The organism is Pseudonocardia terrae (assembly GCF_021343995.1).
Taxonomy (GTDB): domain Bacteria; phylum Actinomycetota; class Actinomycetes; order Mycobacteriales; family Pseudonocardiaceae; genus Pseudonocardia; species Pseudonocardia terrae.
This window is the reverse complement of the sequence record NZ_JAJTTE010000001.1, coordinates 228177-285498: the sequence shown is the minus strand read 5'-3', so window position 1 is coordinate 285498 and position 57322 is coordinate 228177. Positions and strand designations below refer to the sequence as shown.

The window sequence follows — 57322 nt, the reverse complement described above, 5'->3', positions numbered from 1 at the left end:
GGGGGTGGCGAGCTTCTCGGTGTACCGCTCGGAGCGGTGCACCCAGCCGACGGGCAGGTCGTCGCCCAGCTCGGCCGCGCGCCGGATCGTCTCGGGTGCAATGGGTGCGTACGGGTGTTCGCCCAGCTCGGAGCCCTCGACCACGGGCACCCACTCGTCGAGCAGGTTCGCGATCGAGCGGAGCAGACGGGTCTTGCCCTGGCCGCGCTCGCCCAGGAGCACGACGTCGTGGCCGGCGATCAGGGCCCGCTCCAGCTGCGGGAGCACGGTGGACTCGAAGCCGACGATGCCCGGCCAGGGGTCGCGGCCCTCACGGAGGGCGGCGAGCAGGTTGTCGCGGATCTCGGTCTTGACGCCCTTGAGCTCGTGCCCGGAGGCACGGAGGGCGCCGAGGGTGCGGGGAAGATCAGACGGTGGTGTGACGGGCACGGCTTCCACGCTACGCCCGCACCATGATTACCGCGCAACGTTTCGACGTCGTCGCAGGTCAGGGGCGGTACGCGCTCACCCGAAGAGCAGGAGGGTCGGCACGGCGACCAGCGCCAGCGCCCCCAGCCGGACGGCCGCCCAGGAGTACCACGGCAGCGGGCAGGGGTGTGCCGTGATCCGCTCGATCCGGGCGTCGAGGGCGTCCGTGAACGAACTGAGGGCCGCCGCGGGGGCCGACCCGCCGACCGTCTTCAGCGCCCCGACGAGCTCGTGCGGCTCGGAGCGGCAGGCCGCGACGTCGTCCGCCCGCATCTCGATCAGCTCCGCCACCGCGATCTGGGCGCAGACCATCCCGCGCACGAAAGGGGCCGTCGCGCCCCAGGCGACGAAGGGCAGGACCACGAGGTCGTGCCGCTCGCGCAGGTGCGACTTCTCGTGGGCGAGGACCGCCCACACCTCCTCCGGCGACAGCGCCTCCAGCACCCCGGCCGACACCACGAGCCGCGAGCTGCGCCCGGGCAGGCAGTACGCGACGGGTTGGGGATGGTCGAGCACGCGGGTACCGGGCGAGTCCGGCCAGGGCGTGGCCAGCACGTCCAGCAGGTCGCGGTGCCGGCGCCGGGCGCGGACGGTGCGCAGGTACATCGTGCTGAGTACCCACACCAGCCGCCCGCCGACGCCGAGCGCCGCCAGCATCGCGATCAGGTGGACGGCGTCGAGCCGTGCGGGCCAGTGCCCGGCGTTCCACTCCACGACCAGGGTGCCGACGGCGTCGGGGAGCGAGCCGCCGAGCGGGGAGAGCCCGTAGACGACACCCGAGCCGACGAGCGAGAGCCCGCCCGCCAGACCGATCGCCTGCCACACGAGCAGCGCGCCCACGGGGTCGCGCCGGGTCCAGCGCGCCCGGGAGAAGGCACGGCTGACCGGCTCGGCGAGCAGCACGCCGAGCAGGAGGAGGCCGAGCGCCGCGAGCGCCATCGACCCATTGTCCGGGAGGCCCGGCGGGACTAGTCGAGCAGGTCCCGCAACTTGCGGCGCTCCTCGTCGGGGATCGAGCCGAGGAAGCGGGCGAGGGCGGCGCCGCGGTCCGGCGCGCCGTCGAGCGCGTCGTTCATCAGCTCGGCGACGTGGTCCTCACGGCTCGCCGTGGCGCGGTAGTGGTGCGCCCGGCCGTCCCGCGTGCGGACGACGAGCTGCTTGCGCTCCAGGCGGCCCAGCACCGTGAGCACGGTCGTGGTGGCCAGCTCGCGATCGGCGAGCGCCTCCTGCACCTCGCGGGCGGTCAGCGCGCCCCGTCCTTCGTGGGCTGCGGCCCAGAGGACCTCCATGACCGCACGTTCCAACTCACCCAGGCTCGGCACGGGATCGATTCTACTCGACGTAGAACCCGATCTGCGCCAGGACTTAGGGTGTCCTTCACGTGACCTGTACCTCGTCGCCGACCTGGAGGTGGGTGAAGAAGGCCTTCGCGTCGGCCTCGAGGAGCTTCACGCAGCCGGCCGACGGCGTGTCCTGCCGGCCCTGGTGGAAGGCGACGCCGCCGGGGGCGAAGAACACCGAGTAGGGCATCTGGACCAGGTACTCGCGGCTCGTGTACTGCTCGGCCTTCCACTGCACCGAGAAGGTGCCGAGCGGCGTCGGGTCCTCCTGGTCACCGGTCTGCACCTGCACCGGCCCGCGCACGACCGTGCCACCGTCCATCAGCCAGGCCTTGCGCCCGACGACGTCCACGCACGCCCGGGCCGTCGCGGTGCACGGGGTACCGGCGACGCCGTTCGGGTAGGTCGTGGGCGCCTCGCTGCGAGCGCTCGGGTCGGCCGCCGGGACCGCGGCGCCCAGCCGGGTCGGCGCGCCCCGACCGGGGTCGGCGGCCCGCTCCGCCGGCGCGTCCGGCGCGGTGGCCGCGGGATCGGCGGGGTGGGCGGTGTCGGTCGCGTCCTCGTGCGTGGCCCCGGCCGCGGCGTCGGCGTTCTCCGCCGGAGCCGCCGAGGGGGACGGGTCGAACAGCCCGCCGATCGAGGGCACGACCGGCCGGACGTCCGGCCGGGCCGCCGCGGGCCCGAAGCCGACCAGGCCGACAACGAGGGCGATCACCCCCGCCACCACGGCGCCGCTCACCGCGGCGGGGCGTGCCCGCCCGGCCACCCGCCGTCCGTCCTGCCGGACCATCCTCACCTCACCTGCCGCACGTCCTTCCCGGCTCAACGACCGGGCGCCGGGGCGGGTGACGACCCGGGCCGCGCGGGGGTGACGATCCGTCGACATCGAGCCCTTCGGGTGAGACGGGGGCATCACCCTCACGACCACCCGCCCGATCCGACTACCCGGAGTGCCCGGGCAGGACCGAACGGACCAGCGCCGGTGCCGGAGGGACCCGGGCGGTCAGCGGCCCTCGTACGCCGGGACGCGCTTCTCCGATCGTGCCGTCCGGCCCTCCTCGAGGTCCGCGCTGCGCCAGCAGCCCTCGAACGCCTCGGCGAGGAGGCGGTCCTCCTCCCCCAGCTCGACGCGGTCGAGCACCAGCTTGTTGTAGGCCAGGGTGAGCGGCGCGAGGCCGGCCAGCTCCACGGCGAGAGCGCGGGCGTCGTCGAGCGTGCCGAGGCGGTCCACCAGGCCTCGGTTCAGGGCGAGCTCGGCACCCACCGTGTCGCAGGCGAGGAGCAACGCCCGGGCCGTGGCCCCGCCCGCGACCTGCGCGAGCCGGCGGATCGTCCAGGGGTTGACCGCGAGCCCGAGCCGGGCGGTGGGCAGCGCGAACACCGCGCCCTCGGCGGCGACGCGCAGGTCGCAGGCGATGGCGAGCTGCGTGCCGGCCCCGATCGCCGGCCCGTTCACGGCGGCGACCACCGGCACCGGCAGGGAGTGCACGGCGCCGAGGGCGGCGTGCAGCGCGTCCCGGAACCCCTCGCCGTAGACCTCGCCGAAGTCCGCGCCGGAGCAGAAGCTGGTCCCGGTGCCGGTCACCACGACCGCGCGGACCGCGGCCGCGCGCAGCTCCTCCGTCGCCTCGACGATCCGCCCGCAGGTCTCGACGTTGAGCGCGTTGCGCCGTTCCGGCCGGTCCAGCTCGATCACGCCGACCCGGTCCGGTCCGACCGTCACGTTCACCGCCACGTCCACACTTCCCCTCGCCCGCCGACCGACCGGCCGAGATTACGAGGTGCGCCCGCCACGGGCGGGCTAGGGTCCGGCGCATGGCGGAGCAGGGGCTGCGGATGGGCACGCGGGCCGGGCGGTGGGTGCTCCTCACGACCGTCCTCGGCTCGAGCCTCGCGATGCTCGACGGCACCGTGGTCAACGTGGCCCTCGCGGACATCGGCCGGGACCTCGACGCGGGCTTCACCGGGCTCCAGTGGACCGTCAACGCCTACACCCTCAGCCTGGCCTCGCTGATCCTGCTCGGCGGTTCGCTGGGCGACCGCTACGGGCGGCGCCGGGTGTTCGTGATCGGCGTCGTGTGGTTCGCGCTGGCCTCGCTGGCGTGCGGGCTCGCCCCGAACATCGGGGCGCTGGTGGCGGCGCGGGCGCTGCAGGGGGTCGGCGGGGCGTTGCTGACCCCGGGCAGCCTCGCGATCATCTCCGCGTCGTTCCACGGCAAGGACCGGGCCGCCGCGGTCGGTGCCTGGTCCGGCCTCGGCGGCATCGCCGGCGCGGTCGGCCCCTTCCTCGGGGGCTGGCTCGTGGAGTGGACCTGGCGCGCGGTGTTCCTGCTGAACCTGCCGCTCGCCGCGGTCGTCGTCACGGTGGCGCTGCGGCACGTGCCGGAGACCCGCGACGTGGCGGCGGCACGCGGGCTGGACCTGGCCGGCACGGCGCTGGCGGTGGTCGGGCTCGCCGGTCTCACCTGGTCGCTCACCGGGCTGGGCGCCGGCGAGCGCACGGCCGGGCTGTGGACCGCGTTGGTCGTCGGGATCGTGGCGCTCGGGGTGTTCGTGCTGGTGGAGCGGCGGTCCCGGCACCCGCTGGTGCCGCCGGTGCTGTTCGCCGACCGGGTCTTCGCGGCGGCCAACGTCGTCACCCTGCTCGTGTACGCCGCGCTCGGCGCGCTGTTCCTGCTGCTGGTGCTGCAGCTGCAGATCGTGGCGGGGTTCCCGCCGGTCCTCGCCGGTGCCGGGCTGCTGCCCGTCACGGTCGTCATGCTGCTGTTCTCGGCGCGGTCCGGTGCGCTCGCCGAGCGGATCGGGCCCCGGATCCCGATGACCGTCGGGCCGGTCCTCGCCGCGTGCGGGCTGCTGCTCATGCTGCGCATCGGACCGGGGGCGTCCTGGCTGACCGACGTGCTGCCCGGGGTCCTGGTCTTCGCCGCGGGCCTCACCCTCACCGTCGCGCCGCTGACCGCGACCGTGCTCGACGCCGCCCCCGACCGCTTCGCCGGGGCCGCGTCCGGCGTGAACAACGCGGTCGCCCGCGCCGCCGGGCTGCTCGCCGTCGCGGTCATCCCGGGGGTGGCCGGGATCGGCAACGTCGACTACTCCGACCCCGTCGACTTCAACGCGGGGTTCCACACGGCACTGCTGATCGGCGCGGGGTTGCTGGTGCTGGGCGGGCTGGTGTCCGCGGTGACGATCCGCAGCCGGCTGGGCGCGGAGCCCCGGCAGGCCGAACCCGAGCCCGTCGGGCCACCGCTGGAGCGGATCCCGCTCGAGCGCTGCGCGCACTGCGGGATCAACGCCCCGCAGACCTACCCGCGCGACTCCGCCGGCTCCTGAGCCCGGCCGGCCGGGCCGGCGAGGTCGCACGCGAAGCCGACGACGACCTGGTCGATCCGCCGCAGCGGCCGGACCGCGGAGAGCATGTCCCGGCGCAGGCCGGGGTCGTCGCAGCGCGCCGCCCACGCCTCGGCCGCGTCGACCAGGTCCTCGGCGGAGAGGATCCCCTCGGCCCCTGCCGGGCCGCCGGGCCGTAGCAGCTCGCCCAGGCCCGCGATGTTGGCCCGGATGCGCTCGACGACCGGATCGAGCGTCGGCGCCCACCCGGGGACGACGATCCGGTCGGAGAGCCGCGCGAGCGCGCGGGTGTAGTGGTCCACGGCCGTCAGGACCCGCAGGGCGCGCTGGTAGCTGCCGCGTCCGTGCCGCCGGGGCAGCGGGTTGTCCAGTGGTTTGGCCCGCTGGCGCAGCGTCCCGAGCTTCTCGTCCGCGGTCCGCGCGAGCTCGACCGGCAGCCCCGTCGGCGGGCGCCCGGTCAGCCGGTCCACGGTCGCCTCGAGGGCCTCGTCGAGGGCCAGCACGGTGTCGTCGAGCGCCTCGCGGAAGGCCGCCCGGGTGTGCTTGGGGAGCACGACGAGCGCGGCGAGGGCGCCGAGCGCACCCCCGGCCGCCGTCTCGGCCACCCGCAGCACGAGCGTCTCCACCGAGAACTGGCCGATCAGGCCGTAGAGCAGGGCGAGCACCGCGGTGATCCAGAAGGCGAGCAGCGCGACGGAGATCCGGAACAGGTACAGCGCCAGGAAGACGCAGGTGGCCAGCAGGATCAGCGTGGGGATCGGGCGCCCGCCGACGAGGAAGGCCAGCAGCATGCCCGCCACGACGCCGCCGACGGTCCCGAGCAGCCGTTGCCAGCCGCGGGCGAGGACGTCGCCGCGGCTCGCGGTGCCCGCGAAGACGACGAACGCCGCGATCACCGCCCAGTACCAGCGGGCCGGGGAGATCAGCTCGCCCACCACGATCGCCAGGCTGGTCGCGACCCCGACCTGGACGGCCTGCCGGGTGGACAGCGCGATCCGGTCGACCGGGCGGCCGGGCGCGGCCTCGTCGGCCTCCTCGTCCGCCTTCTCGTCGTCGGTCGGCTCGGCCAGGGTGATCGGCGGCGGGACGGCGCTCTCGCGGCCGTCGAGCGCGTCGGCCAGCCGGACGATCGCGAACGCGACCCGCTGCTCCCGGGGCCGCGCGCCGCTGTGCTCGGCCACGAGCTCCTCCACGCTGCCCCGGGCCCCGGCGAGGACCGCGCCGCGCATCGCCTCCGGCGCGCCGGTCGCGGTCGCCGAGGCGATGCCGCGTACCCCGTCGAGCAACGCCTCCCGCACCTCGGGCTCGAGCGCGCCCGGCCGCTCGGGGTCGTCGGCCAGCCGCCGGGTCGAGACCGCGAGCCGTTCGGCGGCCAGCTCCAGATCGGCGACGGCGAAGGACAGCGCGCGCCGGGGATCGTCCTCGCCGGCCTCCTCGGCGGGCCCCTCCCGTTCGTCGCGCAGCTGCTCGATCCGGTCGACGACCAGCAGCATCGTGTCGTTGAGCCGGACGCGGCGGCGGTGCATGTCGGACAGCGCGGTGTCGATGTCCTTCGCGTCGTCCGCGGGTGCCTCGAGGACGTCGATCACGGCCAGCGCCAGGGCGTGCACGTGCGCCCGGAGCGCCCGGAGCAGGCTGTCGAGCACCTTCTCGGGCTTCTCGGCGAACACCCAGCCGCGCAGCAGCCACGTCGACCCGAAGCCGACGGCCACGGCCGCCAGCAGGGCGGGCAGCTGCGCCGGCCGGGCCTGCAGGAACTGGGTGAAGAAGAAGGGCATGAACATCGCCATGCCCAGCGCCATCCCGCGCGGGCCGTACCGACGGACCCACACCGCCACCATCATGACCAGCACGAACACCGTGTCCGAGACGAGCCGGTGCTCGGCCAGGAGCGTGCCGAGGACCGTTGCCGCGGCCGCGGGCAGCACCATCAGCGCGGTGGTGACGCGGCGGCGGTGGTTGTCCGGCTCGTTCACCGACAGGTTGCTGACCATCGCCAGCACCGCCGCGAACACCACCACGGTGACGGGCTGCCCGGTGATCCCCCGGACGACGGACATGAGCACGACGGCGAGCACCATGGCCGCCGTCGCCACCCCGGCGAGCCGCAGCCGGCCCAGGCCGGGGTCCACGCCCGTCACCCAGGTGCGCAGCTCCCCGATCCAGGCCCGCCCGCGCACGGGAGGCAGTCTCCCACCGCCGTGATCGCCCCGCTGACGCCAGGCTCAGCTCAGTCCGAGCTCCGCGGCCAGGGCGCGCAGGGCGCCGCGGTACTCGTCGTCGGGCGTGCCGGACGCGGTGAGGATCTGGGCGCCGATGTGGTCGGCGCCCGCCTCGAGGTGCGCGTTCAGCCCGGCCGCGACGGTGGCCGCGTCGCCGTGCAGGACCAGGGCGTCGATCGTGCGGTCGCTGGCGGTGTCGAGGTCCTCGGTGGTGAAGCCGGTGCGCAGCAGGTTGCGGCGGTAGTTGGACAGGCGCAGGTAGGGGTCGCGGACCTTCGGCCGGCCGACCTTCCGCGCGTACTCCGGGTCGGTGGAGAGGACGACCTTGTGCTCGGGGGCGAGCAGCGGGCCCGCCCCGAGGATCTCGCGGGCCTCGGCGGTGTGCCGCGGCGTGGTCAGGTAGGGAGCCGCTCCCGCGGTCCGCTCCCCCGACAGCCGCAGCACCTTCGGGCCCAGCGCCGCCAGGGCACGGCCCGCGACCGGGACACCGCCGGCGTCGAGATCGTCGAGGTAGCCGACGATCGTGTCGTACGGCGAGCGGTACTCCTGGGTCGCCTCGGGGTGCCCGATGCCGACCCCGAGGAGGAAGCGGCCGGGGTACGCCTTCTCGATGCGGTGGTAGGACTCCGCGACCTCGGGCGCGGGCGCCTGCCAGATGTTGACGATGCCGGTCGCGATCGCGATCCGCTCCGTCGCCGCCAGCAGCTCCTCCGGCAGGGCCAGGTCGGCGGGCGGCGAGCCGCCGATCCAGATCACGCCGTAGCCGAGCGACTCGATCTCCGTCGCGAGCTCGGGGGTGAGCTGGTCGCGGCGCAGCCAGATCCCGTAGCGCCCCAGGTCCACCGACATGCGTTCCTCCTCGCGTGCTCCGTTGCGGGGTGTTCCCCTTCCCCGGCAACCGGGCCCTACACGTCGTGCATTCCTGTCGGTGCCCGTCCGTAGGCTTCCGGGTGTGAATCTTCCGGGTGGGCATCGTGGGGGCGCGGGGCGCACCCTCCCGTGGCGCCGCCGGCCGCAGGTCCTCGTCCCCGCCCGGCCCGACCGGCCCCGCCGGGTACGGCCCGGCACGCGCGCGGTCGTGGTCGGCGGCGGGATCGCGGGCGTCAGCGCGGCGGTGGTGCTCGCCGAGCGCGGGGTGGCGGTCACCCTCCTGGAGGCGGCGGAGACCCTGGGCGGGCGGCTCGGCGCCTGGCCGCACACCCTGCCGGACGGGTCGGGGCAGGTCGTCGAGCACGGGTTCCACGCCTTCTTCCGGCACTACGACACGTGGCGCTCGATCCTGCGGCGGATCGACCCGGAGCTCGGGTTCCTGCGCCCGGTCGAGGGCTATCCGGTGATCTCGCGCCGGTGGCCGGCCGAGGACCTGGGCGACCTGCCGGCCGCGCCGCCGCTGAACCTCCTCGCCTTGTTCGCCCGCTCCCCCAGCCTTCGGCTGCGCGAGATCGCCGGGGCGGACGCGAGCCTCGGTTTCGCCCTGCTGGCGCACGACCCGGAGGACACCGCCGCGCGGTTCGACGGCATGAGCGCCGGAGAGTTCCTCGCCCGGCTCGGGGTGTCGGAACGGGCGCGGCAGATGCTGTTCGAGGCCTTCGCCCGGTCCTTCTTCTGCGACCAGGCCGGGCTGTCGGCGGCCGAGCTCGTGGCGATGTTCCACTACTACTTCCTGGGCAACCCGGCGGGTATCGGCTTCGACGCGCCCGCCGAGGACCACCTCACGGCGATCTGGGCGCCGCTGGCCGCGTACCTGCGCGGGCTCGGTGCCGACATCCGCGTCGGGATGCGGGTCACCTCGCTGGAGCGCGCGGGGCGGGCCTGGAGGGTGCACGGCGCGGGCGGGTCCGTCGAGGCCGAGCACGTGGTGCTCGCGCTGGACCCGGGGGCGCTGCGGACACTGCTCGGCGGGTCGCCGGTCGCCCCGGACCTCGCGGGCCGGGCGGCGGCCCTGTCGGTCGCGCCGCCGTTCGCCGTCACGCGGCTCTGGCTGGACCGGGACGTCCGGCCGGAGCGGGCGGTGTTCAGCGCGGTCTCCGGCGAGCCGACGCTCGACTCGGTCACCGTGTACTCCCGGCTGGAGGGCGAGTCGGCGCGCTGGGCCGCGCGTACCGGCGGCTCCGTCGTGGAGCTGCACTCCTACGCCTGCCGCGCCCCCGACGTCACGACCGCCACCGCCCGGATGCGGGCCGAGCTGGCGGGGCTGTGGCCGGAGACCGCCGCGGCGGAGGTCGTCCACCTGCAGGAACGCCTCGAGGCCACCGCTCCCGCCTTCCCGCCCGGCACCGCCGGCACGCGCCCGGGCGTGGTGACGGACGCGCCCGGCGTCCGGGTCGCGGGGGACTTCGTGGAGTGCCCCTACCCGTCGGGGCTGATGGAACGGGCCGCGATGACCGGTGTACTCGCGGCCAACGACGTCCTGGCCGCGGAAGGGGCCGGGCCCGAGGAGATCCGCGGAATCGCCGCCCGCGGGTTGCTGGCGGGGCTGCCCGTGCACCGGCTCGGCCGGCTCGGGCCGGCCGTGCCGCGCCCGGAGCCGGCGCCGCGGTGAGCGCACCGGCTGGTGACGTCGCCGCCGCGGTTGCCGGTGACGGACCAGGGCGAGCCGTCCGGCTCGCGGTGCACCACGACGCCGAGCGCGGCGTGGCGCTGGTGCGCCCGCTCGACGCCGCCGGTGCGCCGGTCGGCCCGGTGCACATGGTCGTGCCGGCGGGGCTGGACCTGCGCGGGCAGCGGGCGGTGTGGCGCAACGCCCGCACCTACCGCGCGCTGCTCGCCGCGGGGGTGCGGGCGGAGCGGGCGCACGACGTCGAGCTGGTGGAGGGCCTCCTCGTCGGCGCCGACGGTGCCTTCGGGGCGCCGCACGGGCTCGCCGCGGCGGCCGCCCGGCTGGCCGGCGGGCCCGTCCCGCCGGACGAGGAACCCGAGGACGCCGCCGACGAGCCGCCGGCCCTGTTCCGTCGCGCCGAGCCCGACCCGACCGCGACCCTCGACTCCGTCGTCGCCGTGCACGCCGCACAGCAGCGCCGGCTCGCCGCCGACCCCCGGCTGCGCACGCTCGCGGCGGCCGAGTCCGCGGGCGGGATCGTCGCGGAGGAGATGCGCGCCGAGGGCCTGCCCTGGCGCGCCGACGTGCACGACGCGCTGCTCACCGAGGCACTCGGTCCCCGGCCCACCGGACACGGCCGACCTCCGCGGCTCGCCGCGCTCGCGGCCGAGGTGGAGGCGGCGTTCGGCCGGCCCGTGAACCCCGACTCGCCGGCCGAGCTGCTGCGTGCCTTCGCCCGCGCCGGGTTCGAGCTGCCCAGCACCCGGAGCTGGGTGATCAAGCGCGTGGACCATCCGGCCGTCGCGCCGCTGCTGGCGTACAAGGACCTGGCCCGGTTGCACGCCGCGCACGGCTGGAACTGGCTGCGCACCTGGGTGCACGAGGGGCGGTTCCGGCCGGAGTACGTCGTCGGCGGAGTGGTGTCCGGGCGCTGGGCCACCCGCGGCGGCGGGGCACTGCAGATCCCGAAGACGGTGCGGGCGGCCGTCCGCGCCGACGACGGGTGCCAGCTCGTGGTCGCCGACGCCGCCCAGCTGGAGCCGCGGATCCTCGCCGCGATCGCCGCCGACGCCGCGCTGGCCCGCGCGGGAGGCACCGAGCGGGACTCGGATCTGTATGCCGGCCTGGCCGCGGAGCTGTTCGGCCCGGACGTGCCGAACGGGCGGGCGAAGGCGAAGCTGGCCGTGCTGTCGGCGATCTACGGCCAGACCTCGGGCGACGCCGGCGCCCACCTCGCGCTGCTGCGCCGCCGGTTCCCGGCCGCGGTCGCGGTGGTCGAGGAGGCCGCGCGGGCCGGCGAGGAGGGCCGGTTGGTCCGGTCCTGGCTGGGCCGCACGTGCCCGCCGGCGCGCCCGGGCGACGAGGTGCCGGCGCGGGCCCGGGCGCGCGGCCGGTTCACCCGCAACTTCGTCGTGCAGGCCACCGCGGCGGAGTGGGCGCTGGTGCTGCTCGCGGAGCTGCGGAGCAGGCTCGGGCGCGCGGGCAACCCGTCCCGGCTGGTGTTCTTCCAGCACGACGAGGTGATGCTGCACGGGCCGGCGGACGCCGCGCCCGAGGCCGCCGAGCTGGTCCAGGCCGCCGCCGACTCCGCCACCCGCACCCTCTTCGGCGCGACCCCGGTCCGCGTCCCGATGCCCGCCCGCGTGGTCGAGTCCTACGCCGAAAAGTAGCGCAGTATGGTTCCACACCGCGCAATTCCGACGCGTTCAGCCGCAGTATGGTTCCATGACGCGACAGATTCCCGCGTTCAGTCGCGTTGTGGTTCCGTACTGCGACTCGGCGTCGGCCCGCCGCGGCCGTCGCCGGCGATCTTGCGGGAGTCGTGGGTCTGCGGGTAGGAGACCGGCGCGACCCGGATCAGCACCCGGCGGGGACTGTCGAGCAGTCGGTGCATGCGGTCGGGATCGCGGGGCTGCAGCCGGCGGGCGAGGAGCGGGAGCACGGCGTCGAGCGTCGCCCTGTCGCGGTGCACCGTCGCACGCCCGCGCACCCGCACCATCCGACGCCCGGGCAGGTCGGTGCCGAGGTTGCTGATCACCAGGCCGACCCGCGGGTCCCGCTCGGCCGCGGTCACGTGCGCCCGCCCGGTCACCGCGGTCAGCCAGAACACGCCGTCGTGGAAGAGGTGGCTCATGGTCACCCCGGCCGGCCAGCCCTCCTCGTCGGTGAAGAGGAACGTGCACTCGCGGGCCGCCTCGACGAGCTCCGCCCGGTCGGGCGCGGCCAGCCGGGCCTGCTCCATGCCTTCGAGATCCCGCTCGCCGACGCGCGCCACGAGCCGAGGGTAGGCCGTCGGACGTCCGTTTGGTAGAGCGGCTACGCGGCGGCCGGCACCGGTGCGCCGATCGCGGACAGCACCGCCGCGCCCATCGCCTCCATGCCCTGCGCGTTGGGATGCACCGGCGCCGCGGGCGAGGTCGGCAGCAGGCCCTCGATCCACTTCACGCCCGGGAGCCGGCACATGTCGTGCCCGATCGTCGGCGTGTAGGTGTCGACGTAGGTCGCCCCGGCCGCGGCGGCCTGGGCGCCGAGCATCGCGTTGAGGTCCTTCTCGATCCCGCGCAGCCACGCGACGTCACCGGGGCTGAACGGCACCACGGGGAAGCAGCCGGGCCCCTCGTCCGGCAGCAGCGACGGGTACCCGACGACGGCGACGCGGGCGCCCGCCGAGCGCGTGCCGATCTCCTTCAGGACCGCGGCGATCTTCGGCGCGGTCGCGGCGATCCGCTGGTCCAGCTGCTCGCCGTAGAAGTCCTTGCACGCGGCGCCCAGCGGCTGCTGCGGCGAGCGGAGCGCGCACTCCTGGATGATCTGGCCGAACCCGATGTCGTTGCCGCCGATGGTGAAGGTGACGAGGTCCTCGCTGCCCGTGAGCGCGTCGAACTGGGCGGGGTTCTCGCCGAACGTGACCTTCTGCGGGACGGTGAAGTCCGCCGTGGTCGCGCCGCTGCAGCTCACGTCGACGAAGTCGGTCGCCCCTGTCCCCCGGGCCACCACCGACGGGAAGTTCGAGCCCGACCGCAGGCACCCGGCCGGCTGTCCGGTCTGCGGCGGGACCAGCGGCCCCGCGCTGTACGAGTCGCCGAGGGCGACGTACCGGCCGGCCTGCTCGGTGTCGTCGGCCAGCGCCGTCCCCGCGGTTCCGACCACGGCGAGCACCACGCCGACGAGGACTGCCAGGGATCGGCTCGGGACACGGCGCACGGGCGGCCTCCGGGGCGCGGGCGGGGCGAGCGACGCCCGCCGGGGAGGCGGGCGGACGGCGCCGGGCCCGGCACCACCGGGACACTAACGAGGTGATCGCGCGGCGGGACCGTCTTCCATCCGGGTGAGTGAACGACGCAGGCGCAGCGGGGGGACGAGCCCGGCCCGCAGCGACGCGGCGTCGAGCGTGCGGGGCGCGTAGCCCAGCCCGTCGAGGCGGTCGGCGGCCAGCTCGGCGGGGTCCGCGGGGGGTGCGTCGGGCAGGCCGCAGACGAAGGCCCACTCGTGCTCCGGGCTGCCGACGTACGCGCGGTGCGGGAACACCGCGCCGAACCGCTCCCACGCCGCACGCAGGGTGGCGTCGCGCCACTGCGCCGGGCTGCCCGCCTGGCTCACGACGACGCCGCCGGGCCGCAGCCGGGCCGCGCAGCGGGTCAGGAAGTCGGTGGTGTAGAGCCGGTTGAGCTGGGCGTCGGGCTGGTCGGGACGCTCGTCGGGCAGATCGACGACGATCACGTCCCAGGTGCCGTCCGTCCCGTCGACGAAGGCGAGGCCGTCGTCGTAGTGCATCCGGACCGGCCCCTCGTGGGCCTCGGCGGTCGCCAGCGCGGCGGGTGTGTAGCCGTAGGGCAGGTGCTCGGCGCACAGCCGCACGCACTCCCGGTCGAGGTCCACGTGGTCGACGACCGCGGCACCGCACGCCACGGCGAGCTCGCTCACCACGCCCTCGCTCGACCCGATCACCAGCACGCGCTCCCGGCGCTCGGCGAGCAGCGCGGCCGGCACGAACAGCGCCTCGTGGTAGGTCAGCTGGGTGGCTTCGGCGCTCTGCCGCTCCCCGTCGCAGAACAGCGTGACGCCGTGCGCGGTGTCCGCGATCAGCACCTCCTGCAGCTCGGTACGGGTCCGCAGGCGGACCGCGTCGAGCTGCCAGCGCCGGGTCAGCCCGGGCGAGAGGGGCTCGTCGACCCGGCCCGCGCCACCGCGGTCCACGACCTCGATCGCGGCGTCCGCGGCGCCGAGGGTCAGCGCGAGCCGGCGCACGGCGTACACAGGGTCGGCGCCGTCGCCGCAGGTGAAGGCGTCGACGAAGGCGGACCCGAGCTCAGGCCAGGTGTGGATCGACGCGTGCGACTCTGCCAGCAGCGCAACGACCGTGACCCCCTGCGGCGCGAAACGCTCCGCGACGAGCTGCCGCACGTCCGCGCCCGCGGCCAGCAGGGCGGTGCGCAGCGCGTGCCGGAGGCCGTCGGCGTCGTCGAGCAGGGCCGGGTCGATGCCGCGCAGCTCGCCGAGGACGTGCCGGCCGACGGGATGGGACGTCTGCACGGGCCAGAACCCTAGGTCAGCGACGGCGCCAGGACGTGCACGGGCAGCGGGCCGAAGCCGTTGAACCCGACCGAGGCGTAGCTCGCGGTGTAGGCACCGGCGTGCAGGAGGTCGACGGCGTCGCCCGCGGCGAGGTCGAGGGGCAGCGCGTAGGGCCGGCGGCGGTAGAGGACGTCGTCGCCGTCGCACGTCGGGCCGGCCAGCACCACCGGGCCCGGAGGGCCGCTGCGGCCCGGTGCCCGCACCGGGTAGTCGATCGCCTCCCCCTCCGCCTCGGCCAGCCCCTGGTAGCGGCCCGCGTCGAGGTAGACCCAGCGACGGTGGTCGATCCCCGGCCGGCGCGAGACCCGCAGGGCCGTGGTCCGCAGCACCCCCGCCTCGGCGACGAGCGCGCGGCCGGGCTCGAGGGCCAACCGGACCGCGTCGACATCACCGACCGTGATCGCCGCGGCGACCGCCTCGTGGATCGCGTCGGCGTAGGCCGCGAGCGGCGGGACCTCCGCGCGGTAGCGGACGGGCAGTCCGCCGCCGACGTCGAGCACGGGCCCACCGATCCCCGCGGCGGACGCAACGCGCAGCGCGACTCGCACCCCCTCGGCAAATGCGGTGGGCCTGAGCTGCTGCGATCCGGCGTGGAACGCGATCCCGGCCCGACCGCGGGCGAGCCGGGCGGCCTCGGCCGCGGTCGCGCCGAACTTCCCGAGGAACGGGGTCGCGGCTCCGTCGTCGGCGACGAGCACGCGCACGAGCACCTCCACGCCGGCGGGCAGCGTCGTGAGGTCCTCGACACTGTCCGTGACGAAGCGACGGACACCCTGCTCCGCGGCGGCGACCGCGGCACCCGGCCCGCGGACGGGGTTGCCGTGGCAGAGCCGGGCCGGGTCCGCGCCCGCCGCGAGGCACAGCGCGATCTCCTCGGCCCCGGCCACGTCGAAACCGCTGCCGAGCGCGGCGAGGGTACGCAGCACGTCCGGCTCGGGGCAGGCCTTGACCGCGTAGAGGATCTCCGCGCCGGGGAACGCCGCCGCGAGCTCGGCGTACCGCCGCGCGACCAGCCCGGCGTCGAGCACCAGGAACGGCGTCGGTCGCGGTTCGGCGAGGAAGGCCTCGAGGGCGGGGGTGGGCACGGCCCGATCCTGCCGTCCGCCGATCAACCGGGCCGCACCCGCCCGGCGGTCCCGTCGACGACCACCCGCCGGCCGGTGGCGATGCGCGCCACCGCACCGGGCACGCCGACCACGGCCGGGATCCCGTACTCGCGGGCGACGACCGCCCCGTGCGAGTTCGTCCCGCCCATCTCCATGACCAGCCCCGCCGCGGTGAGGAACAGCGGCGTCCAGCCCGGGTCGGTCGACGGGCAGACGAGGATCTCCCCCGGCTCCAACCGGGCGTCGGCGGGGTCGGACACCACTCGGGCGGGCCCCTCGACCACGCCGGCCGACGCCGGGGTGCCCCGCAGCTCCCCGCGCGCGACCGGTGGGGCGTCCGGGTCCGGGACCGCCTCCGGCTCGGTCCCGTCGGAGAGCAGGATCCGTGGGACGTGCCGGCGCCTCCGTTCGCGGTCGTACGCGGCTCGGCGGGTGACGACGAGCGCACGCAGGTCGGCGCCGGCGAGCCCGGCGCGGCAGTCGTCGGTGGTGAGGTGCACGACGTCCCGGGCCGCGGCGATCCGGCCGGCCTCCGCGAGCACCTCGCCCACGGCCAGGAGATCCGTCCGGGCCGCGTCGAGGATCGCGACCAGGGCGAACTTCGGCAGCTCCCGCAGACCCGCGAGCGCCCGGGCCCGGCAGAGCAGCAGCCGGACCGCGCGCCCCCGCAGGCCGCCGGCCCGGGCCGCGAGCACCTCGGTGGTGCGCCTCGCCTCGGCCGCGGCGGCGGCGAAGACCCGGTCCGGGGTGCGGTCGGGGTCGGCGCGCAGGTACCCGGCGAGCACGCCCAGCAGGTAGGACGGGTCCTCCCGCCACCGCGGGACCCCCAGGTCGATCTCGGCGACGGCGCGGTGGCCGTAGCGCGCCAGGAAGTCGCGCAGACCCTCGGCCAGGACCGCGGGTGCACTGCCGGCCTCGAGCGCACGCCGCGCCGCGTCGGCCGGGCCCGTGACCAGCGCCGTCGACGGCGGGTCGGTGGCGATCCGTCCGGCCAGCCGCCAGAGATCGAGGTCCATCTCGGTGGTGACGTTGTGGGGCAGTCCGCGCAGGACCGTCGACAGCTCGCCGGGCCGGGCGCGCCCGCGCAGCAGCGCCGCGGCGAGCCCGAAGGCCACGAACCCCGCCCCGGCCACCGGCAGCACCCGCGCGATCACGGCGGGCGGCTCGCCGGCGAGCGTGGCCTCGATCCGGTCGAGGCGCCCCGCGGCCGGGAGCGGGGGCCGTGCGCCGAGCCGGTCCCGGAGGTCGGCGACCGCCGCCTCGACCCCGCGTCGCGAGCGGCCCGGCGCCAGGAGCGCCGTCCCCATCCGCGGCGGCATCCGGAACCGGGTGAGGACGCGGGCCAGCGCGCGGGCGAAGCGCAGCCGGCGCCGCCGCAGCACCGCGAACGCGGGGTCGGCGAGCACCCGGCGCAGGACGGTGGCGGACCGGGTCTCCATGACGTCGACCAGGCGCAGGATCACCACCCGGCCGACGGGATGCCGGAGCGCCCCGGTGACGTCGACGAGCAGCCGCTCCCCCGCCACGGTGAGCACCGGCGCGCCCGCGCGGAGGTCCGGCACCGCGATCCCCCACAGCCGGGCCATCGAACCGGTCATCACGCGGAAGGCGCCCTGGCCCACGGTCGTGAGCGGGCCCAGCACCCCTTGCGCGACGTTGACGTTGAGGTAGATGCGCAGGCCGGGCGCAGGGTCCTCGGGCAACGGGTAGAGCGTGGTGACCGGCCGCGCCTGCACCAGCCAGACCCGCTCCGCGCCGTCGACGGCCCACTCCAGGTCCTGCGGCCCGCCGTGGTGCTCGGCGACCCGCCGGCCGAGGTCGGCGAGCTCGCGGGCCCGGGCGTCGGACAGGGCCGGGCCGACCCCGCCGGCCCGCCGCTCGACGACCCGTCCGCTCGCGTCGAGCACCACGTGCTCGGGGTCGACCGCTCCGGACACCACGGCCTCGCCGAGCCCCGGTGCCGCCTCGATCACCGTCTCGGCCCGGCGTCCGGTGACCGGGTTCGCGGTGAACAGCACGCCGGCCGCCGCGGCCGGCACCATCCGCTGGACGACGACGGCGAGCGCGACCGTCCGCCCGTCGATCCCGTGGGCGGCCCGGTAGGCCACGGCGCGGTCGGTCCACAGCGAGGCCCAGCAGCGACGGACGGCGTCGAGCACGGCCTCGGGCCCCTCGACGTCGAGGAACGTGTCCTGCTGGCCGGCGAAGCTGGCGTCGGGCAGGTCCTCGGCGGTGGCCGACGAACGCACCGCGACGAGGCCGTCGGCCAGCGCCCGGATCGCCGCGGCCAGCTCCGCGGGGACCGGGGCCGCGCGGACGGCCGCGCGCAGGGCGGCGGGCGCGGCACCCTCGTCGAGCAGGGGCCCGACGACCGGGTCGGCCACCGCCCGGTAGGCCACGGTGGTCACGCAGCTGCCGGGCGGGACCGGGAAGCCCGCCCGGATCAGCCGGCCGAGCGAGGCGGCCTTGCCGCCGACCAGCGCCGTGTCGTCGGCCGCGGCGAGATCGAGGATCCGTGGGCCTGCGGCGAGCGGGCCGGGCAGCATGTGCGTCATGGCGCCTCCTCGTGCGTGGGAGGAGCGTAGTCCGGCCCGGACCCATTTTCAACGCATGTTGAATGAGCGTGCGACCTGCGCTCCCGCGATCCCGCCGGCCGCCCCCGCCCGCCTCTACCGGTCGGTAATGTCCCGGGCATGACCGCACCGAAGACCCAGCGCCGGGGCCGGGCCATCGCCATGACCGACGACGAGCGGGACGCCTTCCTCGCCGAGGAGCGGACCGTCCGCGTGGCCACCAACGGCACGCACGGCCCGCACGCCACGCCGCTCTGGTTCCACTGGGACGGCTCCGCGATGTGGCTGACTTCTCTCGTCCGCGCGCAGCGCTGGGCGGACCTGGAGAAGGACCCGCGCATCGGGGCGGTGGTCGACGCCGGGCACGACTACGACCAGCTCCGCGGCGTCGAGATCCGCGGGCGGGTCGAGCCGGTCGGCGAGATTCCGCGCACCGGCGAGCCCAACCCCGAGCTGGAGCGGGTCGAGCAGGCCTTCGCGGACAAGTACACCGGCGGCCACGTGGTGATCGACGGCCGGCACGCCTGGCTCCGCCTCACCCCGGAGAAGATCAGCAGCTGGGACTTCCGCAAGCTGCCGGGCGCCCGCCAACGGCCCGGCTCCTGATCCACCCGCCCGTCATGGAGCCACGACGCACGTTTCCAGGGCTCCACATGTGCGTCATGGAGCCATAACGCGAGTTCGACGGCTGGAAATGCACGTTATGGAACCATGATGCACATTCCGCGGCGCCGGTCGTGGGTTATGGAGCCATAACGCCTGGAGCAGCCTGATCCGGGCGTCATGGCTCCATGGTGGGTCAGGGGGTGCCAGTCAGCAGGGGCCAGAGGCCCTCGGCGCCGACCTCGAGGACGCGGGCGCCGACCCGGTCGTTCCAGTAGGCCTCGGAGCCGTCCTCGTCCCGCCAGGCCCAGAGCCGGGTGGTGACCAGCCGCAGGTCGTGCTCGCGGGTGAACCCGATCGCGCCATGTACCTGGTGGGTGATCCGGGCGACCTGGCCGGCCGCCTCCCCCGCCCGGGCCTTGGCCGCGGCGATCGCGAACGACGCCTCGGCGAACCCGTGCTTGTCGACCTCCCGCGCGGCGGCCTCGGTCGCCGCCGCGGCGGCGGCCACCTCCGCCCCGGCCAGCGCGAGGGTCTGCTGGATGGCCTGCAGCTTCGCGATCGGGCGGCCGAACTGCACCCGCTCGGTCGCATACTTGACCGCCATCGCCACCGCGCCGCGGGCCGCACCGGCCAGCAGCAGCGCCCGGCCCAGCGCCGCCCGCAGCGGGAACTCGACCACCGCCACCGACGGCACCGCGGCCACGTGCCGCACGGTCAGCTCGTTGAGCACCAGGTCGTCGCGGGGCTCCTCGGCGAGGTTGGTCCCCTCCTCGACCCCGGCCCCGGCCGTCTCGACCAGCAGCACCTGCTCGCCGGCCAGCACCGCGACGGCGGAGACCGCCCGGCCCCACGGCACCCGCCGCAGCGTGCCGGACACGTCTGCGCCGGCCCCGCCCGCGGCCGGCTGGATGGTCAGGTTCCCGGCAACCGTCGCCGACAACGGCCCGGACGGCACCTCGATCCCGGCCGCGTGCAGCAGCCACGCCGCAAGCAGGTCGGTCTCCACCAGCGGCACCCGCGCCGCGAACTGCCCGGCCGCGATCAGCACCGCCGCCGCGTCGGACATCGTGCCGCCGCTGCCCCCGGCCTCCTCGGGCAGGGTCAGCCGGGCCAGCCCGGTCTGCTCGACGCTCTCCCACAGCTTCGCGTCGAACGCGTCGGTGGAGCTGTCCCAGGCGTCGCCGAAGACCGACTCCGCCATCTCCCGCAGCTCGGAGCTCATCTCACTGCTCATCGCAGACCCAGTCCTCGTGCCACGATCCCGCGCAGGATCTCGTTCGTCCCGCCCCGCAGCGTGAAGCCCGGGGCGTGCAACACCGCATCGGCCAGCAGCCGGGCGAAGCCGCCCTGCTCGCCGGCCGGGTCCGGCGGGATCGACACCAGCAGCCGGGCCGCGTCGATCACCTCGTTCTCGAACCGGGTACCCAGGTCCTTCACCACCGCCGCGGCCAGCTCGGGCGCCTTGCCCGCCTCCAGCGCGCCCGCGATGGCCAGCGACATCCGCCGCAACGTCCAGTACCGCGACACCAGCCCGCCCAGGTCCCGGCGCCGCCCGGCGTCCAGCTCCTGCGCCGAGACCTCGCCCAGCAACGCCACCAGCAGCGGGAACGTCGACAGGTACCGCTCCGGGCCCGACCGCTCGAACGCCAGCTCCGAGGTCACCTGGTGCCAGCCCTGCCCGATCTCGCCCAGCACCATCGAGTCCGGGATGAAGACCTTGTCGAACACCACCTCGTTGAAGTGGTGCGCGCCCGTGAGCAGCGGGATCGGCCGGATCGTCACCCCCGGCGCCTTCAGGTCCACGATCAGCTGCGACAGCCCGGCGTGCCGGTTGGTGTCGTCCTTCGGCGAGGTCCGCACCAGGGCGAAGAACGCGTGCGCGTGATGCGCCCCCGACGTCCAGACCTTCGTGCCGGTCAGCTCCCAGCCGCCGTCGACCCGGTCGGCCTTGGACCGCACCGACGCCAGGTCCGAGCCCGAGTCCGGCTCCGACATGCCGATCCCGAAGTACACCTCCCCCGCCGCGATCCCCGGCAGGAACCTCTGCCGCTGCTCCTCGGTGCCGAAGCGCATCAGCGACGGCCCGATCTGCCGGTCCGCCACCCAGTGCGCGGCCACCGGCGCGCCCGCCGCCAACAGCTCCTCGGTCACCACGTACCGGTCCAGCGCGCCGCGACCGTGCCCGCCGTACTCGGTCGGGATCGTCATCCCCAGCCAGCCGCGCCGCGCCAGCTCCTTGGTGAACCGCTCGTCCCACCCCGAGAGCCAGGTGTCCGCACGCGGACGCCAGGCCCCGGCCGCACGCTCCTCCGCGAGGAACGCCCGCACCTCGGACCGCAGCGCCGCGACGCGCTCCGGCAGCTCCACCGGCGGGGGCACGAGATCCGGCAGTGTCGCCATCGTGTCCGTCACCCGTCCTTCCTAGCCCACGGATCGGGCACGTGCATCAAGGTGTGGCGGGATGGGAACATCCGGGGCATGACGAACCCCGATCTCGAACGGAAGGTCCTCGAGGCCGTCCCCACCGGTCTGCTCATCGGCGGCGAGTGGCGACCGGCGTCGTCGGGGGCGACGACGAAGGTCGAGGACCCGTCGACGGGCGAGGTCCTCGTCGAGGTCGCCGACGCGGGGCCGGAGGACGGCCTCGCCGCGCTCACCGCCGCCCACGAGGCACAGGCCGGCTTCGCCGCCATGGCGCCGCGCGAGCGCGGGGAGATCCTGCGCCGCGCCTACGAGACGATGATCGCGCGCGTCGACGACCTAGCCCTGCTCATGACCCTCGAGATGGGCAAGCCGCTGGCCGAGTCGCGGGGCGAGGTCACCTACGCCGCCGAGTTCTTCCGCTGGTTCAGCGAGGAGGCCGTCCGGATCGACGGCGGGTACGCCACCGCACCCGCGGGCGGCAGCCGCTTCCTCGTGATGAAGCAGCCGGTCGGCCCGTGCGTGTTCATCACGCCCTGGAACTTCCCGCTCGCCATGGGCACCCGCAAGATCGGCCCGGCGATCGCCGCGGGCTGCACCGTCGTGATCAAGCCCGCGCCGCAGACCCCGCTGTCGATGCTGGCGCTGGGCCAGATCTTGCTCGACGCCGGGCTGCCGGCCGGCGTGCTCAACATCGTCAACGCCACGGACGCGAGCGGTGTGATGGAGCCGATCATCAAGGACGGCCGCGCGCGGAAGCTCTCGTTCACCGGCTCGACGGGCGTCGGCAAGATCCTGCTGGAGCAGTGCGCCGCCAAGGTCCTGCGCACCTCGATGGAGCTGGGCGGCAACGCCTCGTTCCTCGTGTTCGACGACGCCGACCTCGACAAGGCCGTCGAGGGCGCGATGCTCGCGAAGATGCGGAACATGGGCGAGGCGTGCACCGCCGCCAACCGCTTCTACGTCCAGCGCGGCGTGGCCGAGGAGTTCGCCGCCAAGCTCGCCGAGCGGATGGGCGCGCTGAGAGTCGGCCGCGGCACCGAGGACGGCGTGCAGGTGGGCCCGCTCGTCGACGCGAAGGGCCGGGACAAGGTCGTCGACCTGGTCGGCGACGCGGTCGCCAACGGCGCGCAGGTCAAGGTCGGCGGCGAGGCCGTGGAGGGCCCGGGCTACTTCTACCGGCCGACGGTGCTCACCGACGTGCCGCGGGACTCGCGGCTCAACCACGAGGAGATCTTCGGCCCGGTCGCGCCCATCTCGGTGTTCGACACCGAGGACGAGGCCCTCGCCGCGGCCAACGCCACCGAGTTCGGCCTGGTCAACTACGTGTTCACGGAGAACCTGAACCGGGCGCTGCGGGTCTCGGAGAAGGTCGAGAGCGGCATGGTCGGGCTCAACACCGGCCTGGTGTCCAACCCGGCGGCCCCGTTCGGCGGGATCAAGGAGTCCGGCCTGGGCCGCGAGGGCGGCACGGTCGGGATCGAGGAGTTCCTCGAGGTCAAGTACGTCGCCATCGGCGGCCTGGGCTGACCCGCACCATGGAACCATAACGCTCGTTCTCCCCGCGGATTCGGGCGTTATGAAACCATAACGCTCGTCTTTCGCCCGAATGAGAGCGTTATGGTTCCATAATGCATCAGGTGCTCGTCGGGGTCCTGCGGCGCAGGCGAGGCCACACGACCAGCGCGACCGCGCAGACCAGCTGCGAGATCGCGTAGCCCGCGGCCACCGGCATCAGGTGCTCCACGGGGTGCGCGCCCGAGGCGTCGGCCGGGCCGATCGGGATGAACAGCACCACGACGATCACGAACGCGGTGCTGATCAGCTGGAGCCGGGCGAAACCGACGCCGTCGTGCCGCGCCTGCCGCACACCGAGCTCGTGCGAGATCACCAGCCGGGCGATCATGCCGAGCAGCAGCACGCGGAGCACGTCGTCGGCCGAGGCGTAGCCCGGGCCGAAGAACTCCAGGCCCCAGCGGGCCAGCAGGACGCCGACCACGATCATCGGCAGGAAGATCAGGTACAGCCGCTTCCGCGAGGCCCGGATGTGCGCCGCCGCGTTCTCCGGGTCCCTGGCCAGCTGCGCCGACAGCGACTGCATGAACCGCTGCGCGGCGATGTCGATCACCATGACCGCCTGCCAGGCGATGAAGAACGCCGCACCGGTCGTCGCGCCGAAGCGCTGGGTCACGATCACCGTGACCTGGTTGAACAGCAGCACCGTGCCCCAGTGGGCCAAGGTCGTGGGGCCGAGGAAGGACACGGCCTCACGGCGCGTCGGCAGCCACTCGCGGTCCGAGAGCTGCGCGAACTTCCGCGTGTAGATGCCGCCGATCACCGCGCTGCCGAGCGTCCACAGCGCGATCGGCACCACCCAGGACAGCACGACGCCGAACGGGCCGAGGCTCGCGCCCAGCGCGACCAGCATGCCGATCCGGGCGACCGCGAAGGCGATGTTGCGCCACGACGCCCACCAGGTCTTGCCGACCGCGATGAGGCTGAAGTCGTGCACGCCCCACAGTCCCCAGCCGATGCCGGCGACCAGGAACAGCAGTCCGCCGGCCCAGAGCGGAAGCACCTCGCCGGCGCCCGTCGACGCCATCAGCGGTTCGAGGAGCACGTAGACCAGCCCGACCAGCGCGCACGACGGGATGATCACGAGGTGGCTGCGCCAGAAGAGAGTCGACGCCTTGCGGCCCGACCTGGGCATCCACAGCATCATCGCGGAGTCGAGGTTCAGCTGCGCCACGCCGGCGACCAGCAGGAAGGCCGACACGAACGCCGAGGCGTAGCCGACCGCCTCCTGCGGCATGATCCGCGCCGCGATCAGCCAGCTGACGAAGCCGGCCAGCGACCCGACGGCGCCGCTGATCGAGAGGGACAGGCCGTCGGAGAGCGCCCGCTTGCCCGAGCCGCCGGACGACGACCCGAGATCCCTGCCGGACTCGGCCGGGGGCTCGGGGCCGTCGCCGTCGGCCGCGTCGCTCCGCACCGCCGGTTGGCCGGGCGCGAGCTCGACGGTCGGGAGGTCGTGGGGCCGGGGCGGGCTGTCGAACCAGCCCACCGGTTCGCCGTCGACCGAAGTGCGGCCCGCCGCGGAATCCCCGGGGCGGCCCGCCGCGGAATCCCCGGGGCGGCCCGCCGCCGTGCCGCCCGAGGGGTTCCGCCGGCCGCCGGCCGGACCGGGAATGACGTCGTCGAAGAGGGGTGCCGGTCGCCGATCGGGGTCGGGGACCGGGGGTCGGGTGCCGCCCGCGGGCGGATCGGGCTCCTCGCGCCGGTGCGCGGAGACGGGGGTGCTGGCCTCGGAGTCCGGTCGTGTCACTGCGCCTCGGCAGGGACGGGAGCGGACGACGGGACAGCTCCGACCACGGGGGGCAGGTGGGGAAGCCTGGCCGTCAACATGGGCGCCGATCGTACCTCCGGCCCGCCGGTGTCCCCCGTGCGGCCGAGCGTGTCCGGGCGCGTCGCCCGGACGAACGGGACGTCACGGGCCTGCTCGCCCGCACGCGTACCTCGCGGGGCGTTCCGGGCGGCGCCCGACGCGCTGGGGATCACCCGATGGGGTCCTTGTAGGGTCCGGAGCCGAGATCACCACCGCAGCCGAGGGGGGACCGGACGGAATGGGGGACGGGTACACAGTGGAGCAGAACGGTCCGATCGGGATAGCCGTCGTCGGCGGCGGGTACTGGGGTCCCAACCTCGTCCGCAACGCACAGCAGACCCCGGGCCTGCACCTCGAGTACCTCTGTGACCTCAACGCCGACCGTGCCCGGCAGGTCCTGGGCAACTACTCGACCGTGCGGATCTCCACCTCGCTCGACGAGGTGCTGGCCGATCCCGCGGTGTCCGCCGTCGCGATCGCGACCCCGGCCGCCACCCACTTCGACGTGGCGATGCGCGCCCTCGAGGCCGGCAAGCACGTGCTGATCGAGAAGCCGCTGGCACCGTCCTACGAGGAGGGCCGGCAGCTGGTCGAGGCCGCGGAGCGGCTCAGCCGGGTCCTCATGGTCGACCACACCTTCTGCTACACCTCCGAGGTCCGGCACATCCGCGAGGTCGTGCGCAGCGGCCGCCTCGGCGACCTGCAGTACATCGACTCGGTGCGGATCAACCTGGGCATCGTGCAGCCGGACGTGGACGTCCTGTGGGACCTCGCCCCGCACGATCTGTCCATCTTCGACGCGATCCTGCCCGACGACGTGTTCCCGGTCTCGGTGGCCGCGCACGGCTCCGACCCGGTGGGGGCGGGGCACGCCTGCGTGGCGCACCTGACGCTGCGCCTGTCCAACGGCGCGCTCGCCCACGTGCACGTCAACTGGCTCTCCCCCACCAAGATCCGCACCTTCGTGGTGGGCGGGTCGAACCGGACCGTGGTCTGGGACGACCTGAACCCCACCCAGCGGGTCTCCGAGCACGACCGCGGCGTCGACCGGATCCAGTCCGAGCTGGACGACGCCGACGTCCGCGGCCGCAGGCTCGTCTCGTACCGCACCGGCGACACCGTCGCCCCGGCCCTGGCCAACCTGGAGGCCCTGCGGTCGGTCATGGTCGAGTTCGCGGCGGCCATCGCCGAGAACCGGCGCCCGCTCACGGACGGCTTCGCGGGCCTGCGGGTGCTCGCGATCCTCGAGGCCGCCTCCGAGAGCCTCGCGAAGGACGGCCAGTCCGTGCCGATCCGCGCGATCCAGGAGACCCCGCGCACCACCGCCGGGGTGATCGAGGACGTTCCGACCACGATGGCCCAGCGCGGCCGCGGAGAGGTGACGGTGTGACCAGCAGCGAGAAGGCGGCACAGCCGGTCGAGGGCCAGCGGATCCTGGTCACCGGCGGTGCCGGCACCATCGGCTCGACCCTCGTCGACCAGCTCGTCGAGGCCGGTGCGGCCGAGGTCGTCGTGCTGGACAACCTCGTGCGCGGGCGGCGGGAGAACATCGCCGCGGCGCAGGAGGTCGCGGGCGACCGGTTGACCCTCGTCGAGGGCGACATCAACGACCGTGGGCTGGTCGGCGAGCTGACCGCCGGCAAGGACCTGGTGTTCCACCTCGCCGCGCTGCGGATCACGCAGTGCGCCGAGCAGCCGCGGACCGCGCTGGAGAGCCTGGTCGACGGCACGTTCACCATCATCGAGGCCGCGGTCGAACACGGTGTGAAGAAAGTCGTGGCGAGCTCGTCGGCGTCGGTCTACGGGCTGGCCGAGGAGTTCCCCACCACCGAGCGCCACCACCCGTACAACAACGACACCTTCTACGGCGCCGCCAAGGCGTTCAACGAGGGCATGCTGCGCAGCTTCCACGCCATGAACGGCCTGGACTACGTCGCGCTGCGCTACTTCAACGTCTACGGCCCCCGGATGGACGCCTACGGCGTCTACACCGAGGTGCTCATCCGCTGGATGGAGCGCATCGCGCGCGGCGACCGTCCGCTGATCTTCGGCGACGGCAGGCAGACCATGGACTTCGTGCACGTCCACGACATCGCCCGGGCCAACGTGCTCGCCGCGCAGGCGCCGGTCACCGACGCGGTCTACAACATCGCGACCGCGCAGGAGATCAGCCTGGCGGAGCTGGCCGAGGCGCTGCTCAAGGCCATGGACTCCGACCTCACCCCGGAGTTCGGGCCGGCCCGACAGGTCAACGGCGTCACCCGCCGCCTCGCCGACATCTCCGCCGCCGCCCGCGACCTCGGTTGGAAGCCGACCCTCGGCATGGACGAGGGGCTGCGCGGGCTCGTGCAGTGGTGGAGCGAGGAGACCGACACGCAGGTCGGCGCATGATCCCCGTGATGAAGCCCCTCCTCGGCGAGGAGGAGGCGGAGGCCGTCGCGGCCGCCGTGCGGTCCGGCTGGGTGGCGCAGGGCCCGCGGGTCGCCGAGTTCGAGAAGGCGTTCGCCGCCCACGTCGGCGCCGCGCACGCGGTCGCGACCTCGAACTGCACCACCGCGCTGCACCTGTCGCTCCACGTCCTGGGCGTCGGCCCGGGCGACGAGGTCGTGTGCCCGTCGTTCTCCTTCATCGCCACCGCCAACGCGATCCGCTACTGCGGCGCCACCCCGGTGTTCGCCGACGTCGAGCCGGCGACCGGCAACGTCTCCCCCGAGACCGTCGCCGCGGTGCTCACCCCGCGGACGAAGGCCGTGCTCGCGGTCCACCAGGGCGGGCAGCCCGCCGACATCCCGGCGATCAAGGCCGTGTGCGGCGACGTGCCGGTGGTCGAGGACGCCGCGTGTGCGGCCGGGGCGACCCTGCACGGGAACCCGGTGGGGACCGGCGCGCTGCTCGCGGCGTGGTCCTTCCACCCACGCAAGCTCCTCACCACCGGTGAGGGCGGCATGGTCACCACCGACGACGCCGAGTGGGCCGCCCGGCTCCGCCGGCTGCGCGAGCACGGGATGACCGTCTCCGCCGCCGACCGGCACGCCGCCGGTACGAAGGTCGTGCTCGAGGGCTACGACGAGACGGCCTTCAACTACCGGATGACGGACATGCAGGCCGCGATGGGCCTGGTCCAGCTGGGCCGGCTGCCCGGGATCGTCGCGCAGCGCCGGGCCATCGCCGAGCGCTACCGCGAGCTGCTCGCCCCGCTGGGCGTGCGCGCAGTCGGCGACCCGGCGCACGGAACCGCCAACTACCAGTCGTTCTGGATCGAGCTGCCGGAGGGGGCCGACCAGGTCGCCGTCCTCGGCGCGCTCGCCGAGGCCGGGATCTCCGCCCGCCGCGGGATCATGGCCGCGCACCTGGAGCCCGCGTACGCCGGGCACCCGCACGGGCCGCTGCCCGTCACCGAACACCTCACGCGCCGGACCGTGATCCTGCCGGTGCACCACGAGATCGGGGAGCCCGAGCAGCGCGCGGTCGTCGACGCGCTGGCCGGTGCCCTCGGCCTCACCACCAGCTCCCCGAGCCACTAGGAGCCGCATGGCCGCCCCCACCACCCCGGTCCAGCACGCCCCGGTCCCCCTGGTCGACCTGGCCGCCCAGCACGCGGAGGTCGCCGCCGAGGTCGCCGAGGGCTGGGAGAAGGTCCTCGCCCGCACCGCCTTCGTCGGCGGGCCGGCCGTCGCCGACTTCGAGGCCGCCTACGCCGCGTACTCCGGCGTGGAGCACGTCGTCGGCGTCGCCAACGGCACGGACGCGCTCGAGCTCGCCCTGCGCGCGCTCGGTGTCGGCCCGGGCGACGAGTGCATCGTCCCGGCGAACACGTTCATCGCCACCGCCGAGGCCGTCGCGCGCGCCGGGGCCGAGGTCGTGCTCGTCGACTGCGAGCCCGGCACCGCCCTGATCGACGTCGACGCCGCCCTCGCCGCGGTCACCGACCGGACCCGGGTCGTGCTGCCGGTCCACCTCTACGGCCAGGTCGCCGACGTCGCGCGGCTGAAGGCGGGGCTCCCCGACCACGTCGCGATCTGCGAGGACGCGGCGCAGTCCCAGGGCGCGCGGCGGGACGGGCTGCACGCCGGCGCGATCGGCGACATCGCCGGCACCAGCTTCTACCCGGGCAAGAACCTCGGCGCCTACGGCGACGCGGGCGCGGTGCTCACCGGCTCGGCCGAGCTGGCCGACCGGGTCCGGCTGCTCGGCGCGCACGGCTCGCCGCGCAAGTACGAGCACACCGTCGCGGGCGTGAACAGCCGGCTCGACGCGCTGCAGGCCGTCGTGCTCTCGGCGAAGCTCACCCGGCTCGACGCGTGGAACGCCGCTCGGCGGGCCGCCGCGGCGCGCTACGACGCCCTGCTGGCCGACCTCCCGGGCGTCACCACGCCCACGGTCACACCGGGCAACGAGCCCGTCTGGCACCTCTACGTGATCGAGGTCGACCGGCGCGACGAGGTCCTGGCGCACCTCAACGCGAACGGGGTCGGCGCGGGCATCCACTACCCCACCCCGGTGCACCTCACGGGCGCCTTCGGGCACCTCGGCAAGACCGGTGACTTCCCGGTGGCCGAGGCGATGGCGGACCGGATCCTCTCGCTGCCGCTCTACCCGCAGATCACCGAGGAGCAGCAACAGCGGGTCGTGGACACCCTCCGCGTCGCAATCTGACCCGACACCCGAAGACCCGATACACGAACGGTGCCCCCGCTCCCGTGAGGTGAGCGAGGGCGCCGTTCGTGGTTCCGGAAGGATCCTCAGGGTCGGTCGATGTTCGCTCCGCGAGCTCCGCTCAGCGCCGATGTTCGCTCCGCGAGCTCCGCTCAGCGCGGGCCGAGGAACCATTCCTCCCAGTTGTCGAACGCGCCGTTCAGGGCGGCGCGGAAGATCAGCGGGCGGTCGATCTGGGTGATGAAGGTGCGCGGGATCGTGCCCGCCGGGCGGGTGTCGACGGCCTGCGCGTACACCGTCCGGTAGACGCGGCTCGCGATCGCGCCCGCCTCCGGGGTCCAGTTCGCCGACTGGCCGAAGGGGATGGCGAACTCGTCGACCTGGTGGCCGAGCATCCGCTCCAGACGGGTGCGCGACTCCACGAGCTCGCGCTCCGCGGCGGCGGCATCGAGCCGGCCGAAGTCGGGGTGCGACGCCGAGTGGCTGGCCAGCGTGACACCGGCCGCCTCGAGCCGGGCCAGGCCGGCCCAGTCCAGCACGTGCGCGAAGCCCGCGTCGTGCCCGCCGTCGGCCCATCCGCTGACCGCGAACATGGTCGACGGGACCCCGTGGTGGCGCAGCACCGGCACGGCGTTGTCGAGCACGCTGGTGGCGCCGTCGTCGAAGGTGATCGCGAGCTGCTTGCGCTCCGGGGCCGCGAGCACCTCGGCCGGGGTGGCGAAGCTCCACCCGTCGTCGACGGCGACCTGCAGGTGTCGCTCGAAGTCCGCCGGACGCACGTCGTTGACGCCCCACTCGTCCGTGCCGATCGAGTGGTAGGCGAGGATCCGGCCGAGCGCGGCGCCGCGCGGGCGGGTCAGGCCGGTGCGGGTCCGCAGCGCCTCGTCGAGCGCCAGGCCCCACCGCTCCGCGCGCATCCGGCCGGCGACGGCGCACCGGTAGGCGGCCTGGGCCGCGGGGAGCTCGCCGAGCGTGCTGCGCAGCGAGGAGACGGCAGACGACACGACCGGTCAGCCCTTCCGGACGCCGCTGAGGATCACCCCGGCGAGCAGCGCCGGAACGGTCCACTCGACGGCGTGGATGGTCGTCTCGGGGACCTCCTTGCTCCCCATGACGGCCGAACCCGCGACCGCGCCCACGGCGGCGGTGGTCAGGCCCAGGCCGACGAGGTCGGCCTTGCTGCGGCGCTGCGCCAGCAGCCCGACGCTGCCCAGCAGGTGCGCGGCCGCGGCGGCGCGGAAGATCGGGGTCCAGCGGGCCCAGCCGGCGGCGACGACGCGCTCGCGGTCCTGCGGGCCGCCTGCGGCGTCGGCCGCGGCGTTGAGGCCCGAGGCCCCCATCAGCGAGCCACCGAACCAGGCGGCCGCGCCGACGTCGCGCAGGGCGCGCAGCGCGGTGCTCGCGGCGGTGGAGGCGGTGGTCTGGGCGGCACGGGCCATCTCGGTCTGCTCCTTGGTCCGGTGTGGTCGGCACGGGGCGCCGGCTCGCGCGGGGAGCGGAGGCGGCGGCGTCCCGTGGCGGGGCGGGCCGGCCGGTCGCCGGCGGGGACCCCGTGGACTCTCCCGCCGCGGGACTCTAGCGACGGGCCCGTCAGGCCCGGACGCGCAGGCCCTCCCCGGCCCGCTCGTGCGCGCTCCCGCACTCGGGACACACCAGGTCGTCGCCGAGCCGCTCGCCGCACACGCAGACCCAGCCCTTCACCCGCGCCGGGTTCCCCGCGACGAACGCGTGGGCCGGGACCGAGCGGGTGACGACGGCGCCGGCCGCGGCGAAGGCGTGCTCCCCGATCTCCGTGCCGCACACCACGACCGCGCCGGCGCCGAGCGTCGCGCCGCGGCGGACCACGGTCGACAGGAGCGCCTCGGGACCGCGCTTGATCGCCGAGCGCGGCCGCAGGTCGTTGGTGAAGAGCACGTTGGGGCCGAGGAACACGTCGTCCTCGCAGGTCACGCCGGAGAAGACGAGGGTGCCGTTCTTGACCGTCACGTTGTCGCCCAGCACGGCCCCGTCCTCGACGAAGGCGCAGTCGCAGATGTTGCAGTCCCGGCCGACCCGGGCGCCCGGCAGGACGTGCGCGAAGGCCCAGACCCGGGTGCCCTCCCCGACGTCCGTGCTCTCGCAGAGGCCCTGCGGGTGCACCCGCACCCCGGTCGTGCTCGTCGTGGCGCCGGTCATGCGCGCTCCCGCCCTCGTCCGTCGTGTGCGGCGCCGACCATAGCCGCGGGGTGCGACGGTCCCACCCCCGATCCCGTGCCCGCCGGGTGTGCGGCGTCGCACCGGGAGAGGGCGTAACACGCTCCGTCGGGTGACCGATGGACGACCGAGGGTCCGCTCCGGACCCCCGCGCGCGAATCGGGCAGGCTACACCCGGAGATCGGCAGCGGCGAGTCGACCATTAGGCTCGGGCGACCGAGACGAAGAGCGGCGATCAGGGCCCGGCGGGTGCGCGCGGCACGGACAGGTCTGACGGGGTACTGCGGTAGTGGAGCGAGACAGGGGTCCGGTGCGCGGCGACGAGCGGATCGCGGGCGGCCCCGGCCGTTCCGCCGCGGCGGTCAACCGGATCACCGGCCCGGGTGCGGACCCGTACGCCGATCCCCCCACCGAGCGCTTCGCCGCCGTCCAGGTCCCCGCGCCGGGCACCGCGGAGAACGCCGCGCTCGAGACCGTCGGTCTCCGGACCGCCCCCCTGCGCACCACGGATAGCGGCGGGGACACCGGCGGGGACACCTACGGGGACGCCGAGTCCCCGGGCACCGCAGAGCTTCCCGAGGCCGGCATCGACGCGGCGCCGGAAGCCGAACCGGGTGCCGAGGCGCCGCGCAAGCGCCGGTCCGTGCTGCCCAGCCTGGAGCTCAACGCCTTCGCGCTCATGGCCGCCACCGGGATCACCGCGCTCGTGGGGCTCGGCTTCTGGGCGATCGCCGCCCGGCTGCCCGCCGCGGAGGTCGGCCGGTCCTCCGCGATCCTGTCCACCGCCACGATGCTGTCGCAGGTCGCGGCATCGAACGTCGGGCTGCTCTTCGGCCGCGTGCTGGCGTCGGCCGGCACGAAGGCGCGCAAGCTCGTCCTGGGCGGCTACGCGATCGCGATCACCATCGCGCTCGTGCTCGGCGTGGGCTTCCTGGTCTTCTTCCCGCACGACGAGCTGTTCCCCACCTTCTGGGACCGCGCGGCGTTCCCGCTGCTCGTCGCCCTCCTCGCACTGTCGACGCTGCAGGACTGGGTGCTCACCGGGCTGCGCCGCTCCACCTGGATCCCGCTCGAGCAGCTGCTGTTCGCGCTGGGCAAGATGGGCCTGCTGATCCTCTTCGCGAACCTCGCGTTCGAGAAGGGCATCCTGGTGGCCTGGGCGCTGCCGATCATCGCGCTGCAGCTGGTGATCTCGCCGATCCTCTTCCTGCGCCTGCTCCCCCGGGTGCCCCCGCCCGGCGAGGGCACGCCGCCGATGCCGGACCGGCGCGGGCTGCTCTCGATCTTCCTGGCCGAGTACGCGACCGGCGCCGTCACGGTGATCATCCCGCTCGTGCTGCCGCTGCTCGTGGTGGCGCGGCTGGGCACCGAGGCCAACGCCTACTACGCGCTGCCGTGGCTGATCGCCGAGTCGTTCAGCGTGCTGATCTGGAACATCAGCTCGTCGTACGTCGTGGAGGCCAGCCACGACCGGCGGGAGCAGTGGACGCTGATGAAGCGCACCTTCCGGCTGAGCTACCTCATCGGCGGCCTCGGCGTGCCGTCGCTGTTCTTCCTGGCCCCCTGGGTGCTCTCGGTGCTCGGCGACACCTACTCCGAGCAGGGCACCTGGGTGCTGCGCTACGCCGTGCTCGCGATCCCGTTCACGATCATCAACATGAACTTCATCAACACCTCCCGGCTGCGCAACCAGATGGGGCGCGTCGTGGTGCTGGAGGTGTTCACCGCGGCCCTGGTCATCGGGCTCGCGGTGGTGCTCATGGATCGCATGGGCATCGGCGGCGCCGGCCTGGCGTTCCTCCTCGCCCAGGCCGTCACGGCGCTCGTCGTCGCCGTTCCGCTCGTCCGCTTCATGCGGACGCTGCGGCGCGACGCCGTCGAGGAGGAGAGCGACCCGGAGTCCGAACCGTCCGAGCCGTCCGAGCCGTCCGGGCCGGGCGCCGACGCCGGCCGGTCCGACCCCCCGACAGAGCCGACCCCCGTCGCCGGACTGGCGACGGGAGCAGGCCGGCGCCCGTCCTGAGGGACGGCCTTCTTCACACACGAGGGAGACCCGAGGAGTGAACGCGCACAGCGCTCCGCACCCGAGCCGCTGGCCCACGGACCGGCCGCTGCGCCTGCTCGTCGTCCTGCACAACCTGGACATCGGTGGCAGCCAGCGCAACTCCGTGGACCTGGCCGCCGGCGTGCGGGACATGGGCCACGAGGTCGTCGTCGCCGGGCCGCCCGGCGTCCTCGAGGACGTCATCCACCGGCGCGGAGTGCGGTTCGAAGCGGTCGAGGAGCTGGTCCCGGACAACATCGCGCCCACCGCGCGAGCCGCGTACAAGCGGATCCGTGACCTGTCCCGGCGGCTGCAGCCGGACCTGATCCACGCCTACGAGCTCACGCCCGCGCTGCTCGCCTTCCTCGGCCCGCACCGCCTCGACGACGTGCCGATGACCATGACGATCAACAGCATGTCGGTGCCGGACTTCATGCCCGGCACGGTGCCGCTGCAGGTCTGCGGGCCGCTGATCGCGATGGAGACCCGCGAGCGCAGCGGCCCGATCGGCGTCCTGGAGATCCCGACGGACACGGTCGGCCAGTACCCCGACTACCCCGGCGGCGACGCCTTCCGCGCCGAGCTCGGGATCGCGCCGGACGAGATCGCACTCGTCGTGGTCAGCCGGTTCGCACGGGCCCTCAAGCAGGAGGGCCTGGAGACCGCGATCCGCGCCGCCGGCCGCATCGCGCCGTACCACCGGCTCCGGCTGGTGATGGTGGGCGACGGCCCGGCCATGCCCGAGCTGCGGGCCCTGGCCGACGCGACCAACGCCCGCGCCGGGCGCGAGGTCGTGCTGCTGCCCGGGATGCGGGTCGACCCGCGGCCCGCCTACGCCGCCGCGGACATCGCGCTCGGCATGGGCGGGTCGATCCTGCGGGCGATGGCCTTCGGCAAGCCCTGCATCGTGCAGGGCGAGCGCGGCTACTTCCAGATGCTCGACCGCGAGTCGGCCCGGCTGTTCCGCTGGCGCGGCTTCTACGGCATCGGCGCCGGCGGCACGGGCGAGGACGCGCTGGTCCGCGAGTTGACCACGCTCCTCGACGACCAGGTGCGCCGCAAGGAGAACGCGGCGTTCGCCCTCGAGCTCGTGCGCCGGCACTACAGCCTCGAGCACGCCCTGCGGGTGCAGATGGAGTGGTACCAGAAGGCCCTCGCCGAGCACGTCCGCCCGAGCCGCAGCGAGGTCGCACGCACCGTCGCCTCGGTCGGCGCCTGGTTCGCGGCGCGGGCGGCGGGACGGGTCAAGCCGGATACGTTCAACAGCTCGGAACGGATCGCACCGGGCATCGCCGCCCCCGTACCGGACTGGTTCGACCCGGACATCGACACCGACACCGGCAGCATCGACATCGCCAACGCGAAGACACTCAAGCTCCAGGCGGTCCGGCGGGGCTGAACGCCTGAGCCCGAGAACGACACCGGCCGGTGTCCCCGCGCGGGGACACCGGCCGTCCGTGTCACGGGTTGCTCAGCCGTTGTACTTGTACTCCTTGACCCAGTCCACCTGCATCTCGGACGGCTGCACGTTCTTCGGGTCGCCGTCCTCCGGGAACCAGTCCAGCTGGATGCACAGGTGCATCGGGCCCGGCGGCAGCGCGTCCTTGTCGTCGATGCGGTACCACTCGCGGCCGTCGAGGTAGCCGATGACGTGGTCCGGAGTCCACTCGACCGCCCAGTTGTGCCACTGGGTGCCGTCGACGGCCACGTCGTGCTGGATCTGCTTGTTGTCGTGGCCGTAGTGCAGGAACGAGTTCACACCCTGACGGTCCGGGTCGGTCGCTTCGAGGAAGTCGATCTCGCCGCCCTCCGGCCAGTTCTCCTCGTCCGGCCAGAGCAGCAGCAGTGCGTGGTAGGTCGGGTCGGCGGCCGGCATCTTCACGCGGCCCTCCCAGCGCCCGTACATCTGGCCCGGACTGAGCGCGAGGCCGCCGGTGTTGCCCTGGGCGTCGCCCTTGATGGTGAGGATGCCGTTGTCGACGTGGATCGCGTCCGACGTCCGGCGGCCGTTGCCGTCGTGGCCCTCACCCTTGTAGATGCTCCAGCCCGCGGGCCGGGGTCCGTCGAACTCGTCGACCCGGGACGGCTCGCCCCACCCGAGCAGGGTGGCGGCGCTGGTGTCCGCGCCCGCGCTCGGGGTCTTCGTGCCCGTGGTCGGGCCGGGCGGCTCCGAGACGCTGCCGCTCCCCGAGGTGTTCCCCGAGTCCGACGACGGCCTGCCGACGAGCACGGCGATCAGCGCGATCACGGCGACGACGACGACGCCGCCGATGATCAGGCCGGTACGACGGGAGATCCCCCGGGTGGGGGCACCGCCACCACCGGACCCGGACGGTTCGGACACTGGGGCTCCTCGGTCACGTTCGGACGTTTCAGATCAGACACAATGGACAGCGTGCGAGCGTAGGACACCCCGCCGACGCCCCGTCACCGAGTCCAACGACGTCACCGGTCGGACGTGACGTGGGAGTTCAGCGGGGACAACCGGGGCACCCGGCCGCCGACCCGCCGCGTGGCCCGGCGGCCGCGGACGTAGGCCGAGCCGCCGTCGACGATCCACGCCAGCCGCTCCCCCAGACTGCCCGCCGCGACGCCCTCGCCCGCGGTGGACTCCCGAGCTCCGATCTGCCGGAACTGCGCGACCGCGGCCGGGATGCGCCGGGCGGCCATGGCCCCGGCGCGCGGGTCCAGGGCGATCTTGGTCAGGAACGCGCCCAGGCCCATCGAGTAGCCCCGCAGCTGGCTGCGCAGCTCCTCCGGCGACGCCCGGTGGTGGTGCCACACGAACGCGCCAGGGTCGTAGCCGACCTGGTGGCCCGCCAGGACCAGTCGGACCATGAACTCGCAGTCCTCGCCGCCGCGGGTCGGGGCGCCGGCGCCGAGCGCCTCGTCGAACCCGCCGACGGCACGCGCGACGTCGGCGCGGACGGCGAAGTTGGCGCCGATCCCGAACAGGCCCGGCGAGAAGGGGAAGATCGCGGAGTCCTCGGGCGGGTCGGCCAGCGAGTAGCGGCGCGCCTCGAAGCCCCGGTTCCAGACCAGGGCACGCTCGGCGGCCAGCTGCTCCTCGGTGTCCAGCCGTGCGCCGATGACCGGTCCGCTCACGCAGGCCAGCTCCGGCTCGGCGGCGAACACCGCGGCGATGCGGCTCGCCCACTGCCGGTCGACCTCGGTGTCGTCGTCGGTGAACGCGACGAGCCGGGTGACCGCCTCGCGCAGCCCGCGGTTGCGCCCGACGGACAGGCCCCGGCGCCGCTCCCGGACGTAGACGACGCCCCGGTCGGCGAACTCCTCGGCGACCAGCCGGGTGCTCTCGTCCGCCGGGTCGTTGTCCACCACGACCACGGTGACGGCCGGGTGGTCACCCGCCACGACGGCGGCGAGGCTGGTCCGCAGGCTCTCCGGCCGGCCGCGGGTCGCGATCACGACGGTGAGCGGCTCGGCCGAGGGCGGCAGCGCCTGCTCCTCGCCCGTGTCCGGGCCCAGCTGCGCCTCGATCGCGGCGCGGACCGTCGACGTCGTCGCGCGGCCGCCGGTCAGCCCGACCGAGATCAGCCCGGCGGGCACCCCGCCGGCCGTGACCAGCAGCCGGGCCGCCAGGTAACGGGGGTCCACCGACAGGTCCAGTGCGTCCGAACCCTCGGTCCGCCGCTCGACCCGGCCGACCCAGGCCGGCGCCCGCCCGGGCAGCTCCATGCTTCTCCTTCGTCGTTCGTCGACGGTGCGCCGCGCGCACCGGGCCGGTGGCTCCCGCTCAGGCCTGGCCGGCCGGCGCCACCACGTCCTCCGCGGCCGCGGCCGGCCGCGCCTGCGAGACGACCTGCGGGCGGGCGAGACGCACCGGCTCCAGCGGCGTGTTGCCGAGGATCATGTCCGACGCCTTTTCGGCCACCATCAGGGTCGGCGCGTAGGTCTGGGTGTTGGTGACGGTCGGGAAGATCGACGCGTCGACCACCCGCAGCCCCTCGACCCCGTGCACCCGCAGCGTGGACGGGTCCACGACGTCGTCCGCCGTGCTGCCCATGCGGGCACTGCCGGTGGGGTGCAGCCCGGTCTGCGCGGTGTGCGAGATCCAGTCGATGATCTCCTCGTCCGTCTGGAACTCCGGCCCGGGGACGACCTCGCCACCGTCGACCCCCGAGAAGGCCGGCTGGGCCATGATGTCGCGCGCGATCCGGATCGCCTTGACCCAGTCGTCGCGGTCCCGCTGGTTGTCCAGGTAGTTGAAGATGATCCTCGGGTGCGCGGTCGGGTCCGCCGAGCGCAGCGTGACGCTGCCGCGGGAGCGCGCCGCCATGGTGCCGACGTGCACCTGGTAGCCGTGCCCCTCCACGATCCGCTTCTCGTCGAAGGCCATCGCCATGGGCGCGAACCCGACGATGACGTCCGGGAACTCCATGTCCTCGTTGCTGCGGATGAAGCCCGCGGCCTCGAAGAGGTTGCTGCCCGCCGGGCCGCGGCCGGCCAGCCACTGCAGGCCCATGATCGGCCAGTTCTTCTTGTCCTTCATGTGCACCATCGAGATGGGCTGGGTGCACCGGTGCTGGACCTGGACGGCCAGGTGGTCCTCGAGGTTGTGCCCGACGCCGTGCAGGTCGTGCACCGGCGAGACCCCGACGGCGGCGAGCTCCTCGGCCCGGCCGACCCCGGACAGCTGCAGCAGCTGCGGGGTGTTGAAGGCACCGCCGGACAGGATGACCTCCCTGGCCCGGACGATCTCCTCGCGCCCGCCGGCCGACCGGAAGGTCACCCCGACCGCGCGCGTCCCGGAGAACACGACCTGGGTGGCGAGCGCGCGGGTGCGGACCTCGAGGTTCGGGCGCCCCATCACCGGGTGCAGGTAGGCCTGCGACGACGACTGGCGCCGGCCCCGCCGGATGTTGCGGTCGAACGCCGCGAAGCCCTCCTGCACCGCGCCGTTCAGGTCCGCGGTGAGGTTGTACCCGGCCTGCTGCGCGGCCTCGAAGAACAGCGCGAACAGCGGGTGGTCGGCCGGGGCCCGCTCGACGGTCTGCAGGCCGCCGCGGCCGCGGTACTCGTTGCCCCCGAAGGTCAGCGAGTCCTCGATCTTCTTGAAGTAGGGCAGCACGTGCGCGAAGTCCCAGGCCTCGTCCCCGACGACCTTCGCCCACTGGTCGAAGTTCGCCGGGTGGCCCCGGACGTAGGTCATGGCGTTGATCGAGCCGGAGCCGCCGAGCAGCTTGCCCCGCGGCAGGTCCATGCGCCGGTTCTGCATGTACGGCTCGGGCTCGGAGACGAAGTGCCAGTTGTGGCTCTTGCTCGCGATCGCGAGGCCCATCGCCGCCGGCATGTGGGTGAACACGTCCCAGAACGGGTCCGATTTACCGGCCTCGAGAAGGAGCACCCGGTGCGCGGGATCGGCACTGAGCCGGTTGGCCAGGACGCACCCGGCCGCCCCGCCGCCGACCACGACGAAGTCGTAGACCTTGTCCGACATGAGGTGTTGAGCCCTCCAATGGGAACGCTGCGTGCCTGCCCCGCGCGTCGCGGCGACCCGGACCGGTCCCGGTCGCCGCCCCGCAGCGGCGGTCACGATATCGCGGTGAAATCCGCGGCTTTGACCGGGTCAGGGCCCGGCGCCCGCCGCGGGCGCGTTCGGGTTCGCGTTCTGGTCGGGGGCCGGGGGGGCGTTCGGGTCCGCGGCGGCCGGAGCGGGTTGCTGCGGCTTGTCGAGCGGGAGCCCGGTGACCGGGTCCGTGCGGGTCAGGACGGAGTGGACGACCTGCTGTCCACCCTGGACGGTCAGCAGGGCGACGACGACGGCGACGACGCACACCGAGGCCGCCGTGAGCGCCCGCACGCGGGTGGGCGTGCGCTCGAGCCGCCCGCGGCTGCTCTCCACCACCCAGGCGCGGACACCGAGCACGACGAGCAGGGCCAGGAAGGACAGCCAGACCCACTTGTCGAAGGCCGGGTCGATCGTCATCCGGGCCTCCCCGCCGTGCCGCCGGGGAGCACCGGCGCCCCGACCTTGCGCAGGACGTAGTCGTACGGGTCGTCCTTGCTCTGGTACCAGAAGTAGTACTTGCCCTGCTGGACCAGCGTGTTCGCGTAGTCGAGCGACCAGTGCGGCGGCTTCCCGTAGAGGAACTCGCCCTGGGCCTCGATCGACCCGAAGTTCACGATCACGTCGGGCGCGATCTTGTCGGTGCAGCCGATGGGGTCGTTCGAGACGCCGATCCGGCCGCAGCCCGGCGCGCCGCCACCGCGGCCGAAGAGCGTCAGGCCCTCGATCGCGAACGGCCCGGGGTCGGAGACCGGGATGACGTTCTGCCCGGGCGGGGTCGTCGCGACGACCGACCGGTACATCGCGGCGTCCTCGGGGTAGACGACCTGGTAGGAGTCGTTGCCGCCGCGCAGGAACACGAGCGTGCCGAACAGTCCGACCATGCCGACGGCCAGCACCGGCCGCATCCACGCGCGCTTGCGGACCGTCCACCGCAGGAAGTCCGCGCCGAGGATGGTGAGGATCGGCAGGCCGAACAGCACGATCCGCAGGAAGCCCTCGCTGCCGTAGCCCTGCGCGGCGAACGCCATCGGCACCACGGCGAGCCCGATCGGCACGAGGTCGCGGCGGCGCCGCCAGTAGACCCACGCGCCGATGCCGCCCAGCAGGTACGACAGCCCGGCGACGAGCACCCGCCCGTACTTGACGACGATCTGGCCGAGGTCGCCGGTGAGTCGGTCGGCCACGCCCTCCTGCAGCGCGGCGCCGGTGTCGCCGGTACCGATGAACAGCGTGATCTGGTTCATCCAGATGGAGCGGGCGGAGATCAGGATGAACAGGACGACGCCGATCACGCCGACCAGCACGAGGCCGCGGCCCCGGTAGCGGCCCACGACGGCCAGCAGGAACAGCTGGCCGAGGATCGCGAACGGCGTGAGCTGGTGCGCCGGGATCACCGCGAGGATGCACAGCGCCGCGCAGAAGTAGACCAGCAGCAGCTGCCGCGGGGGCAGGGTCGGCCGGTTCGGCGGCGTCATGCCGGAGACGAGCCAGCGGTGCAGCAGCGGCAGACGTTTCGCACCGCGGTGCGGGGCCGGCCAGCCCGGGACCCCGCTCGGGTCGGTCCGGCGGGTGGCCAGCGGGCCCAGGGCGAAGGTCAGCACCGTGAGCAGCAGGCAGATGCCCGTGGCCTGCGGCGAGAAGTAGTCCTGCTCGATCCAGTTCAGGCCGACGAACAGCCAGGCCGCGGCCCAGGGCGCGCGGGTGCCGCCCAGCATCGAGCGGGCCAGCGCGTAGATGCCGATCGCCCACACCGTGACGACGGCCGGCGGGAACCAGCGCAGCACCTCGTCGAGCTGGTCGGCGCCGCCGGCCTGGCGGAACCACGCCCACTGGGCGAAGAACGCGGGCCAGGAGAACCGGGCGTCGAGGCCCTGGGGCGGGACGCCGTTGGCGACCGCCACCGCGTCGACGAAGCCGGTGATCGTCCAAGCCGTGCCGAACCGCGCGGCCGGCTCGACGACCGACGGCAGGCCCGTCGAGCAGAGGATCAGCACCCCGGTCGCGGAGCCGAGCATCGGGATGCGCGGGCGCCGGGCGTAGAGCTCGGAGAGGCAGGAGCCGATCGCGAACAGCAGGGCCAGCCAGGCGGGGATGCCCAGCACCTTGGCCAGGCCCCAGCCGTCGAGCGCCTTCAGGTCGGTGGTGACCACGGCCAGCGGCAGCATGGCCAGCGCCAGCAGGGCCAGCGCCGGCGACAGCCAGCGGTCGATCACGACCCGGTTCTGCGTATACCACGACGGCCCCGACGGCGGTGCGGCGTCCGTCGGCGCGGCCGGCGGGACGACCGGGATCGCCGCGGTGGGCGGGTCGGTGCCGTCCGTGCCGTTCCCGAGCGCCGGGCCGACGGGCCGGAGGACCTGCGTGGCCTCGGGGTCGCTGCGGACGGTCTCCTGCGCGGCGGGGGCGGTGCCGCCGGAGCTGCCGCCGGGGTTCCCGGCGCGGCCGGCGCCCTCGCGCGGGGCGCGGCCGTCGCGGCGCGTGTCCTGTGTGGTCACTGGGCGACCACCGCGTGCCGGAGCAGGAAGGGGATGCTGATCGCGGTGACGATGTAGAGCATGAGGTCGGGGTGCCACCAGACCGTGCTGACCATGATCTGTGCAGCGAGCAGCGTGGTGGCCACGCCGACGCCCAGGGTCAGCAGCCAGACGTGCGCCGCGGGTGCGCGGCGCAGGAAGCCCGCCGCGGACCAGCCGGGGCCCAGCAGCAGGAAGCCGATCGTGAGGAAGAGGCGGACGTCGCCCGCGGTGCCGCCGGTGACGTCGAGCAGGCTCAGGACACAGGCGGCGAGCCCGGCGACGACGAGCATCAGCGCGACGCCGCGGCGCGCGGTGCGGGCGCGCGTCAGCTCCGCCGCGGAGGGCATGCTCACCGCGTCACTCCGTTCCCTCGCCGGACGTCGTCCGTGGCCGACGTCGTTCCCGTGCTGGACATCGCACTGCTGGACATCGCACTGCTGGAGATCGCACTACCGGGCACCGCACGGAACGGCGGGACCGCCGCACGCCGACCGGCGCCGAACGGACCCCGGCGCCCGTCAGGAGTATGCCGGGCGCCGGTGATCCGCAGGAGGCGACCCCTCAGGAGGCCTCCTCCTCGAGGGCGTAACGGGCGTCGAGCGCCTCGCGCTGCGCCGCGGCGCGCTGGGGCGCGGGACGGTCGGTCCCGGCCGCCGGACGGTTGCCCGGGCGCGGCGACGGGCGCGGCGGGGCGGTCGCCGCGGGCGGCGCGGGCGGCGCCGGCGGCGCGACCGTGCCGATCGGCTCGGTCTGCTCCGTCGTCGGAGGCACCGGCAGCGTGTCGGCGTTGCCGAGCGTGCGGCCGTTGAGGTGCCCGGTGCCGTTGGCGTGGGTGCCGTTCGTGTGGCTGCCGTTCGTGTGGGCGCCGTTCACGTGGGTGCCGTTGGCGTGGCTGCCGTTCGTGTGGGCCGCACCGTTGGTGCGGGCGCCGTCCGCGTGTCCGTTGTGGACGGCGTGCCCGTTCGGTCCGGCGTGCCCGTTGGTCACCGGGTGCCCGTTGGGTGCGGCACCGTCGAGGGACGTGCCGTTGCGCGCCGCGACCGAAGCCGCCACCGCCGGTGGCTCCTCGCGCCGCTGCTGGGCGCGCCGCCGCTCGGCGGCCAAAGTGCGCAGGACCCGGGTGCCGTCGGCGAAGGTCCGCAGGTTGGTGTCGCCGAAGAGGCGCTCGCGCTCGTAGGAGGGGACCTCGGTCACCCGCAGCTCGGCCGCGGCGACCCGGCAGGCGAGCACGGTCTCGATCTCGAACCCGTCCCCCCAGAGCATCGACCCGTCGTCCGGTGCGGGAGCGTCCACCGCCGGCAGCTCCAGCAGGGGCAACAGGTCGGCCCAGAAGGCGTTGTAGCCGTAGCAGAGGTCCGAGTGGCGCGTGCCGAACAGCACGTTGGCCACGCCGTTGAGCCCGGCGTTGCCGGTCCTCCGCAGCAGCGTGATGTCGTCGCTGCCGCCGCCGCGCGCGAACCGGCTCCCCTTGGCGAAGTCGGCACCCGCCTTGAGCGCCGCCACGAACGCCGGGATCTCCGCCGGGTCGGCCGAGCCGTCGGCGTCGAACATCACGATGATGTCGCCGGTGGCGGCGGCGAACCCGCACGCCATGGCGTTGCCCTTGCCCTTGCGGGTCTGCTCGACGATCCGCACCCAGGGCAGCACCCGCCGCGCGGTCTCCACCGTGCCGTCGACCGAGTTGCCGTCGACGACGATCACCTCGTGCACCGCGGGGCGCACCGCCGCGATCGCGGGCAGCACCACCTGCAGGTTGCGGGCCTCGTTCCGGGTGGGCACCACCACGGACACGGTCGGATCGGCTCTGCGCTGGCTGCGCCGGTCACTGCGCTGCATCGCAGTCTCCCCCTCGTCGCACCTCGTGTGCTGTCGCGCTGACGCCTCGGCGCCCGACTCCTGCAGGTCGAGATCTCACCCGGTACTCCGTCATCGCTCGGCTTATCTGTCGGCCTCGTCGGTGCGTTACGTGACGGGGCGCTCCCCCGACCGCGTGCACCGTCCGCGTGCCGCCCCCCGTTCGGGTCCCGGACGCCCCGCCGACGACCGCGCTCCGCTCACCTCGCGGGCGCTCGGCTGCTCCGGGTCCACGACCCGAACCTTACGGACCGTTCGATCACGCCGCCGACCGGGGCCGTCCGCCGCCGCTCGGTAGAGTCCCACCCCATGGACAGCACGGACCGCCCCCCGCACGCGGCGGAGCAGCGCGGACCGGGCGCCCGGTGACCGCGGCCGGCTTCCCGGGCGTCTACCAGGCCACCGTGTCCGTGGTCGCCGCGGTCACGGACGGCGAGCGCCATCTCGCCGAGACCATCGGCTCGGTCCTGGAGCAGACGGAACCCGACTTCGAGCTCGTGCTCCTCGACAACGCGAGCACCGACGCCACCCACGAGATCATGCGGTCCTTCGCCGACCCGCGGATCCGGGTGGAGCGCACGGGCGAACGGATCCCCCGGGCCGAGGCCCGCAACCGGGCCGTCGCGGCCGGGCGGGCCCCGCTGGTGAAGACGATCACGGACGGCGACATCCTCCACCCCCGCTGCCTCGAGCTGCAGGCCCAGCCGCTGCTCGACGACCCCGGCCTGACGCTCGTCGCCGCCCGCCGGCACGTCGTCGACGACAAGAGCCGCGTGCTGGTCCCCCGCCGCGGGCTGAACGGGCTGATCGGCACCCGCAGCGGCGACGAGGTGGCCCGCAAGATCGTGCGCGGCCGCAGCAACCTGATCGGCGACGCGTGCAACGTCACCTTCCGGCGGGAGGGCTTCACCGCCGCGGGCGGCTGGCGGGGCCGGCGGGACGAGCTGCTCGACCTCGACTGCTGGCTGCGCCTGCTGCACCACGGCGACTTCCTCGGCCGGCCCGAGCCGCTCGCCGCCGTGCGGATCACAGGCTCGCCGCGCCAGCCGGGCTACGCCGAGCGGGTGCGCGGGGAGCACACGGCGATCGTCGCCGAACTCGGCGACTCCCCGGCGTACGAGGTCCGGGCGCTCGACCGGCTGGTCGGCGCGGCGCTGGCCCCGGTGGGCGCGCTGCGGCGCTCGGGGCTGTCGATGCTCGCCACGCGCTCGGAGAAGCGCGAGGAGCGGGAGCGCCGGCGGGAGCTCGCGGCAGCCTGACGCCGGTCCGGCCCCCTCCCTCGGGCGCATCGCCCCCTCCGACCGGACAGTCGCACGGGACTCGCTCCCGCACATCGTTTGCGATTGCGTCGCCGACGCGTTGTGATGGGGGCTGCGCCTGCCCGGCGCACCCCTCGGCACCCGGGAGGCCTCCATGGTCACCATGGTCACCGCCATGCACATGAGCGACGGCTTGGTGAACGCCCCGACCTCGCTCGTCTTCGGGGCCGTGGCCCTCGTCGTCCTCGTGCTCTGCCTCGTGCGGGCCCGCGCGGACCTCGACGAGCGCACCGCACCGATGGCCGGGCTGGTCACGGCGTTCGTGTTCGCCGTACAGATGATCAACTTTCCGATCCTGCCCGGCGCCAGCGGCCACCTGCTCGGCGGCGCGCTCGTGGCGATCCTGGTCGGGCCGTGGGTGGGCACGGTGTGCATCGCGATCGTGCTGCTCGTCCAGGCGTTGCTCTTCGCCGACGGCGGGCTCACCGCGCTCGGGACCAACATCACCAACATGGCGATCATCGGCGTGTTCACCGGGTACGGGGTGGCCCTGCTGCTGCGCCGCGTCGCCCGGCGCAGCCGCGGCGGGCTGGTCGCCACGGCGTTCGTCGCCGCCTTCGTCAACACCGTGGTCGCCTCGCTGGGCTTCGTCCTCGAGTACGCGGTCGGCGGCAGCGGCGGCGCCTCCCTCGGGACCGTGTTCGCGTTGATGGTGGGGCTGCACGCCCTGATCGGCATCGGCGAGGGCGTGATCACCGCGGCGACCGTCGGCGCGGTCGTGGCCGTGCGTCCGGACCTGGTGTACCTGCTGCGGGGCACGGCGACGCCACTGGTCCGCAGATCCGCGCCCTCGACGCCGACGGCGGGCGGTGCGGCGTGACCCGGCGGCGCGGCTTCCTCCTCGGGTTCCTGGTGGTCGCCCTGCTCGTCGCGGGCGGGCTCTCCTACTTCGCCAGCTCCAGCCCGGACGGGCTGGACACGGTCGCGCGGCACGGCTGCCAGGTCAGCGAGACCGGCGGCGGCGAGCACCTCGACGGCACGTGCATCGCACAGAACGCCGGCGAGCACGCCGCCGCGCACTCGCCGCTGGCCGACTACTCGGTCCTCGGCGGCAAGGGCACGGTCGGGATCGCGGGCGTCGTCGGCGTGCTGGTGACCCTCGCCCTGGCCGGCGCGCTGTTCCGGGTGCTGGGCCGGCGCTCCCCCGCGCGCCAGGCCGAGCGGGGGGACGACTGAGGTGGGCGCGGGCCACGCGCACCCGCTGCACCTGCACCGCGACTCCCCGGTCCACCGGCTCCCGCCGCAGGTGAAGATCGTGGCCGCGTTCCTCGGTGTGGTGTGCGTGGTCGCCACGCCGCGGGAGGCCTTCGCGGTCTTCGCGGGCTACCTGGTGCTGCTCGTCGGCGTATGGGTCGCGGCCCGCATCCCGGTCGGCTGGATCCTGCGCCGCTCGGTGATCGAGCTGCCGTTCGTGGTGCTCGCGGTACTGCTGCCGATCACCGGCCCGGACCCGCGGATCGACTGGCTGGGGATGTCGCTGTCCGAGCCCGGCCTGCTCGGCGCCTGGAACATCCTCGTGAAGGGCACCCTCGGCGTCCTCACCTCGCTCACGCTGGCCGCCACCACGCCGATGCGGGACCTGCTCGTGGGCCTGCAGCGGCTGCACGCCCCGGCCCTGGTCACCACGATCGCGACGCTCATGCTCCGGTACATCGACGTGATCGCCGGGGAGGCCCGGCGGATGCGGTTGGCCCGCGTCGCCCGCGGGCACGATCCGCGCTTCCTGTGGCAGGCCGGCGCCACGGCCCGCGGCATCGGGGCGCTGTTCGTGCGCTCCTACGAGCGGGGCGAGCGCGTGCACCTGGCGATGCTGTCCCGCGGCTGGTCGGGCGCGATGCCGGTGCTCGCCGAGAACCGCACGACCCGGCGGGACTGGGCCGCCGGGCTGGCGCCGGTCGCCGTCGCCGCGGCGCTGGCCGTGACCGGATGGGTGATCGCATGACCCTCGCCGACCCGCTCCGCGCCCCCGGCGACGCGGCCGCCACACCGCCGTCGCTGCTGGTGCGCGACCTGCTGTTCGCCTACCCGGACGGCCACCAGGCGTTGCACGGGGTGGACCTGCGGATCGAGCCGGGCGAGCGGGTCGCGCTGCTCGGGCCGAACGGCGCCGGCAAGACGACGCTGGTGCTGCACCTCAACGGGATCCTCGCGCCCGGCGAGGGCACCGTCGAGGTCGGCGGCCTGCCCGTGACCAAGCAGCACGTGCAGGAGATCCGCCGCCGGGTCGGGATCGTGTTCCAGGACCCCGACGACCAGCTCTTCATGCCCTCGGTCCGCGAGGACGTCGCCTTCGGCCCGGCCAACTTCGGGCTCGGCGGGCCGGCGCTCGCGGAACGGGTCGACCAGGCGTTGGCCGCCGTCGGGATGGAGGAGCACGCCGACCGCTCGCCACTGCACCTGTCCGGCGGGCAGCGCCGGAGGGTCGCGCTGGCCACCGTGCTGGCCTGCGATCCCGAGATCCTGGTGCTCGACGAGCCCTCGTCGAACCTCGACCCGGTCGCCCGCCGCGAGCTCGCCGAGGTGCTGCTCGGCCTGGGCCGGACCATGCTGATGGTCACCCACGACCTGCCCTACGCGCTGCAGCTCTGCCCGCGCAGCGTGGTGCTCGACGACGGCGTTGTCGTGGCCGACGGCCCCACCCGGCAGCTCCTGGCCGACCGCGCCCTGCTCGAGCGGCACCGCCTGGAGCTCCCGTTCGGCTTCTCGCTGTCCTGATCGCAGTACGGAACCATAACGCGAATTTCGACCGGATTTCTGCGCGTTATGGAACCATGATGCGCAGAATCGCTGGCCTACCGCGCACTATGGTTCCATGACGCGGCTCAGCGGGGCGGGGCCTCCTCGGACCAGTCGCCACGGGGCGGGACGCCGTTGGGCGGCGGAGCCTCGCCCGCGCCCAGGGCGTGGCGGGCCTCCTCCCCGATCGCCGGCACGTGCTGCGTCGCCTCGGCCGTGGCCGCGGCGACCTGCCGGGCGATCTCCGGGTCGCCGGTGGTGTCGAACCAGTCCTTGACGGACTCCTCGTCCTCCTCGGGGACCGAGCGCACACCGTCGTCGGGCGACGGGGTGTACTTGAAGACGCCGTCCTCACCGGGGGCGCCGAGCATCCTGGTGAAGCCCTCGAGCGCCTTGCCGAAGTCCGACGGCACCAGCCACACCTTGTTCGCCTCGCCCGCGGCCATCTGCGGCAGGGTCTGCAGGTACTGGTAGGCGAGCAGCTCGGGCGTCGGCCGGCCGGCCTTGATCGCGGCGAACCGCTTCTCGATCGCCTTCGCCTCACCCTGTGCCCGCAGGTACTGCGCCGCCCGCTCGCCCTGCGCCCGCAGGATCCGGGACTGCCGCTCCGCCTCGGCGTTGAGGATCGCCGCCTGCTTGGAGCCCTCCGCGGTGAGGATCTGCGCCTGCTTCTGGCCTTCCGCGCTGCGGATCGCAGCCTCCCGCTGGCCCTCGGCAGTGAGGATGGTGGCCCGCTTCTCGCGGTCCGCCTTCATCTGCCGCTCCATCGACTCCTGGATGGAGGACGGCGGGTCGATCGCCTTGATCTCCACGCGCTCGACCCGGATGCCCCAGCGACCGGTGGCGTCGTCGAGCTCGCCGCGCAGGACCGTGTTGATCTGGTCACGCGAGGTGAGCGTCTCCTCCAGCGTCATGCCGCCGACGACGTTGCGCAGCGTGGTCGTGGTGATCTGCTCGACGCCGACGATGTAGTTCGAGATCTCGTAGACCGCGGACTTGGGGTCCGTGACCCGGAAGTAGACGACGGTGTCGATGTTCACCGTCAGGTTGTCCTGCGTGATCACCGGCTGGGGCGGGAAGGACACCACCTGCTCGCGCAGGTCGATCCGCTCCCTGATCCGGTCGACGAACGGCACCAGGAACGCGAGCCCCGGGTTCTGCGTGGTCTTGTACCGGCCCAACCGCTCCACCACCGCGGCCGTGGCCTGCGGGATGATCTGCACCGCCTTCGCCAGCGTGATGATCACGAACAGCACGATCACCACGATCACGACGAGCAGTCCGACGTTCACCGTCTCCATGTCCCTTCCCCCGTCTACTCGGCGAGGACGAGCACGGTGGCGCCCTCGATGCGGACCACCGTCACCCGGTCGCCGGGCTCCATGACCTGCTCGCCGTCGAAGGAGCGGGCGGACCACTCGTCCGGCCCGATCCGCACGCGGCCGCCGTGCCCGTCGACCCGCCGCGAGACCACGGCGGAACCCCCGACGATCTTGTCGGTGTGGTGCACGTAGCCCTCCACCGACTTCTGCGCCTTGCGCCGCAGCACCGGCCGCACTCCCGCGAGGAGCAGCACCGAGGCGATCGCGAACAGCAGCGTGCTGCCCAGCCAGCCCAGGCCGAACACCGCCGCGCCCCCCGCCGCGACGAGCGCGCCGCCACCGAGCATCGCCAGCACGAACTCCCCTGCCAGCATCTCGCCGGCGAGCAGGGCGATCCCGGCGATCAGCCAGATCAGCGGAACCATGCAGCCAGGATGGCAGAGACCACGGTCCGGGGTGACCGAAATGATCATTTCGGTCGCACAACGGTCGGGCTCAGCCCTCCTGGGTCACGAAGTCGATCAGCTGCTCGACGGCGCCGATCAGCGACGGGTCCAGGTCGCGGAAGGACTTCACGGCACCGAGCACCCGGCGCGCGCCGTCGGCGGGTTCACCCCAGCGCAGCGCCTCGCACACGCCCGTCTTCCAGTCGGTGCCGCGCGGGATCGTCGGCCACGCCCGGATCCCGACGGCCTGCGGCTTGACCGCCTCCCAGACGTCGACGAACGGATGGCCGGTGACCAGCACGTTCGGCCCCGCAGCCAGATCGTTCATGACCGACGCGGCCTGGCGGGTCTCCATGCTCCCGGCCACGAGGTGGTCGACGAGGATCCCGAGCCGACGGTGCGGGGCGGGGCCGAACTCGCGAACCGCCGCGGCGAGGTCGTGCACGCCGTGCAGCGGCTCCACGACGACACCCTCGACGCGCAGGTCGTGCCCCCAGACCGTCTCCAGCAGCGCGGCGTCGTGGATGCCCTCGACCCAGATTCGCGCCGCCCTGGCGGTGCGGGCCTTGAGGTTCTGCACCTTCACCGAGCCCGACGCCGAGCGGACGGGTCCCGTCGGCGCGGCGGCGGGCTTCACCAGGGTGGCCGGCCGGCCCTCGAACAGGAAGGCGGCGGGGCGCAGGGGGAACACGCGTCGGGCGCCGAACCGGTCCTCGAGGGTGACCTCGCGGACGTCGACCTTCACCACCGCGCCGCAGAAGCCGCTCGCCGGGTCCTCGACCACGAGGCCGGGTTCGGCGGGGACCTCCGGGATCTCCTTCCGTGAGCGGACCCGGGTCCCGTCGGCGCCGAACGCGCCGCGGTAGTCGTGCGTGCGGGGTGCGGGCATGTCCGGGTTGTATCCCAAGGCGCACACCGGGTCGCGACCGACACGCGGAGGGGCGCCCGAAGAGCGCATCCCGCGTGCCGCCGACCGGGGGCCGTTCACCGAACGTCACGCAGCGTCACCCGCACGGCAGAGGCCGGGTTCCCGTCGCCCGTGGTTAGCCTGGCGTTCGTGCCCCGCTCCTCCGCCACCTTCGCGGTGTGGTCCTCGGCCTGGCTGGCCGGGTCCGCCGCGCCGGACGACGTGCTCGACGCGCTCACCCCCTGGGCCGAGGCGCACGACGTCGTCGCCGCCGACGAGGCCACCGCCGCCGCCACGGATCTCCCCGCCCCCGGCTCGCCCGTCTCGTCGCTGACCTTCCTGCTCGCCGCCCTCCGCCGCGCGCCGCGCGGTGCCGGCCGGCTCGTGCTCCCGGTGCCCGGGGACATCCGCGGCCTGCCCGGGCCCGGTTCCTTCACCAGCGCGGCGATCGCGGCCGGCGAGGGCGTGCTGTACGCCGAGGCGGGGCTGGGCGTGGTGCCGAGCCCGATCGCCGACGGCGTCCTGCGTTGGACCGTGCACCCCGTCCCCGCCCCGGTGCCGCCCGCCGAGTACGTGCCGCTGGCCGAGGCCGAGCACGAGCTGCGGGCACAGGTGCGGGAGTCGACGTCGATCCTCACCGACCTCGGGGTCGCCCGGCACCGGCCCGGGGTTCGCGAGGAGATCGCTGCCGCCCTGCGCGCCCGGCCGGCCACGCACTGGCCTGCGGGGATGCCGGGGCGCGCGCTGCGGGTGCTGCAGCAGGCGGACGAGGTGGAGGCGATCCTGGCCGCCGCCTCGGCCGACGAGCCCGGCGGTGCCCTCTCGGCCTCCGCCGCCACCGCCCGTCGCGAGGCCCTGCGCCCCCTCGACACCGCCGTCCGGGTCGCCCGCCGCGCCGCGGTCGCCGAGGCGGTCCGCACCTACGCCCCCACCCCGTAGCCGCGAGTCGCGCTGTCAGCTTCCGCGAGTCGGCGGTTCAAGCGGCCGAGTCGCACTTCTCGGTCCGTCCCGGGTTTGTGGTTCGGCGCCCCGGAAGTGCCGACTCGCGGGGACTCAGCCGCGCTCCCGGGCCGCGGCGACGAGCGCCCGCGCGGCGGGACTGTTGGGTCCTTCCGCCCGCCAGGCCAGCTCGATCCGGCTGCGCGCCTCGGGCGCCAGACGCGCGGCGCCGACGTCGAGCCCCGCCGCTCGCACCGCGCCTTCCGGCAGCACCGCGACGCCCAGGCCCCGTCCGGCCAGGCGCGCCAGCAACAGCGGATCCCCTGCTTCGAAGGCCACTGACGGTCGCACCCCCGCGGCCGCGCACGCCGCGTCGAAGGCCCCGCGCGGCCCCGTCCCCGGCGACATGCACATCAGGGGCCGCTCGACCAGCTCGTCCAGGCGCACCTCGTCCGCTTCCACCCCGACCGCCACCAGAGCCTGGTCGGTGATCGTCCGCGTCGCGACGCCGGTGGGCGGGTCGCCCGAGACACCCGCCCACACGAGGTCCACCTCCCCCACGACCAGCTGCGCGAGCAGTGCGTCCGAGGTCCCTTCGCGCAGCGAGATCTCCACCGCGGGGTGTGCGCGCCGGAACTCGGCCAGCAGGTCCGGCAGATCGGTCGCCGCCAGCGACGGCGCCATCCCCACCGCCACCCGCCCGCGGACCAGGCCCTTCAGCTCGTCGACGGCCAGGTGCGCCCCCTCCACGGCGGCCAGCGCCGCTCGCGCGTAGGGCAGCACGGCCTCCCCCGCCGCCGTCGGCGTGACGCCCCGGGAGGTGCGGGTCAGCAGCGGCTCGCCGAGCTCGCGCTCCAGTTGCTTGAGCTGGGCGCTCACCCCGGGCTGGGCGACGTGCAGGCTGGCGGCCGCCGCCGTGACCGTCCCCTCCTCGATCACCGCGACCAGATACTGCAGCTGACGCAGCTCCATAACCGAGCATGCTAGCGGTGAGACGATCCATCTCTTGGACTTCTCACCCCGCGCCGTCGAGGGTGGAGACATGTCCACGACGAGCACCCTCATCGGCACCATGCTCCGTCCCGGCGACCCCGGCTTCGACGCCGAGCGCCGCGGCTTCCAGGCCGCCCGCGCACACCGTCCGGACCTCGTGGTCGCCGCCGCCACCGCGGCCGACGTCCAGGCCGCCGTCCACCACGCCCGCGACCGGGGCTTCGCCCTCGCCGTGCAGTCCAGCGGCCACGGCCTCGCGGCCCCGCTCGAGGGCGGAATGCTGATCAGCACCCGTCGGATGCGGGAGGTCACCGTTGATCCCGCCACGCGGTGCGCCCGGGTCGAGGCGGGCGCTAGGTGGGCAGACGTCGTCGCCGCCGCGAGCCCGCACGGCCTCGCCCCGCTCAGTGGGAGCTCCCCCGGCGTCGGTGTGGTCGGTTATCTCCTCGGCGGCGGCTTCGGCCTGCTCGGCCGTACGTTCGGGTTCGCCGCCGACCGCGTCCGCCGGGTCGAGGGCGTCGCCCCGTCCGGCGAGGCGGTCACACTCGACCGGCCGCCGGCTGGCGGCACCGTCGTCACCGCCGTCGAGATCGAGCTGGTCGAGCTCGCCGGGATCTGGGGCGGTTCGCTCGCCGTCGAGGTCACGCCCGCGGTGCTCGACGGTTGGGCCGCCTGGAGCGCGGACCTTCCCGAGCAGGTGACGACCGGGATCTCCCTCGTGCCGTTCGCCGACGACCCGACTCTGCCGCCGCCGTTCCGCGGGCGGCACATCGCGATGATCACGCTCGCCGCCACGGTCGACGCCGCGGAGCTCGTCCGGCCCCTGCGCGAGCTGGGACCGGTGATCCACGAGCATCTCGGGTGGCTCCCCGCCGCCGAGTCGCACGCGATCCATCACGACCCCACGGAACCCGAGCCCTACGCCGGCGACGCCCGGCTGCTCCGCACCCTCGACCGCGACGCCCTGCGGGCGATTCCGGCGCTGACCGGCCCGTCGGCTCCGGTCCCCTCGGTCGTGGAGGTACGCCGTCTCGGCGGGGCGTACGGCCGGGGCCGGACGGTTCCCGCGAGCGCCCGGGAGGCCGGGTACCTGGTGCGGACCGTCACCGTCCTCGACGGTCCGGACGAGACGGCCGCTCGCGCGTTGCACGAGGACCTCTTCCGCCCCTTCGCCGCTGACGACCTCGGACGGGCCTGGACGTTCTGCTACGGCCTCTCCCGGACCACGGACTAGTCACTGTGGGCATCCGCCGGCCGGGTCCCGCGCAAGTCGGCGGTGCCGGGCAGCCGAGTCGCACATCCGGGACCTTCCGGGATGTGCAACTCGGTGGGGCGACACTGCCGACTCGCGGGAGCCCACAGCGCGACTCGCGGGAGCCCACAGCGCGACTCGCGGAAGCCCACAGCCCGACTCGCGGAAACCCACAGCCCGACTCGCGGAAACCCACAGCCCGACTCGCGGGAGCCCACAGCGCGACTCGCGGGAGCCCACAGCGCGGCTCGCGGGCGGGGGGTTACGGGCGGGTGGGGCGGCGGGCGGGTTCGCAGCAGTTCAGCGCGCAGGGGGCGCCGTCCGTCGTGCAGCCCGCCCGCGGGACCCCGCCGAGCGATCGGGCGGGCACGTCGGACAGATGCTCGGCCATCAGCTCCACCACCATGTCGGCGAAGCGGGGGTCGGGGCCGGCGGTGGCGGCCCGGGCGAAGGACATGCCCAGCTCCGCCGCCTTCTCCGCGGCCTCGTTGTCCAGGTCCCAGACGACCTCGACGTGGTCGGAGACGAAACCGACCGGGGCCACGACGACCGCCTCGACGCCCTTGGTGTGCAACGTCTCGACGTGGTCGACGATGTCCGGCTCCAGCCAGGGGACCTGGGGCGGGCCGGACCGGGACTGCCACACGACGTCGTACTCGGTGATCCCGAGCTCCGCCGCGACGAGTCGTGCTGCCTCCGCGATCTGCCGCGAGTAGCGGTGCCCGCCCTCCTCCGGCACGCCGGCCGCGGCGTCGGCCGCCACCGGGATGGAGTGCGCGGTGAACACGACCCGCGCCCCGGCCGGGACGGTCGCGAGCGCGGCACGCACGGCGTCGGCGTTGGCCTGCACGAAGAGCGGGTGGTCGAAGAAGTGCCGCAGCTTGGTCAGGTGCGGGGCGTCGGTACCGACGGCGGCACGGGCGCGCGCGATGTCGTCGTCGTACTGCCGGCAGGCCGAGTAGCCGCCGTACGCGCTGGTGGCGAACACGAGCGCGCTCCGGACGCCGTCGCGGGTCATCTCCGCGACGGTGTCCTCGACCATCGGGTGCCAGTTGCGGTTGCCGAAGTACACCGGCAGGTCCGTCCTCGACCGGATCGCGGCGATCAGCTCCCGGTTGCGGGCGTTGATCGGCGAGACGCCGCCGAAGTGCCGGTAGTGCTCCTCGACGGCGTCGAGCCGCTCCGGCGGCACCCCGCGGCCGCGCACCACGTTCTCGAGGAACGGGCGCACCTCGTCGGGCCCCTCGGGGCCGCCGAAGGAGAGCAGGAGCAGCGCGTCGTACGAATCGGAGGACGAACCCACGGCCTCATTCAACCGCGCGGCCGTGGGCCCCGCCCGTCACACCCCGACCGCGTGGAACCCGCCGTCCGCCATCACCATCGACCCGGTGGTGGTGGGCAGCCAGTCCGACAGCACGGCGCACACGGTCTTGGCGACGGGCACCGGGTCGCTGACGTCCCAGCCCAGCGGGGCACGCGAGTCCCAGTTGTCCTCGAACGCCGAGAAGCCGGGGATGGACTTGGCGGCCATGGTCTTCACCGGGCCGGCCGCGACCAGGTTGACCCGGATCCCCTGCGGACCCAGGTCACGCGCCAGGTAGCGGGTGACGGACTCCAGCGTCGACTTGGCGACGCCCATCCAGTCGTACGCCGGCCAGGCCTGGCGGTTGTCGAAGTCCATCCCGACGATCGACGCCCCCGGCCCGAGCAGCGGCAGCAGCGCGGTGGACAGCGACTTGAACGAGTACGCGCTCACCTGGATGGTCGTGGCGACGTCCTCCCACGGCGCGGTGAGGAACGCCCCCTCCCCCAGGCAGGACGCCGGCGCGAAGCCGATCGAGTGCAGGACGCCGTCGAGGCGCGGCGAGTCCCCCAGGTGCGGCGAGACCCGCTCCACCAGGGAGTCGAGCTGCTCCTGGTTCGCCACGTCGAGCTCGACGACCGGGGCGGGCTTCGGCAGCCGCTGCGCGATCCGCTCCACCAGCCGCATGCGGCCGAACCCGGTGAGCACGACCTCGGCGCCCTGCTCCTGCGCGATCTTCGCCGCGTGGAACGCCAGCGACGCGTCGGTGATCACGCCCGTGACCAGCAGCTTCTTGCCCTCGAGCAGTCCCATCAGGACCCTTTCGCCGTCGTTCGGGAGTTCGGGGAGGTGGAGCTCAGTGGCCCATGCCGAGGCCGCCGTCGACCGGGATGACCGCCCCGGTGACGTAGCCGGCCTGCTCGGAACCGAGCCAGGTGACGGCCGAGGCGACCTCCTCGACGGAGGCGTAGCGGCCCAGCGGCACCTGCTTGGTGATCTCGGCGCGCCGCTCCTCGGAGAGCGCGCGGGTCATGTCCGTGTCGACGAAGCCGGGGGCGACGACGTTGGCGGTGATGCCACGCGACCCGAGCTCGCGGGCCACCGACCGGGCCAGCCCGACCAGGCCGGCCTTGGAGGCCGCGTAGTTGACCTGGCCCGCGCTGCCCAGCAGCCCGACCACCGACGAGATGAAGATCATGCGCCCGCCGCGCGCCTTCAGCATCCCGCGCGACGCCCGCTTGGCCACCCGGTAGGCGGCCGTGAGGTTGGCGTCGAGCACCGAGGTGAAGGACTCCTCGCTCATCCGCATCAGCAGGCCGTCGTCGTTCACCCCGGCGTTGGACACGAGCACCTGGACCGGCCCGAACTTCTCCTCGACCGTCGTGAACGCGGCGTCGACGGCGGCGGCGTCGGTGACGTCGCACTGCACCGGCAGCAGCTCCCCCGGGAGCCCCTCCGCCGAGCTGCGGTACGTCACCGCCACCTGGTCCCCCTGGGCCGCGAACGCCTCCGCGATCGCCAGGCCGATGCCGCGGTTTCCTCCGGTGACCAGCACGCTCCTACCCACGGGCACAGAACCTAGTGCACGGCCGCTCTGCGCACGGGGCGCGCCGCCGTCCGCGACGCGCGTCACGGCAGGCGGCGGCCCAGCACCAGCCCGCTGCCGAGCCCGACCACCAGCAGCAGCGCCCCGCCGGCCAGCCAGGGCCGGCTGGTGTCGACGCGGCGCACCTCGTAGCCGATCTGCTCGGACAGGTCGGCGTAGACCCGGCGCAGCTCGTCCTCGCTCGCGGCGGTGAAGAACTGGCCGCCGGAGAGGTCGGCGATCTGCTTCATCGAGGCGTCGTCGACGGCGACGCGGGTGCGGCCGCCCTCGATGTCGATCGTCCCGTACTCGGTGCCGAACGAGATCGTGGAGACCGGGATCTTGGCCTCCGCGGCCTGCCGGGCCGCGGTGAACGAGCCGCGCGGCTCGTTCTCCCCGTCCGGCCCCGGGACCGTCTGCTTGCCGTCGCTCATCAGCACGATCCGGGCGGGTGGCGGCGGTTCCTGGGCCCCTGCGCCGCCCGCACTCGCGACGGACTGGGAGAACGACTCGATCGACTGCATCGACGCGAAGATCGCCTCGCCGGTCGCCGTGGACTCGGACAGCTTGAGGCCGTCCACGGCCCGTTTGACGGCGTTGCGGTCGGTGGTCGGCGAGACCAGCACGGCCGCGGTGCCCGCGAACGACACCAGCCCGAGGTTGATCCCGGGCGTGAGCTGGTCGGCGAACGACTTGGCCGCGGCCTGCGCCGCCGCGAGCCGGGTCGGCTCGACGTCCGTGGCCTGCATCGACAGCGAGACGTCGATCACCAGCATCACGGTCGCCCGGTTGCGCGGGACCTTGGCCTCCGCCTGCGGCCCCGCCAGCGCGACCGTGAGCACCGCCAGCGCGGCGAGCAGGGCGGCTGCGGGGACGTGCCGGTACCAGCCCGGCCGCTTCGGGGCGACCTTCTCCAGTAGTTCCAGGTTGGTGAACCGGACGACGTCCCGGCGCCGCCTTCGCAGCAGTACGAGGTACGCGGCCACCAGGGCCGCGACGACCAGCAGCCCGAGCAGCCACCAGGGCGAGGCGAAGGTCACCGCCCGCCTCCCGACCGGGTCCGCTTGCGGGCCAGCACGAACCGCACGATGTCCGAGATCCAGTCCGAGTCGGTGCGCAGCCGCAGGTGCGCGGCCCCGCAGCG

52 protein-coding genes (2 of these 52 only partly in view) are annotated in these 57322 nt (G+C 74.4%); 18 read left to right on the top strand and 34 right to left on the bottom strand.

Going from position 1 to position 57322, the window contains the following annotated elements; genetic code table 11:
• The 5 genes from LWC33_RS01305 to LWC33_RS01285 form a co-directional block, all read right to left on the bottom strand.
• Positions 1–429, bottom strand: the 5' end (the start) of a protein-coding gene (locus tag LWC33_RS01305; RefSeq protein ID WP_233302238.1) for an ATP-binding protein. It extends 972 nt beyond the left edge of the window; the window shows 429 of its 1401 coding nt (coding positions 1–429); the start codon lies at positions 427–429; the stop codon falls past the left edge of the window.
• Between the two features lie 75 nt (positions 430–504).
• Positions 505–1407, bottom strand: a complete 903-nt coding sequence (locus LWC33_RS01300; protein ID WP_233302237.1) for a M56 family metallopeptidase — start codon at positions 1405–1407, stop codon at positions 505–507.
• Between the two features lie 29 nt (positions 1408–1436).
• A complete protein-coding gene (locus LWC33_RS01295; protein WP_232868589.1) occupies positions 1437–1790 on the bottom strand; it encodes a BlaI/MecI/CopY family transcriptional regulator in 354 nt (117 codons plus the stop codon).
• Between the two features lie 55 nt (positions 1791–1845).
• Entirely contained in the window at positions 1846–2598 is a 753-nt protein-coding gene (locus LWC33_RS01290) for a L,D-transpeptidase (protein ID WP_233302236.1), read from the bottom strand.
• Positions 2599–2811: 213 nt separating this feature from the next.
• Complete coding sequence (locus LWC33_RS01285; RefSeq protein WP_233302235.1) at positions 2812–3543, bottom strand: enoyl-CoA hydratase; 732 nt, start codon at positions 3541–3543, stop codon at positions 2812–2814.
• An 80-nt stretch (positions 3544–3623) separates the two neighbouring features.
• Here LWC33_RS01285 and LWC33_RS01280 point away from each other — a divergent pair, with 80 nt between their 5' ends.
• Positions 3624–5138, top strand: a complete 1515-nt coding sequence (locus LWC33_RS01280; protein WP_233302234.1) for an MFS transporter — start codon at positions 3624–3626, stop codon at positions 5136–5138.
• Here LWC33_RS01280 and LWC33_RS35705 read toward each other — a convergent pair.
• Together LWC33_RS35705 and LWC33_RS01270 are read right to left on the bottom strand one after the other, a co-directional pair.
• Positions 5111–7336 carry an FUSC family protein gene (locus LWC33_RS35705; protein WP_233302233.1) on the bottom strand — a complete coding sequence of 742 codons (2226 nt, stop codon included), beginning with the start codon at positions 7334–7336 and terminating at the stop codon, positions 5111–5113. The genes LWC33_RS01280 and LWC33_RS35705 overlap by 28 nt on opposite strands.
• A 45-nt stretch (positions 7337–7381) precedes the next feature.
• Entirely contained in the window at positions 7382–8227 is an 846-nt protein-coding gene (locus tag LWC33_RS01270) for an LLM class F420-dependent oxidoreductase (RefSeq protein WP_233302232.1), read from the bottom strand.
• A gap of 103 nt (positions 8228–8330) precedes the next feature.
• Between LWC33_RS01270 and LWC33_RS01265 the strand changes: the two genes are divergently transcribed.
• Together LWC33_RS01265 and LWC33_RS01260 are read left to right on the top strand one after the other, a co-directional pair.
• Positions 8331–9920, top strand: coding sequence for an FAD-dependent oxidoreductase (locus LWC33_RS01265; RefSeq protein ID WP_308190879.1), 1590 nt, complete (start codon positions 8331–8333; stop codon positions 9918–9920).
• Positions 9917–11587 (top strand): bifunctional 3'-5' exonuclease/DNA polymerase, encoded by a 1671-nt coding sequence (locus tag LWC33_RS01260; protein WP_233302231.1) that lies wholly within the window; start codon positions 9917–9919, stop codon positions 11585–11587. Before LWC33_RS01265 ends, LWC33_RS01260 begins: the two co-directional genes overlap by 4 nt.
• A gap of 77 nt (positions 11588–11664) precedes the next feature.
• Here LWC33_RS01260 and LWC33_RS01255 read toward each other — a convergent pair whose 3' ends face one another.
• The 5 genes from LWC33_RS01255 to LWC33_RS01230 form a co-directional block, all read right to left on the bottom strand.
• Complete coding sequence (locus LWC33_RS01255) at positions 11665–12192, bottom strand: pyridoxamine 5'-phosphate oxidase family protein (protein ID WP_233302230.1); 528 nt, start codon at positions 12190–12192, stop codon at positions 11665–11667.
• A 41-nt stretch (positions 12193–12233) separates the two neighbouring features.
• Positions 12234–13121: an SGNH/GDSL hydrolase family protein gene (locus LWC33_RS01250; RefSeq protein ID WP_233302229.1), complete on the bottom strand. Its 888-nt coding sequence runs from the start codon at positions 13119–13121 to the stop codon at positions 12234–12236.
• Between the two features lie 84 nt (positions 13122–13205).
• A complete protein-coding gene (gene speD, locus LWC33_RS36400) occupies positions 13206–14450 on the bottom strand; it encodes an adenosylmethionine decarboxylase (RefSeq protein ID WP_372476529.1) in 1245 nt (414 codons plus the stop codon).
• Positions 14451–14461: 11 nt separating this feature from the next.
• A complete protein-coding gene (locus LWC33_RS01235; protein ID WP_233302228.1) occupies positions 14462–15577 on the bottom strand; it encodes a type III PLP-dependent enzyme domain-containing protein in 1116 nt (371 codons plus the stop codon).
• Between the two features lie 23 nt (positions 15578–15600).
• On the bottom strand, positions 15601–18153 hold the full coding sequence (locus tag LWC33_RS01230) for a PEP/pyruvate-binding domain-containing protein (protein WP_233302227.1): 2553 nt from the start codon (positions 18151–18153) through the stop codon (positions 15601–15603).
• Positions 18154–18291: 138 nt separating this feature from the next.
• Between LWC33_RS01230 and LWC33_RS01225 the strand changes: the two genes are divergently transcribed.
• Entirely contained in the window at positions 18292–18777 is a 486-nt protein-coding gene (locus LWC33_RS01225; protein WP_233302226.1) for a pyridoxamine 5'-phosphate oxidase family protein, read from the top strand.
• Positions 18778–18970: 193 nt separating this feature from the next.
• Here the strand turns inward: LWC33_RS01225 and LWC33_RS01220 are convergent, their stop codons facing one another.
• Together LWC33_RS01220 and LWC33_RS01215 are read right to left on the bottom strand one after the other, a co-directional pair.
• Positions 18971–20011, bottom strand: coding sequence for an acyl-CoA dehydrogenase family protein (locus LWC33_RS01220; RefSeq protein ID WP_233302225.1), 1041 nt, complete (start codon positions 20009–20011; stop codon positions 18971–18973).
• Entirely contained in the window at positions 20008–21189 is a 1182-nt protein-coding gene (locus tag LWC33_RS01215; protein ID WP_308190878.1) for an acyl-CoA dehydrogenase family protein, read from the bottom strand. The genes LWC33_RS01220 and LWC33_RS01215 overlap by 4 nt, the downstream gene beginning before the upstream one ends.
• 66 nt (positions 21190–21255) lie before the next feature.
• Here LWC33_RS01215 and LWC33_RS01210 point away from each other — a divergent pair, with 66 nt between their 5' ends.
• Positions 21256–22728: an NAD-dependent succinate-semialdehyde dehydrogenase gene (locus tag LWC33_RS01210; RefSeq protein WP_233302224.1), complete on the top strand. Its 1473-nt coding sequence runs from the start codon at positions 21256–21258 to the stop codon at positions 22726–22728.
• Positions 22729–22834: 106 nt separating this feature from the next.
• On the opposite strand, the gene LWC33_RS01205 is transcribed toward LWC33_RS01210, so the two are convergent.
• Complete coding sequence (locus LWC33_RS01205; protein ID WP_233302223.1) at positions 22835–24262, bottom strand: lipopolysaccharide biosynthesis protein; 1428 nt, start codon at positions 24260–24262, stop codon at positions 22835–22837.
• A 559-nt stretch (positions 24263–24821) separates the two neighbouring features.
• Between LWC33_RS01205 and LWC33_RS01200 the strand changes: the two genes are divergently transcribed.
• The 4 genes from LWC33_RS01200 to LWC33_RS01185 are packed head-to-tail and all read left to right on the top strand — an operon-like array spanning position 24822 to position 29239.
• Positions 24822–25973, top strand: coding sequence for a Gfo/Idh/MocA family protein (locus LWC33_RS01200; RefSeq protein WP_233302222.1), 1152 nt, complete (start codon positions 24822–24824; stop codon positions 25971–25973).
• On the top strand, positions 25970–26974 hold the full coding sequence (locus LWC33_RS01195; RefSeq protein ID WP_233302221.1) for an NAD-dependent epimerase/dehydratase family protein: 1005 nt from the start codon (positions 25970–25972) through the stop codon (positions 26972–26974). The genes LWC33_RS01200 and LWC33_RS01195 overlap by 4 nt, the downstream gene beginning before the upstream one ends.
• Positions 26975–26982: 8 nt before the next feature.
• On the top strand, positions 26983–28107 hold the full coding sequence (locus tag LWC33_RS01190; RefSeq protein WP_233302220.1) for a DegT/DnrJ/EryC1/StrS family aminotransferase: 1125 nt from the start codon (positions 26983–26985) through the stop codon (positions 28105–28107).
• 7 nt (positions 28108–28114) lie between these two features.
• Positions 28115–29239, top strand: coding sequence for a DegT/DnrJ/EryC1/StrS family aminotransferase (locus tag LWC33_RS01185; protein ID WP_233302219.1), 1125 nt, complete (start codon positions 28115–28117; stop codon positions 29237–29239).
• Positions 29240–29391: 152 nt separating this feature from the next.
• Here LWC33_RS01185 and LWC33_RS01180 read toward each other — a convergent pair whose 3' ends face one another.
• The 3 genes from LWC33_RS01180 to LWC33_RS01170 form a co-directional block, all read right to left on the bottom strand.
• Positions 29392–30243 (bottom strand): polysaccharide deacetylase family protein, encoded by an 852-nt coding sequence (locus tag LWC33_RS01180; RefSeq protein ID WP_233302218.1) that lies wholly within the window; start codon positions 30241–30243, stop codon positions 29392–29394.
• 6 nt (positions 30244–30249) lie between these two features.
• Positions 30250–30678, bottom strand: a complete 429-nt coding sequence (locus LWC33_RS01175) for a hypothetical protein (protein ID WP_233302217.1) — start codon at positions 30676–30678, stop codon at positions 30250–30252.
• Between the two features lie 151 nt (positions 30679–30829).
• Positions 30830–31414: an acyltransferase gene (locus LWC33_RS01170; RefSeq protein WP_233302216.1), complete on the bottom strand. Its 585-nt coding sequence runs from the start codon at positions 31412–31414 to the stop codon at positions 30830–30832.
• Between the two features lie 307 nt (positions 31415–31721).
• On the opposite strand from LWC33_RS01170, the gene LWC33_RS01165 reads away from it, so the two are divergent.
• Positions 31722–33455, top strand: coding sequence for a lipopolysaccharide biosynthesis protein (locus tag LWC33_RS01165; RefSeq protein ID WP_233302215.1), 1734 nt, complete (start codon positions 31722–31724; stop codon positions 33453–33455).
• Positions 33456–33492: 37 nt separating this feature from the next.
• Positions 33493–34875, top strand: a complete 1383-nt coding sequence (locus LWC33_RS01160) for a glycosyltransferase family 4 protein (RefSeq protein ID WP_233302214.1) — start codon at positions 33493–33495, stop codon at positions 34873–34875.
• A gap of 72 nt (positions 34876–34947) precedes the next feature.
• On the opposite strand, the gene LWC33_RS01155 is transcribed toward LWC33_RS01160, so the two are convergent.
• The 7 genes from LWC33_RS01155 to LWC33_RS01125 all read right to left on the bottom strand — a co-directional run bounded on the left by LWC33_RS01155 (position 34948) and on the right by LWC33_RS01125 (position 43358).
• Positions 34948–35820, bottom strand: coding sequence for a glycoside hydrolase family 16 protein (locus LWC33_RS01155; protein WP_233302213.1), 873 nt, complete (start codon positions 35818–35820; stop codon positions 34948–34950).
• Positions 35821–35921: 101 nt separating this feature from the next.
• The gene (locus LWC33_RS01150; protein WP_233302212.1) at positions 35922–37172 is read right to left on the bottom strand and encodes a glycosyltransferase family 2 protein; all 1251 of its coding nucleotides are present in this window, start codon (positions 37170–37172) and stop codon (positions 35922–35924) included.
• A gap of 58 nt (positions 37173–37230) precedes the next feature.
• Positions 37231–38934, bottom strand: a complete 1704-nt coding sequence (locus LWC33_RS01145) for a choline dehydrogenase (protein WP_233302211.1) — start codon at positions 38932–38934, stop codon at positions 37231–37233.
• 129 nt (positions 38935–39063) lie between these two features.
• Positions 39064–39423, bottom strand: coding sequence for a hypothetical protein (locus LWC33_RS01140; protein ID WP_233302210.1), 360 nt, complete (start codon positions 39421–39423; stop codon positions 39064–39066).
• Positions 39420–41501 carry a hypothetical protein gene (locus LWC33_RS01135; protein ID WP_233302209.1) on the bottom strand — a complete coding sequence of 694 codons (2082 nt, stop codon included), beginning with the start codon at positions 41499–41501 and terminating at the stop codon, positions 39420–39422. Before LWC33_RS01135 ends, LWC33_RS01140 begins: the two co-directional genes overlap by 4 nt.
• A complete protein-coding gene (locus LWC33_RS01130; protein WP_233302208.1) occupies positions 41498–41875 on the bottom strand; it encodes a hypothetical protein in 378 nt (125 codons plus the stop codon). The genes LWC33_RS01135 and LWC33_RS01130 overlap by 4 nt, the downstream gene beginning before the upstream one ends.
• Positions 41876–42083: 208 nt before the next feature.
• Entirely contained in the window at positions 42084–43358 is a 1275-nt protein-coding gene (locus tag LWC33_RS01125; RefSeq protein ID WP_233302207.1) for a glycosyltransferase family 2 protein, read from the bottom strand.
• Positions 43359–43741: 383 nt separating this feature from the next.
• On the opposite strand from LWC33_RS01125, the gene LWC33_RS01120 reads away from it, so the two are divergent.
• The 5 genes from LWC33_RS01120 to LWC33_RS01100 all read left to right on the top strand — a co-directional run bounded on the left by LWC33_RS01120 (position 43742) and on the right by LWC33_RS01100 (position 47410).
• Positions 43742–44635, top strand: a complete 894-nt coding sequence (locus tag LWC33_RS01120) for a glycosyltransferase family 2 protein (RefSeq protein ID WP_233302206.1) — start codon at positions 43742–43744, stop codon at positions 44633–44635.
• 154 nt (positions 44636–44789) lie between these two features.
• Positions 44790–45515, top strand: a complete 726-nt coding sequence (locus tag LWC33_RS01115) for an energy-coupling factor ABC transporter permease (protein WP_233302205.1) — start codon at positions 44790–44792, stop codon at positions 45513–45515.
• Positions 45512–45871, top strand: a complete 360-nt coding sequence (locus tag LWC33_RS01110; RefSeq protein WP_233302204.1) for a PDGLE domain-containing protein — start codon at positions 45512–45514, stop codon at positions 45869–45871. The genes LWC33_RS01115 and LWC33_RS01110 overlap by 4 nt, the downstream gene beginning before the upstream one ends.
• A gap of 1 nt (position 45872) precedes the next feature.
• A complete protein-coding gene (gene cbiQ, locus LWC33_RS01105) occupies positions 45873–46637 on the top strand; it encodes a cobalt ECF transporter T component CbiQ (protein ID WP_233302203.1) in 765 nt (254 codons plus the stop codon).
• Positions 46634–47410 carry an energy-coupling factor ABC transporter ATP-binding protein gene (locus LWC33_RS01100; protein WP_233302202.1) on the top strand — a complete coding sequence of 259 codons (777 nt, stop codon included), beginning with the start codon at positions 46634–46636 and terminating at the stop codon, positions 47408–47410. Before cbiQ ends, LWC33_RS01100 begins: the two co-directional genes overlap by 4 nt.
• 107 nt (positions 47411–47517) lie before the next feature.
• Here LWC33_RS01100 and LWC33_RS01095 read toward each other — a convergent pair whose 3' ends face one another.
• The 3 genes from LWC33_RS01095 to LWC33_RS01085 form a co-directional block, all read right to left on the bottom strand.
• Entirely contained in the window at positions 47518–48732 is a 1215-nt protein-coding gene (locus LWC33_RS01095; protein WP_233302201.1) for an SPFH domain-containing protein, read from the bottom strand.
• Between the two features lie 14 nt (positions 48733–48746).
• Positions 48747–49178 (bottom strand): NfeD family protein, encoded by a 432-nt coding sequence (locus LWC33_RS01090; protein WP_233302200.1) that lies wholly within the window; start codon positions 49176–49178, stop codon positions 48747–48749.
• A gap of 70 nt (positions 49179–49248) precedes the next feature.
• On the bottom strand, positions 49249–50088 hold the full coding sequence (locus LWC33_RS01085; RefSeq protein ID WP_233302199.1) for a DUF3097 domain-containing protein: 840 nt from the start codon (positions 50086–50088) through the stop codon (positions 49249–49251).
• A 168-nt stretch (positions 50089–50256) separates the two neighbouring features.
• On the opposite strand from LWC33_RS01085, the gene LWC33_RS01080 reads away from it, so the two are divergent.
• Entirely contained in the window at positions 50257–51045 is a 789-nt protein-coding gene (locus LWC33_RS01080) for an Rv1486c family protein (RefSeq protein WP_233302198.1), read from the top strand.
• A gap of 114 nt (positions 51046–51159) precedes the next feature.
• On the opposite strand, the gene LWC33_RS01075 is transcribed toward LWC33_RS01080, so the two are convergent.
• Positions 51160–52017 (bottom strand): LysR family transcriptional regulator, encoded by an 858-nt coding sequence (locus LWC33_RS01075; protein WP_233302197.1) that lies wholly within the window; start codon positions 52015–52017, stop codon positions 51160–51162.
• 70 nt (positions 52018–52087) lie between these two features.
• Between LWC33_RS01075 and LWC33_RS01070 the strand changes: the two genes are divergently transcribed.
• Positions 52088–53272, top strand: coding sequence for an FAD-binding protein (locus LWC33_RS01070; protein ID WP_233302196.1), 1185 nt, complete (start codon positions 52088–52090; stop codon positions 53270–53272).
• Positions 53273–53552: 280 nt separating this feature from the next.
• Here LWC33_RS01070 and LWC33_RS01065 read toward each other — a convergent pair whose 3' ends face one another.
• The 5 genes from LWC33_RS01065 to LWC33_RS01045 form a co-directional block, all read right to left on the bottom strand.
• Positions 53553–54593 carry a ferrochelatase gene (locus tag LWC33_RS01065; protein ID WP_233302195.1) on the bottom strand — a complete coding sequence of 347 codons (1041 nt, stop codon included), beginning with the start codon at positions 54591–54593 and terminating at the stop codon, positions 53553–53555.
• A 36-nt stretch (positions 54594–54629) separates the two neighbouring features.
• Positions 54630–55406 (bottom strand): enoyl-ACP reductase FabI, encoded by a 777-nt coding sequence (gene fabI, locus LWC33_RS01060; protein WP_233302194.1) that lies wholly within the window; start codon positions 55404–55406, stop codon positions 54630–54632.
• Positions 55407–55449: 43 nt separating this feature from the next.
• Positions 55450–56160, bottom strand: coding sequence for a 3-oxoacyl-ACP reductase FabG (gene fabG / locus LWC33_RS01055; RefSeq protein WP_233302193.1), 711 nt, complete (start codon positions 56158–56160; stop codon positions 55450–55452).
• 62 nt (positions 56161–56222) lie between these two features.
• The gene (locus tag LWC33_RS01050; protein ID WP_233302192.1) at positions 56223–57218 is read right to left on the bottom strand and encodes a VWA domain-containing protein; all 996 of its coding nucleotides are present in this window, start codon (positions 57216–57218) and stop codon (positions 56223–56225) included.
• Positions 57215–57322, bottom strand: the 3' portion of a protein-coding gene (locus LWC33_RS01045; protein WP_233302191.1) for a DUF58 domain-containing protein. 843 nt of this gene lie beyond the right edge of the window; only the last 108 of its 951 coding nucleotides appear in the window; its start codon lies beyond the right edge, outside the window; it ends in the stop codon at positions 57215–57217. The genes LWC33_RS01050 and LWC33_RS01045 overlap by 4 nt, the downstream gene beginning before the upstream one ends.

Bases quoted from the DNA above. Each gene is read 5' to 3' on its own strand.
- LWC33_RS01185 (WP_233302219.1), top strand. From the start codon at position 28,115: ATGGCCGCCCCCACCACCCCGGTCCAGCACGCCCCGGTCCCCCTGGTC.
- LWC33_RS01200 (WP_233302222.1), top strand. From the start codon at position 24,822: ATGGGGGACGGGTACACAGTGGAGCAGAACGGTCCGATCGGGATAGCC.
- LWC33_RS01090 (WP_233302200.1), bottom strand. From the start codon at position 49,178: ATGGTTCCGCTGATCTGGCTGATCGCCGGGATCGCCCTGCTCGCCGGC.
- LWC33_RS01150 (WP_233302212.1), bottom strand. From the start codon at position 37,172: ATGGAGCTGCCCGGGCGGGCGCCGGCCTGGGTCGGCCGGGTCGAGCGG.
- fabI (WP_233302194.1), bottom strand. From the start codon at position 55,406: ATGGGACTGCTCGAGGGCAAGAAGCTGCTGGTCACGGGCGTGATCACC.
- LWC33_RS01175 (WP_233302217.1), bottom strand. From the start codon at position 30,678: ATGGCCCGTGCCGCCCAGACCACCGCCTCCACCGCCGCGAGCACCGCG.
- LWC33_RS01100 (WP_233302202.1), top strand. From the start codon at position 46,634: ATGACCCTCGCCGACCCGCTCCGCGCCCCCGGCGACGCGGCCGCCACA.
- LWC33_RS01210 (WP_233302224.1), top strand. From the start codon at position 21,256: ATGACGAACCCCGATCTCGAACGGAAGGTCCTCGAGGCCGTCCCCACC.
- LWC33_RS01300 (WP_233302237.1), bottom strand. From the start codon at position 1,407: ATGGCGCTCGCGGCGCTCGGCCTCCTCCTGCTCGGCGTGCTGCTCGCC.
- LWC33_RS01190 (WP_233302220.1), top strand. From the start codon at position 26,983: ATGAAGCCCCTCCTCGGCGAGGAGGAGGCGGAGGCCGTCGCGGCCGCC.
- LWC33_RS01095 (WP_233302201.1), bottom strand. From the start codon at position 48,732: ATGGAGACGGTGAACGTCGGACTGCTCGTCGTGATCGTGGTGATCGTG.
- LWC33_RS01290 (WP_233302236.1), bottom strand. From the start codon at position 2,598: ATGGTCCGGCAGGACGGACGGCGGGTGGCCGGGCGGGCACGCCCCGCC.
- LWC33_RS01070 (WP_233302196.1), top strand. From the start codon at position 52,088: ATGTCCACGACGAGCACCCTCATCGGCACCATGCTCCGTCCCGGCGAC.
- LWC33_RS01125 (WP_233302207.1), bottom strand. From the start codon at position 43,358: ATGCAGCGCAGTGACCGGCGCAGCCAGCGCAGAGCCGATCCGACCGTG.
- LWC33_RS01170 (WP_233302216.1), bottom strand. From the start codon at position 31,414: ATGACCGGCGCCACGACGAGCACGACCGGGGTGCGGGTGCACCCGCAG.
- LWC33_RS01140 (WP_233302210.1), bottom strand. From the start codon at position 39,423: ATGACGATCGACCCGGCCTTCGACAAGTGGGTCTGGCTGTCCTTCCTG.
- LWC33_RS01225 (WP_233302226.1), top strand. From the start codon at position 18,292: ATGACCGCACCGAAGACCCAGCGCCGGGGCCGGGCCATCGCCATGACC.
- LWC33_RS01115 (WP_233302205.1), top strand. From the start codon at position 44,790: ATGGTCACCATGGTCACCGCCATGCACATGAGCGACGGCTTGGTGAAC.
- LWC33_RS01075 (WP_233302197.1), bottom strand. From the start codon at position 52,017: ATGGAGCTGCGTCAGCTGCAGTATCTGGTCGCGGTGATCGAGGAGGGG.
- LWC33_RS01230 (WP_233302227.1), bottom strand. From the start codon at position 18,153: ATGACGCACATGCTGCCCGGCCCGCTCGCCGCAGGCCCACGGATCCTC.
- LWC33_RS01280 (WP_233302234.1), top strand. From the start codon at position 3,624: ATGGCGGAGCAGGGGCTGCGGATGGGCACGCGGGCCGGGCGGTGGGTG.
- LWC33_RS01145 (WP_233302211.1), bottom strand. From the start codon at position 38,934: ATGTCGGACAAGGTCTACGACTTCGTCGTGGTCGGCGGCGGGGCGGCC.
- LWC33_RS01270 (WP_233302232.1), bottom strand. From the start codon at position 8,227: ATGTCGGTGGACCTGGGGCGCTACGGGATCTGGCTGCGCCGCGACCAG.
- LWC33_RS01085 (WP_233302199.1), bottom strand. From the start codon at position 50,088: ATGCCCGCACCCCGCACGCACGACTACCGCGGCGCGTTCGGCGCCGAC.
- LWC33_RS01220 (WP_233302225.1), bottom strand. From the start codon at position 20,011: ATGAGCAGTGAGATGAGCTCCGAGCTGCGGGAGATGGCGGAGTCGGTC.